This window comes from Paraburkholderia yinzeri (assembly GCF_046581065.1).
Taxonomy (GTDB): domain Bacteria; phylum Pseudomonadota; class Gammaproteobacteria; order Burkholderiales; family Burkholderiaceae; genus Paraburkholderia.
The window spans coordinates 971,565-1,027,442 of sequence record NZ_JBFOCJ010000003.1 but is presented as its reverse complement, the minus strand read 5'-3'; the positions used below and the strand labels follow the sequence as shown (position 1 = coordinate 1,027,442).

Below are 55,878 nucleotides of genomic sequence, written 5' to 3'. Positions count from 1 at the left end.
ACGACCCAGCTCGGCCAGATTGTCCGGCACGCGCTGCTCTTCCGTCAGGAATTCCGGAAACTCGCCGAGGATACGGCTCGCCACGGAAATATCGCTGGTCTCGACGTTCACGCCGGCCGGCGCAGCGAAGGTGCGGATGATCGGCAGAAACGCGCTGGTGGCAAGCAGCGGCGCTTCATCGGTCAGGGTGTAGATGATGGTGGGTTGCTGGGTACTCATCGGCTTCTTGGCGGGGGTCAAAAAAACAGGGTGGTAACACCACCGGCTGTGCACAGTCGGCGTAAACACCCGGATTTTGCCTGATTTCGAGGCGAGACGGGGGCCGACGTGACCAGAAATTTCATATTGTGGAAATGCGTACCGCAGTTTTGCGCGCGGCCAGGCTCAACCCGCATGGTGGGGCGGGGCGGCGAGGTGCGGAAAGTCTGGCGGGGAAGGCGGTGCACGGGAGCGCCTGGCCGCGCGCGACGGGGCAGGGAGGATTGGTGCCGCGAGCGGGTAAGCGTATAGGCTCTTTTGTTTGCGATCCCGATTCTCCGTCAAGCTGGTAAGGACCCTTGTAAAAAAGGGAAGGAATGGGCCGCCAGTCGAGCAGGCGATCATCACGGTCGGCCAGCCGGCGGCGTTGTGCCCGCGGCGATTGAGGTCGTTGGGATTTGCCCTATAACGCAACTAACTGTCGGCCGCGCGCGACGCTGTCAAACCATCCTCGCGCGCGGCCAGGCTTGTCTGAGTATCCATCGCTCGATCTCGTTTCGCAGAGATGAGGGTGGGCTGGCTGTGGCAATGCGTCTCTGGAAGAATCGGACCCGCGGCCTATATTGGATTTCGTCCACGAAATCCCGAAACGACTACGACATGGCCCGCACTTTCCCGCTCTATCCGAAGCATCCCGAACGCGTCTGCTGGGGCTGCAACCGCTATTGCGCCGCCTCTTCGCTAAGCTGCGGCAACGGCGCGGAACGAACGCCGCACCCCGTGGAACTGCTGGGCGACGACTGGCTCGACTACGGCGATTGGGGCATCGAGCGGCCCGCCACGACTCCGCAGGACACCGGCGCACCGCGCGGCTGATACCTTTTCAGCCCGCCACGTTGCGCACGAACGCGGCGCATCCCGCATCCATGAGCGGCTCCACGCGCTCGCGCGCCTCATCCGGCAGAAGATCGCAAAACCAGACGAAGCGGCACTGCCCCGGGCTCACCGGGAAGATCTGGATCGACGCATGATAGTGCTCGAAACGGCCGCCGCCGATGCAATAGGCGATGCGCATGCGCGGCTCGTCGATCGCGACGATGCGCTCCTCCACTACCGCGCCGTTTGCAAACGTGACGGTGCGCACCTTGCCGTCGAAGACGGCATCGACGAGCACCCCCGCAAATGCCTTTGCCGCGTTGCCCGGATCGCGCAGCGCATCCCAGGCTCGGGCCGCATCGATATCCAGCGTGAGTTCACGGACCAGCGTAGTCATGGCGGTATCTCCTTCGCAGACCCGTGAGTTCAGCGACCTCGGTGCGAGTGCCGGTGATGCACGTCCGGGTAATGCGCGTGACTGTGGGTGAGGGGGGCGTGGTGGTGAGGATGGGTATGCGGTTCGGTGCCGTCCCAGTCGAAGTTGTGTGCGTGCTGGTGATGCGCGTCGTGACGGTGGCGATGCGTGTGGTCGAGCGGGTCGTGCGTATGCGCATGTTCGTGTCGTTCGCGAACATGCAGCCAGACGCCGATCGCCATGAGCGCGGCCGCGAGCCAGAACGTCGCCTCCGGACGCTGCGGCCACAGCAATAGCGAAATCGCGACGCCGAACAGCGGCGCGACCGAAAAGTAGGCGCCGGTGCGCGCGGTACCCAGATCGCGCAAGGCCACGACGAAAAGCACGAGACTGACACCGTAGCCCGCGAAGCCCACGGCCATCGCACCCGCCATCGTGCCGGCGGTGGGCAGGTGGGCGCCGAGCGAAAGCGCAATACCCAGGTTGACGGGGCCCGCAAAGAGTCCCTTGAGGCAGGCGATCACCATGGCGTCGTTGGTGGACACCTTGCGGGTGAGATTGTTGTCGACGGCCCAGCACAGACAGGCTGCGGCCACGAGCAGCGCGCCGGGGGCGAAGCCCGCATGCGACGCGGGCCACGACAGCAGGACGCCTCCCGCGACGATGGCGGCCATACCGAGAAAGATCTGCGTGTCGACGTTCTCGCGGAAGCAGATCCAGGCGATCAGTGCCGTGAACACGCCTTCGAGATTGAGCAGCAATGAGCTCGTGGCAGCGGGCGTGCTCGAAAGACCTAGCATCAGCAGCGCGGGACCGGCAACGCCGCCCGCGGCGATCGCGCCGGCGAGCCAGGGGATCTCGGCGGCCTTCAGCGAATTTTCGTTCCGCGAGCCGTTCGCCGCACGGCTGCCGCGCCGTAACGCAATGGCGATGGCAAGCCCCACGCCGCTGCCCAGATAGAACAGTCCGGCGACCATGAACGGCGGCAGTGTGCCGAGCAGCGCCTTGGCGAACGGTGTGGTGGCACCGAACAACGCGGCGGCGGCGAGAGCCTGGAAAATGGCGTTCTTGTGGTACGTCATGACAGTGTGCTGCAGAGGGTGATGGGCGCCATTCTACGCGCGCGCATTGTGCGGCTCGGCATCACCTCGGCCAGCGAATGGGCATGCCGCCGCGCGTCCTCGGAGGCGCGGCGCCGCCCCGTCGCCGCATTTATTGGCGCACGAGCGCCATCATCGCTCCAAAGCCGACGAACACGCCGCCGGTGAGGCGGTTGAACGCCTTCGCGACGCGCCGGCTCTTGAGCGTCGCGCGGATGCGCGTGCCGCAAGCGGCATAGACCAGGTACCAGCCGACTTCGACGACGGCGAAGGTCGCGACGAGCAGACCGAACTGTGGAAGCGTGGCGCGGCTCGCATCGATGAACTGCGGCAGCAGGGCGGCCGCGAAGAGGATGGCCTTCGGATTGCTGCCGGCGACGAGAAAGCCGTTGCGATAGAGCGCGCCTGCGTGGCGCGCGGGTACAGCGACGGCGGCTGCGTCGGCGGTGTGGGTTTCGTCCGGTAAGCGGGCACGCCAGGCTTTGATGCCGAGGTAGACGAGGTAGGCCGCGCCGATCAGGCGCAGCGCGTTGAACATGGCCGGCCACGCCTGCAGGAATACGCCGAGGCCGGCGGCGGATACCGAGAGCATCAGCACGAGGGCGGAGAGACATCCGGCCATCGTGGCGCTCGTGCGCCGCAGACCGTGCTGCGCGCCATGCGTCATGACGAGCAGCATGTTGGGACCGGGAATGGCACAGACGACGAAGACGGTGGCGAAATACAGCCACCAGGTATGCAGATTCATGGGGACGGCGGTCAGGGGTTGGCGCGAAGGAGGGGATTATGCCAGCGCCAGCGTGCCGGAGACTCCCGGTCTTGGTTGTCAACGAATCGAAATATACGAGAAAATATAGCGATAAAGTACAGGTCCACGGACAGGACCGTGCGAATACCCCTGTATGCCTGGGCACGAGGCTCTCTGTGCCATTTGCGCGGGATAACTGGAGCGATATCAGGTGAGTATCGGCAGCAAAGAGGCGGTTGGAGAAAAATTCTCGGCCGCCGCCATGGAGTACGCGCGCGCGATGACCTGGAAGGCTGTCGGGCAGATCGCGGCCGCTATCCGACCCGGTATGCGCGAATCGGAAGCCAATATCGAGGCCAGATCGATCCTGCAGCGCCTGGGCATGGACCGCATCTGGCATCCAATCCTGATCCGCGTTGGCGAAAACACGCTGCGCACTTTCAAGGAGCGCTCCGAGGGCGATCCGGTTCTGGGCGAAAACGATCTCTTCTTCGTGGATCTGGGCGTGGTCTGGAACCAGCACGAAGGCGACGCCGGAGCGACCTTCGTCACCGGCGACGATCCCGAGATGCAGCGTTGTGCCCGGGACGTGAAGACCATCTACGACGAGGTGGCCGAACACTGGCGCAGCACGGGCTGCAGCGGGATCGAACTCTACGGATATGCCGCTGCGCGAGCCAACGCGCACGGTTGGCGGTTGAATGTCGACATCAAGGGTCATCGCGTCAGTGACTTCCCGCATGCTCTCTACAAGGCCGGCAACCTCGGCGACCTCGATACCGGACCCGCGGCGGGTTTGTGGATCCTCGAAATCCAGATCGCCCATCCTGTGCGTCCATTCGGTGCGTTTTACGAGGACCTGCTTGCGTAGCCGGGTTTGTGTCCGTTCGCACTCGCCATAAACGCAGCGGAATGACCGATATGTTTCGGGTCGAACTGGTCCCGGGGCGCTCGCCGGCGTAATATACAACGGACTATATCGAGCCCCTTTAAGGCCGGATCTGGCCCGGAGACACGAGAATGGACATCGCGCCGGCCTCCGTCGAGCAGACGACCACGCTATCTCTGACCGGTAGCCTCATGCGCCCGATGGCGCTTTCGCTCGACGCGCTTCGACAGTACCCAAGCGCGACATGCGCGCCCTTCGATTTGCGCTGCTACACCACGCAGCGCTTCATTCGCACCGTGGAGTCGTATCGCGGCGTGCGCCTGACCGAATTGCTCCGGCAAGCCGGCCTGCGTAACGACGTGCACGGCGACTTCAAGCGCATGGTCTTCCTCGCGGTGGGGCACGACGGTTATTTCGTGACGTTTTCGTGGCACGAATTGTTCAATACGCCGGTGGGCGAGCAGGTGCTCGTCGCTTACGAATGTGGTGGCGCCCCGCTCGACGAGCAGGACGGCGCTCCGGTGCTGTTCTCGGGCGCCGATCTCGTGCCGGCGCCACGGCACGTGAAGCGCCTCGCGCGCATCGAGGCTCGCGTACTGGCACTCTGACGCGGCCCCGATTCACTTCCGCCTTGTGCGATGCTCGAACGTCACTCTGTCGAGCGCGTACCGGACTGAAACGTCGAGCGCGGCATGTGAGAGCGTGCATAGTCCGGATGGTCGCATCGTTATGAACCCGGCAGGATGGGCCTACCCGCCTGACCCAGGCAGTTCCCCTGAATTGACGTATCGTTGTATCGCCACGTATACATCAAAGACAGGCGTAAAACATTGGCGTAAAACGACGGCGGTTCGCATGTCCCGGGAAGTTATCGACTCCTATCTGCTGCAGGTTCTTCATACCCTCATCACCGAATCGAGCGTTTCGCGGACTGCCCGATTGCTCGGCCAGTCGCAGCCGACGATCAGCGTGGCGCTGCGCAAGCTGCGGACGATGACGGGCGATCCTCTGCTCGTGCGCAGCGGCAGCCACATGGTGCCCACGAGCCACGCGCTCACGCTGATCGAGCCGACTGCGCAGGCGCTCGCCGGTATTGCCGCCGTGCTGCACCCGACGACGGCATTCGATCCCGCGACCACGCGCCGGACCTTCCATATCGGTTCGCCCGACTACCTGGACGTGTTCTTCCTGCCGGCCGTCGTCGACGCGTTTCATACCCAGGCGCCGCGCGCGCACCTCGAATTCCAGCATCTGATGATGGTGGATGGGGGCTACGAGTACAGTCTCGAAAGCGGCGCGCTCGATCTTGTGATCGGCAACTGGCGCACGCCGCCGGAGCATCTGCATCTGCAGCCGCTGTGCAAGGACGACCTCGTGTGTCTGCTGCGCATGGAGCATCCGGTCAAACCCGGCATGCTGAGCCGGGAGGTCTATCAGGAAGCCGGGCACCTGGCGGTCGCCACGCATCACGCCTCCGGGCCAGGCACGATCGACATCGAGCTGGCACGCAGCGGGCTTTCGAGGAACGTGACGACCACGCTGCCGTATTTCGGCATGGCCCCTTACGTATTGATGCGTTCGAATCTGCTGTTCACGACGACGCGCGGACTGGCCGCGCACTACTGCAACCTGCTTCCGCTCAGGATGGAGCCCATTCCCGGCGAGCCGCAGGCACTCACTTATTACCAGCTCTGGCACGACCGCACGCATCGCAGCGCGGCGGCGATCTGGCTGCGCCATCTCGTGGCCGGTGTCGCGAAGGGGCTCGCACGCTGAAGGTCGCGGAGCGTGAGGAGGTGGGCATAAAAAAACCGCGAGCATGGCTCGCGGTATGAAAACGCCTGGCGTCGGCATCCGGTAGACAGGTAGAAACCCGACAACGACGACAGCGCGCAACAGGGGGCGGTCAGCGGAAACGGCCTGTTGTCGGATGGGCCCTGGCCGCATCCGGTTGTCGTGACTCTGCCGCGCGCCCGACTTAAGCCTCAGCGCACGCGTTCGCCGTCATCCGCTTCAACAGCGCGGCCTTGTCTGCGGTTGCGGCGCCCAGCAGGGCAAAGCCGGTCATGCGCTTCGTCTCCTTGCTTTCGCAAACGGCGCGTACCGCGTGAGGCGGATCTTGCGTGGCCAACTCGACCGTCCAGTGTCCGTCCTGCGCCGCGGGCGTTACTACCACGGCCGGCACGGCAGGGGTCTTGACGACAACGGGCATGAGCGGGAACTCGACGCGCGTCGGCGTCCCGCACAGCGTTCGGGCGAGTGCGCGCGCGGCATGCATGATTGGCAGTACATAGGGTTGCACGCGGCCCTCGATCGCCGCGCAGTCTCCGAGCGCGTAGATGTCCGGCGCGCGGGTGCGGCACCAGGCGTCCGTGCTGATGCCACCCTCGATCTGCAAGCCGGCTGCGCTTGCCAGTGCCGTTCTCGGCACGAGACCGATTGCGGACACAACGATATCGGCGTCGAGCGAAGCGCTGTCGGTCAGCGTCAGCCGATAACCGGGATCACGCCGGGAAACCGCGGTGACTCCGCAGCCAAGCCGCACGTCCACGCCCGCCTCCGATAACGCGCGGGAAAACACCGCGCCGGCTTCGGCCGGCAGCAGCCGCGGGAGCGGCGCACTGGCCGGGTCGATCAGGCTGACCGCATGGCCGCCCGCGATCAGATCGTTGGCGAATTCGCAGCCGATCAGGCCCGCGCCGAGTATGGCCACCGAACGGCACGACGTGAGCGCCTCGCGAAAGCGCGCGTAGTCGCCGAGATCGTTGATGGACAGGACGTCCCCCGCGCCGTCGCCTTCCATCGGGAGGCGCCGCGGATCCGCACCGGTGGCAAGCACCAGCGCGCGATAGCGCAGCCGTTGCCCGTCGACGACGATCGCGTGCTCGTCCGGCACGAGGCGTTCGACATGGCGATGGGTCCAGACGCGCGCGCCCAGTTGGGCGGCCATCGTCTGGGCGTCGAAGCTCGCCAGCTCGCGTGGCGCCTTCTTCATCGCGAGCGCATTCGAGAGCGCGGGCTTGGAGTAGAAGCTGCCGTCGTCGCGGCTCACGATGACGACGGGCGTTTGCGTATCGAGCTTGCGCAATTCACGCGCCACCGTATAGCCGGCGAGGCCCGTGCCGACGATCACGACGGGATCGGATCGGGTAGCAGGGTGTATGTTTTGCGTCATGCCGTCACCACCTGCATCTCGAAGTCGTGCTTGCCCGTCGCGCAGTCCGGACACATCCAGTCGTCCGGGACATCCTCCCAGCGCGTGCCCGGGGCAATCCCCTCGTCGGGCAACCCTTTGGCTTCGTCGTAGCGAAAGCCGCAAATTACGCATTCCCAGATTTTCATCGCGTCTCCTCTCTGGCCCGCATCAACGGACATACGATTGACCGAGCCCGATCTCCGCGAGCGCGCGGCGGTAGGCGCCCGAGGAACGGTCCGCGAGTATCGGCGCTTCCTGAGCGCGGTCGATCGGCAGGTCCTCGGGACACTGCAGTTCGACGATGGCCCGATCCTCCTCGAACACCTGGCGGTTGAACGCGTAGACGTCGTCGAGCGGCAAGTCCTGGTCGAAATTGCGTGCAATCGGAACGAAGAGACGCGTGAGGCGTGCCGAAACCGGGCTGGCGGCATTGAGAATCGCCAGTCGTCCGTTTTCGGGGAAATGGACCGTGAGCCTCGCGAAGAACGGCACGTCGACCTCGAATACGCGGCGCCACAGGAAGCCTTCCGGCGCGCGATGCTGCATCGACTTCGGAAAATTGCTCACCGTGCTGGCGTACTCGGCGCGCAGGCCGTTGGGGCGCCGCTCGACCGAATATTGCGGAACCACGGGATTCCTGCGGTCCGCGAAGCTGTCGTGATGGATCCAGGCAAAATGCGCGACGTCGATAAAACCCTCTGTCTGCCGTCCCGCCGAGGCGCGAATGTCGATCGAGGGCGGGAGGATCTGCTGATATCCCTCCGTGTTCCACGCCGGGAAATCGGGCAACGGCAGCTCGCCGCCGCCGAGCGAGACCCATACGAGGCCATAGGCTTCCTGCGCCGCGTACGTGGTGAGGCAAAGCCGTTCGGGAATCGGGCCTTCGGGCTGCGAGGGAATGTGGTTGCATTTGCCGCTCGCTCCGTACTCCAGGCCGTGGTACGGGCAAACGAGATTGCCGTTGTCGACCCACCCCCGGCTCAACGGCGCGCCGCGATGGGGACAAACGTCGCGCGCCGCGACAATCCGTTCTCCTGAGCGAAACAGGACGAGCGGCTCGTCGAGCAACGTGACGCCGAGCGGTTTTTCGGCCACGTCATGCGCAAAGGCGACGGGATGCCAGTAGCGGCTCAGAATCTCCCAGTCGCGGGTGTCGAAGGTGCAGTTGCGTGGCGTGGCCGGCGACCCTGAACGGGTCAGCGTGATCACCTGGGGTTGAGTCATGCGCGTCTCCTGAATCGTGTGCGTTCATCACGGCGCCCTGGTCGATGGCTTCGACCTTGCCGTGTGCACAACGATATTCAGTTGCGAGCGCTCATCCCATCCCTTACCGGTCATGTAGTCTATGTAAGGACAGGCATGGTTTCCCGGACTCGCTGCACCGTTCGGGGGCGAAAAAAAGCCCGCTGCGGGGCGGGCTTGAACCATGTCAGTGGAGACATGGAGGAGACAAAAACCAGTCTAGTCCGATGATTGACGCATCGCAACATTTCAATAGTTAAATATTGTCACGTTGTGTGAATTGTGATTGATGCGCGCGCTCCGGACGCCGAGAATGGACGCTCACGCGCGTTCAGCGAAGGCGTGCGAAGGGTAGCGGCCGGCACGGTGTAGTGAGCGTGCGGGCGAGTCTGCGGATCGAGTCAGTCATTCAAGTGGAGGATCGTATGGGCATTCTGGACGAAGTGGGTAAGGTTGCCGGCGCAGTAGCTGCCGTGGAGGCGACGGAGAAGGTCGATTCGGACGCGGGCTTCCTGACGAAGGCCGCGGCGGCCGTGGCGGGTTTTGAAGGCGCGGGCGCGCTGGAGTCGATGGTCGAAAAGAAGAAGGAAGACGAGCAACAGCCGGCAGACGACAGCGCCCAGCAGGCCGACAGTTCCGACTCGCAGGCGTGATTCCGGGCGGCCAGCTCGAGCCGGGGGGCGACGGGACGGCCGGTAGGTAGTGCATGCTGATTGGTGAAGTTTGCAATCGAGCCGCGGTCTTCGACCGCGGCTTGTTTTTTTGCGGCGCGAGATTGTCGCCGCCCGAATCGCCAGCCGGGAGGGCGTGATTTTCAATAAGGTTTCCTGATCAAATTGCAGGCTCAAGCTTTCATAGCACCATTATGGAATCCTTACACGACTGCAACGAAACTTTCACGCGGTGCCGTTACCGTAACGTTGATTGACCTCCCGTTCGTCCGAACAAGATGTTCTCAAATCCTTTACGGAGACGTTACAGATGGCCATCGCATCCCCCCGCTTTCTTCCCCGTTGCGCAACTCGCGCTTCGCTTCTTTTCCTCGCTCTCGCCAGCACCGGTGTTTTTGCCCAGATGCCGGGCCCGTTCTTCGGCGGCCCCGGCTTCCTCGTGGTAAGCCGCAGCGTGTACGACAACGTTTCGAGCAACGTGCAGACGGGCGAAGTGCTGCCGCCCAACTGCCAGAACACGCAGGCCGGTTGCTCGGCCGGTAACGGCGCGACGAATGACGGGACGTATCCTTACGTCTGGAACAACGTGCTCTACGATGCGAGCTTCGGCGTCACGGCTCGAATCTTCCTCGACACCATCACGCCTGGCGGCCAGGTCGTTCGCACGCTGGAAGTGCCGAACAATCTGCATCCGAGCGAGGGTGGCGACCAGATGGTCACGAGCTTCAGTTCGAAGTCCGAACTTGCGCTCAATCTCTCCAGCGATGGACGTTATCTGACGTTCATGGGTTATGTCGCACCGGTCAACACGATCGACGTGTCGAACGCGAACACGCCGGGTGCGAACGATCCGACGAATCCGGACGGCCAGGCGTTTTATCGTGCCGTCGCGCGGCTCGACGGCGCAGGGCATTTCACCTTCACGGAAACGAACGCCTATAGCGGCAACAACGGCCGCGCCGCGGTTCTGAACAACAGCAACGGTCAGGGCTTTTACTACACGGTCGGCAACGCGGGCAACGGTTCGAATCCGCAGCCGACGAACGTGATTCTCGGTGCCGGTTCGCAGTTCATCGAGGCGACGAATCAGCACGAGGCGCAACAGTCGCCGACCACGCCGACGCCGCTGGCGAGCTTCTCGGTCACGGAGCTCGGCGCGAAGGCCGACAAGGTGGGCAAGGACGACAACTTCCGCGGCCTGACCGTGTACAACAACGTCGTGTACTTCACGAAGGGCAGCGGCAGCAACGGCGTGAACACGGTGTACTTCGTCGACACGACGGGCACGGCATGCCCGTCGGGCGTGGGCGTACCGGTGGCGGGCGCGAAGCTGCCGACCACGCCGCTCGCCTACAACTCAGCGACGTTGCAGTCGAACGGCCTGCCGAACAACGTGTGTATCCTCGCGGGCTTCCCGTCCACGCCGAACAAGACGGCGACGACGCTTGCCTATCCGTTCGGCGTCTGGTTCGCCAACGCGACCACGCTCTATGTCGCCGACGAAGGCGACGGTTATGCGGGCGGCACCGATCTTTATACGCACGCCAGGATGCAAACCACCGCCGGCCTGCAGAAGTGGGTGTACAACGCAGGCTCGAAGTCGTGGAAGCTCGCATACACGCTGCAGAACGGGTTGGATCTCGGCGTGCCGTACACGGTGCCGGGCTATCCGACCAGCACGAACGCCGCGACGGGCCTGCCCTGGGCGCCGGCCACGGATGGCTTGCGTAACCTGACGGGTCATGTGGACCACGACGGCACGGTCACGATCTGGGCGATCACCTCCACGACGAGCGGCAACGGCGACACGGGCGCGGACCCGAACCGCCTCGTCGCGATTCGTGACGTACTGAGCAAGACGTCGACGTCCGGCACGTCGCAGGAGCACTTCGTCACGCTGCGCACCGCCGGCTTCGGCGAGGTGCTGCGCGGCGTGCAACTGGCGCCGGGCGGGTTCTTCGGCCAGCCGTTCTGAGCGTAGTCGAATGAAACGCCGATTGGGCGGAGGTTCGCCCGATTGGCGTGCAGTAATCGCGCTACCGCGTGCAGACCGTGTGGCCTTTCGTGTCCACACGCACGCTCCTCCGCTGCGCGAACCTCCTTTCCGTTTCCTCTTCCGTGCCGTGATGTGACACGTTGCTGCGTGAATTCCTCATGCGGGCGATGACGAACGCGCTCTGCCGGGGGCACGCCGGAATTCCATGAGGCGTGTGCCGTCAGGCCGGGGGGCGACTCGATCCACTTCCGGTGCCCGGGATATATTATAATTTGATTATCATGTCCGAGCGGTTCCTGATCCACGAATCTGTCGGGCCTTATCCAACTCGCGCGATGCTTGCCGGCATCCGTGACTCACCAGGTGGCGAACGCCAGGGCCTGGCACCAGGAATAACACATGAGCGCATTACCTCCCTGCCCGAAATGCAATTCTGAGTTCGTGTACGAAGATGGAAACGTCTACATCTGCCCGGAGTGCGCCCACGAATGGGCTGCGAACGGAGCCACGAACGCAACGGCCGATCCGGCTGAAACGGCCGGCAAGGTCTATCGCGATTCGGCAGGCAACATCTTGCAGGACGGCGACACCGTCACGGTCATCAAGGACCTGAAACTGAAGGGCTCGGGCGGTGTGATCAAGATGGGCACGAAGGTGAAGAACATCCGCCTCGTAGACAGCGATCACGATATCGATTGCAAGATCGATGGCTTTGGCGCGATGAGTCTGAAGTCCGAATTTGTCAGGAAGGTGTGACGAAGGCCGTCACGAGACTGGAGATTGCCTGGTGGCGGCTGTGCTGATTCCGTCGGGATGGAAAGTCTCTATTTTGTCGTTGGAAGATGAAGGTGCGGGTTTCGCTCCATGCGGTCTTGATTGATCAATATCAAGATAACACCGGCTCCGAAGCTTACATTGAGTGGCGTCCAGGTGTTGGTTCATATCCGGGAGGAAGCTCATGCAAGTATCGGACATCATGACGACGGACGTCGTCTCAGTACTTTCCACCGCGACCGTTCACGAAGCCGCGACCTTGATGGCGCAGCATCACATCAGCGGGTTGCCGGTTGTCGACGAAGACGGAAACATCGTCGGTATCCTGAGCGAGGGGGATCTGCTGCGCCGCGTCGAGACAGGAACGGGCAAGCCGCAGCGTTCGTGGCTGGCCGAGTTCCTGTTTTCGAACCGGAAGCTCGCGACAGAGTACCTGAAGGAACATGCATTGAAGGTCGGCGACCTCATGACGGAAAATGTCGTCTGCGTGATCCCGACCGCGTCGCTGGCCGAAGTCGCCGACGTGCTGGAACGTCATCGCATCAAGCGTGTGCCCGTTACCGCCGATGGGAGATTGCTCGGCATCGTGAGCCGCTCGAACCTGGTGAGCGCTCTGGCGCGCGCGGCGCAGGCCGGTCCCGAGGTTGTGGCTGCCGACGCAGCCCTACGCGAGAGCGTGCTGCATGCGCTTGGCGGCCATCGATGGGCCATGGCGGCTGAGAACGTCGTCGTGAAGGACGGCGTTGTCCACCTTTGGGGCACGGTGAATTCCGAGGAGGAGCGCAAGGCCATACGCGTTTGCGCCGAACGCGTCCCCGGCGTGAAGGGCATTGAGGATCATCTCGGCTATCCCACGTATTTCGCGCCCATGTAAAAGCCGGCGCGGGTTGGCCGCCGGGGAGCGTGCGATTCCCGGACGGCTGGCCTTCAACTCCGACGATTTGCGTTTGCCGATACGGGAAAGCGGGAACCGCGTTCATGACGGTTCAGTGCGACATCAGCACCGGAAGCGTCATCGTGGCCAGGACCGTGCGCGTCGCGCCGCCAAGCACCATTTCCTGCAGCCGCGCGTGCCCGTAGGCCCCCATCACGAGCAGGTCGTAGCCACCCTCTGCGGCGTAGCTGAGCAGGGCGTCGCCCGTGGTTTCGGGGGTGTGGCGGTCGAAGTGGGCGATGTTCACCTTCGTCGCGCCATGGCGCGCGAGCATGGCCGCCAGATCCGTGCACGAAGCCTGGGTGGGATCGGGGGTGAAGGTCGTCAAAGCGGCTGCGATCGTGACGCGTGCGGCGCGCGCGATGAAGGGAATCGCGTCGTGCACGGCGCGCGCCGCCTCGCGGCTGCCGTTCCACGCAATGAGCACGTGCTCGCCGATCAATTCGAAGTTGCCGGTATGCGGCATGACGAGCGCCGGTCCGCCGGCGCCCAGGATGACCGTCTCGGCGAAGCGGTCGGCGACGTAGGCGCCCGGATCGTTCAGATCGGCTTGTCCGAGGATCGTCAGATCGGCGGTCCGGCTGTGCTGCGTCAGGGCGGCGATCGGGTCCGCGTCGGCGGCAATCCACCCTCCCTCGACCTGCGCGCGCGCAAGCTCGGCGTGGAACAGCCGCTCGATTGCCCCGCGCTGTTCTGCCCGGAGTCTGCGGTGTTCGTCGTAGTAGCCGGCCGTGCCTGCCATGACGTAGAACTCGCGCGGCTGCGGCTCGAAGGCGGCGAACAGTCCGTTCAGATGCGCGCCGTACGTGCGCGCGAGCTTCAAGGCGAGCGAAAGCCGCGCGCTGACGCGCTTGCTCGTATCCAGATGAACCGTCAGGGTCTTGTAGGTCATGGCAGATCTCCAGCACGATAGGGGAGCGATCGCGGCCCAGCCCAACGCGGGCAACGAAGTGATATGAGTCTAGAAACGGGCAGTCCTTCACCGTTGATTCAAGTCAAGCGTCTGTTGGGGCACGAATGGCGCCGGAGCGCGGCACACAAGCCAGGACATTGAGGCAGATCAATCGGAAAAATCCGGGTGTTCTTAGATTGAATACGGCGCACGTTGCGACATGCAGCAAGCAAGGTGCAGGCACATGCCGAAAAGGTGCCTGCCGGGCCAAAGCGCCTGCAGATCGAATAAAAATCTGAAGCCATGACGGGGCGGCGGTGCGCATCGAGCGGGGGAGTCAAGAATGAGGCGTTGGGGCCAAAAATCAACGTATACGCCGGTCGTTGCGCCGTACTCGCGCATCGTTGTCCTGATGACCGGGAGCGAACATGCCGCTTCGCTGCTCGGCTACGTGGCGGGTTGGGCGCGAAGAGGCGCGCGAGTTCATATTGCAGGTCTTGTGTCCTCGCTCCCGAATGAGGACAACGAGTCCGGGAATGCCCGGTTCCTGTACAGACGGATCAGTCTGGCCGCAATTGTCGACGCCGCTTGCGAAACACTCGCGCGGCACGGAATCGAGGCGGACAACGAGATCCTTCAGGCGGAGCCTGGTGCCGCGCAGACAGAAGCGCTTGCGTGCGCAGTGCGTGGCTCCGAGGCGGAACTGGCGATCGGTTCGCCGGATAGCCTGGTCTTGCTTGCGGGCTCGACGGACTGTCCGGTACTGGCGTTGCCCACGCCTTTCGCGCGTCGATGCCAGGTGCCGCCGCGGCGCATTTTCGTCGCGAGCGACGGGAGCGCCGAGTCGGCCTTCGCCGTCCGGGAAGCCGCGCGGATTGCCACGCCGGGTGTGGCGGTCCGGGTGGCTTATCTCGCATGCGATCCGGTGGCCGCGCTGCATCCCGAAGACTTCGACGCCGTCGTCCTCGAGGCGCGGCACGACAGCGATGACGTCTCGCACGCAATCGCGGAGGCGGCACGGCGGTGGCATACCGACCTGCTGATGCTGGGGCCGCGCGGCGGCCACGCGAGCGGGCGGCAGCGCTACGGCAGCATCGCGGCCGATGTTGTGCAGCGCACGGTGTTGCCGCTGCTGCTCGTGCCACAGACGTCGCAACGCGCGGGCCCCGCGGCGGCGAACGGTGTGCATTGAGTTGATATGCGTCAACGGCCGCCCCCTGCCCGACCTTATCCTGAATTGAATTGGCAAGCAGATGGCTTGCCGTCGGCACAGGCAAGGGGGCAGGTTATGGACATTTCGTTTCCGCGGACGGTTCCCGCATACGATTCGGAGTGCTACACGCTGGTATTTCCCGCCGAGGTCGACGGCGAGCGAATCCAGTGCGGCATTACCGCCGAGGCGCTCGAAGATCATTTCGGCGCGTCATCGATCGGCGAGGCGGATCTCGTCGAGGCATTTTGCACCCATCGCCGCGCCATCGAGGAGACGGCGGCCACGCTCATCAAAGCGACGCGCGGCGCGTCGGTCTTGCTGCATAGCGGTGTTTTCAGGGTTTATGGCAGGTAGCGCGCACTTTCCGCGCACGGGACGGAGATCCGCATGATGGCACTAAGAAACGGTTTCAAAAAGAGTTCGTAGGGGCTGTTAACCCGTAACGCAACCTGTTAACCTCGATTGTTGTGACAACAGGATCGAGGAGATGGGCAAACCAATCATCGACGACGAACTGTGGGCACTGATCGAGCCACTGCTACCACCAGCGAAGCCACGCCGCTTCAAGTATCCGGGTCGCAAGCCGGTACCGGATCGGGCTGCGCTGACCGGCATCTTGTTTGTGCTGAAGACCGGCATCCGCTGGCGAGATCTGCCAGCGGAGATGGGATGCGGCTCCGGCGTCAGTTGCTGGCGCAGGCTGCGCGATTGGCAGCAAGCCGGCGTGTGGGATCGACTGCACGCACTGCTGCTGGCGAAACTGCGAGCGGCCGGGAAGATCGACTTCTCCCGCGTCGTCGTCGACTCATCGTCGATTCGCGCGGTTGGGGCGGGCGAAAAACTGGCCCGAACCCCACCGATCGAGCACGACCTGGTTCCAAACACCACATCGCCACCGACGCTAACGGCACGCCGATCGCGGCAATCCTGACCGGCGCCAATCGTCACGACGTTACCCAGCTGATCCCGTTGATCGAGGCCATCGTGCCGATTAGCGGGGTGCGCGGCAGGCCGCTGAGTCGTCCTGGCCGTGTCTACGCCGATCGTGGTTACGATCATGACAAGTACCGGCGCCTCCTGCACGTGCGCAACATCCCCACCCGCATCGCACGGCGCGGTCACCCGCACGGTAGCGGCCTTGGAAAAGTTCGTTGGGTCGTCGAACGTACCCATGCCTGGTTGCATAACTTCCGCCGTTTGCGTATTCGCTTCGAACGCCGTGCGGACATTCACGACGCGTTCCTCAAACTCGGTTGTTGCCTGATCTGCTGGAACACTCTTCAGCGAACTCAACAGCCTTTATGAAACCGTCTCTAAGAGGTACAGTCGACTCAGGCAAATGGATCGTCGAGGCGGTCACGTCGCCCGCGGCACAAGGCGGGTTTACCTGCCAGATCAGTATCACGCAGAGTGCGCCCGAGCCGGAGTTCGGCCACGTTTTTGCTCATTACCGGGCATTCGAAACCGAGGAGGCTGCGGTGCTGGATGGTTTGCGCGCGGGCATGATGTGGATCGAGCTGAAGAACGGCCATGTCTTCGGGGTGTAGGACGGGGCGGCGATCCAGCGGGTCGCTCCCGCCTCACACGCGCGCAAGGCCCTCGGCATCGACGATGCGAATCTGCTTGCCGCTCGGCTCGACGAGCCCTTCCCGGTGAAAGCGCGAGAACATGCGGCTCACGGTTTCGAGCTTCATGCCGAGAAAGCATCCAATCTCTTCGCGGCTCATTTTCAGGTTGAACTGCGTGCCGGAGTAGCCGCGCCTTCTGAAGCGGGCGGCGAGATCGAGCAGGAAGGAGGCGAGTCGCTGTTCCGCGGTCATCGTGCCGAGCAGCAGCATGAGGCTCGATTCGCGCACGATCTCGCCGCTCATCAACTGGTAGAGATGGCGTTGCATGCGGTGGCTTTCGCGGCACAGCGATTCGAACTGGCCGAACGGAATGATGCAGACGGTGCTGTCCTCGAGCGCGATCGCTTCGCAACTGTGCGTGCCGGAGCATACGCCGTCGAGCCCGAGCGGTTCGCCGGGGATCTGGAAACCGGTGACCTGTTCGCGGCCGTCGCGATGCATGACGATGGTCTTGAACGAGCCCGTGCGCACGGCATAGAGGCTCTGGAACGCGTCGTGCGTCCGGAACAGCGCTTCGCCGCGGCGTACGCTGCGGGTCGTGTGGACGACGGTATCGAGTTGCTGGAGTTCGGTGGACGTGAGATCCGGCGGCATGCAGACCGCGCGCAACGAACAGGTGGAGCAGCGCGAGACGGGTTGGCGCGCCGCGGCCTCGCGAGCCACGGGGTTCAGGGGCACCACGGGCCGGTATCCCGGTGACGTCGCGGGCAGGGGGAAATCGCAGGCGGCTTCGGCATACATGGTCATCTCCAGTTCAGCGCGCGGTATTCGCGCGCTGCTTCACAAGCGCTTCGAGGGTATGGCAGGCGGCGTCGAATTCGGACGTCTTGTCGAAGAAGAAGTCGGCGCCGGCACGTTGGCAGGCCACCCGGAACGGCGCGCTGGCGTGGTTCGTCAGCACGACCGTGACGACCGATGGCTGCTCGCGCGAAAGCTGGGCGACGAGCTCGATGCCGTTGCTCGCAATCAGTCTCAGATCGACGACCGCGACGTCCGCACCGCTCGATGCGATTTTGGCCAGGGCGGTGGCCGTATCTTCGGCCTCGCCCACCACGATCACGTCCGGAATGGCCGAGAATGCCTCGGCGATTCTTCGACGTACCGGCACCGCATCCTCGACGAGGAAAACGTTCAGTTTCGGGTGAATGCGTTGGACTTCCATGCAGCCAGTATCGGCGGCGCCATCTCAAAAATAAATCGGCGACGGTGGAAAGTGGCGTACGTAGAATGGAAGTCGTGTAGGGCGATTCCTACAATCGTGCGACGCCGCGCCGCGCCGCGCCGCAGCGCGGTTTCTGCGGCTCAGGGTTCGTCCTGATCGTCGAGCAGCTTGTGGCGCAGGGCGTAACGCACGAGCGCGGCCTCGTGCGGCATCTGCATTTTTTCGAGGATGCGGACCTTGTAGGTGCTCACGGTCTTGGCGCTCACGCAAAGCGTTTGCGCGATTTCCGTGATGGTCTCTCCGGAGGCGATACGCCGGAAGACCTCGAATTCGCGATCGGAGAGGCGCTGGTGCGGGAGCGCGTCGGCAGGTTCGTTCAGGCTCTGCGCGAAGCGCTCCGCCATCGCCATGCTCACGTAGACCCCTCCGGAGGCCACTTTCGTCACGGCGCTCACGAGTTCCGCGCTGGCGCTTTCCTTCGTGAGGTAGCCCGAGGCGCCCGCCTTGAACGCGCGCACCGCATATTGATGTTCGGCGTGCATGGTCAGCACGAGGATCCGCAACCCGGGCTGCTCGTCCTTGATCTGCTTGATGAGTTCCACGCCGCTGCGCCCCGGCATCGACAGATCGAGCACCAGAACCCTGGCGTCGCACTCGCGCACGAGCGCGAGCGTGGTGGCGCCGTCGCAGCTTTCTCCCACGACTTCGAAATCGCGGGCGCTTTCGAGGATGCGGCGCAGCCCGTCACGCACGAGCGTATGGTCGTCGGCGATGATCACTTTGATCATGAAGCGTTCTCTTCGGATTGGAGGGCGTCGAGTTCGAACGTGAAGCAGATGGCAAAGCCTTCCCCCGGCGCGGTATCGATCTCGACAGTGCCGTTGAGCATGTGCGCGCGCTCGCGAATGCCCAGCAGTCCGAACGACTTGTCGTGGCGGGTGCGATGCGGCGCGCTGCCGGGATCGCCGTGCGTGCCGCGGCCGTTGTCGACGATGCGCAAGGCGCAGTGCTGCCCCTCGACTTCGAGTGTCAGGACCACGAGGCTGGCTTCCGCATGGCGGGCAACGTTCGTGAGCGCTTCCTGGACAATGCGAAAGAGGGTGGAGGCCGCGGCGTTCGAAAACACCGTGTGGCCGGTGTGGAGGTGTTGCTGGACGGCGATGCCGTAGCGGCTCGTGAAGTCGTTCGCGAGCCACTCGATTGCCGGGACGAGTCCGAGATCGTCGAGCATGACGGGCCGCAGGTCGGCTGCGATGCGCCGCACTGCCCGGACGGTCGAATCGATCAGCTTGCTCATGCCCGCGATACGCGCCGCGACGTCGGGGTCGAGGGTGTCGCCGAGCCGGTGCTCCAGCGCGGAGAGGTCGATCTTGAGCGCGGTGAGCTGCTGGCCGAGATCGTCGTGAAGCTCGCGTGCGATGCGGGTTTTTTCGGCCTCGCGCACGTTCTGCAGATTGGCGGAGAGTTCGCGCAGTTCTTCGCGCGAGCGCTTGAGGGAGTTTTCCGCCCGCAACCGCTCGGTGATGTCGCGCAGCATGACCGTGTAGAGCTTGCCGGAGACGTCGCGGATCTGCGAAATCGACGCCTCGATGGGAAACTCCTCGCCGTTGGCGCGCAGGCCGTGGAGAACGCGCTGCTGGTGGCCCATCGAGCGCTCGGTGACGCCGGTGGCGCCGAACTGCTCGACGTGCCGCTCGTGGGCCGTCCGAAACCGCTCGGGAATGAAGCGCGAAAGCGGCGAGCCGATCGCTTCCATGGCGGAGAGGCCGAATACGAATTCGGCGGCGGGATTGAAGATGACGATCCGCTGGTTCTCGTCCACGGTGATGATGGCCTCCATCGAGGAGCGGATGATGCCCATCATGCGCGCTTCGTTCTGGCGCGCGCTGCCCTCGGCGGGGGCCGGGGCGGGGGTGGCGCGCGCGCGGGCGAGGCGAAACGCGATCAGCGCGCAAACGGCGGCAATGACGGCGACCGCGAGGAGGATGACGGCCGCGCAGGCGACCGCGCCCATGAGCAGCGGGCTGCCGTTGGCGCTCGTGTCGAGCGCGAGCGTCGTGCCGCCAAACGCGCATGCGTTGACGAACGCCAGCGCCGCCGCTACGGCGGGCTGGCGGATCCGGCCGGCGAGTCGCCGCGCCGCGCCGCGCGCGGCGCGCGGATCGGCGCCCGACCTCAGGTCATGGCGCAGGGCGAAACGCTTGCACGGGACGGGAGCGTAAGCCATTCGCGTGAAGTAGGGGTTGCAGTGGAAGGAACCCGACGTTCGATTCCACGTGGGCCAGTTATCGCAATTTTACGTGGCGCGCGAACGGGCGCGGCGAAAAACCTGCTCGTCGCCCGGCGGCGCAAACGCTCCCGGCCGCCGCGGAAGCGCCGCACGGGCCAGGCGGCGATCCGGCAAACCGCCGTTCAGGCGGGCAGATTCGGCGTGCCTGTGGGTTCGCCCGGCGGGCATGAACGATCGCGATCGGGCTCTTCGGGAAGGTCGACCGTCTCCCCATATCCCGGCACGCTGCAATTCCAGTGCAGCGTTTCGGTAATGCGCCGGCGCAGCGCATCGGCCGCAGCGGGTTCGCCATGCGTCACGAACGTGCGGATGGGCGGGCATGCCATGCCGGCCAGCCAGCGCAGCGTCTCCCGATAGTCGGCATGGGCGGAAAGCGACGAGATCGAGGACACCTCGGCGCGCACGCGGACGTAATCGCCATGCAGCTTGATCGCCGGAGCGTGCGCCTCGAGAGCCGCGCCGCGCGTGCCGGGCGCCTGGTAGCCGACAAGGGCGATCGTATTGCGCGGGTCGGAGGCGTACAGGCTCAGGTGATGCAGCACACGCCCGCCCGTGGCCATGCCGCTGCCTGCGATGATGACCATCGGTCCGTCGCGCGACGCGATGGCCTTCGAATCGTCGATGGTCCGGGTCATGAATGCCGCGTGGTCGATGATGTGCAACTGCGAGACCGTCAGCCGGTGGTCGCGCATGTGGCGGCGGTAAAGGTCGGTGACGCTGATCGCCATCGGACTGTCGAGAAAGACCGGGACGTTGGCCATGCGCCCTGTCTCTTTGAGGCGGGCAATGTAGTAGAGCACTTCCTGCGCACGTCCCACGGCGAAGCAGGGCATCACGACGACACCGCCGCGCGCGAACGTGCGCGCGAACATCTCGGCCAGTTCGTCCTCCGGATGGAGCGTGGCGTGCAGCCGGTCGCCATAGGTCGACTCGACCACGAGATAGTCGGCATGCGCCGGCGGCGCGGGCGCGCGCATGAGCGGGTCCTCGGGGCGGCCGAGGTCGCCGGAGAACGCGACTATCGTATGCCCGCAGCACACCACGACGCTTGCCGCGCCGAGGATGTGCCCGGCGGGCAGCAGCCGGAAAGTCAGGCGTTCGTCGAGTGAGACCGGTACGTCGAAGTCGCGCGGACCGATGAGCCGCAGCGCCGCTTCGGCGTCTTCGAGCGTGTAGAGCGGTAGGGCGGGATGGTGCTTCGAGTAGCCGTGGCGGTTTGCAAAGGCGGCGTCTTCTTCCTGCAGGCGGGCGCTGTCGCGCAGCATCACCGCGCACAGGTCGGCCGTGCCCGGCGTGCAATAGACCGGCCCGCGATAGCCATTGCGCGCCAGTACCGGCAGGTAGCCGCAATGATCGATGTGCGCGTGCGTGAGAATGACCGCATCGAGCGTATCGGCGGGAAAGGGCAGGGGATCCCAGTTGCGCTGGCGCAGGTTTTTCGTGCCCTGGAACAGTCCGCAGTCGATCAGCACGCGCTTGCCTTGTGCTTCCAGCAGGTAGTGCGAACCGGTGACCGTTTGTGCCGCGCCCAGGAAGGTCAGCTTCATCATGCTCTCCTCGCGATGTGCCTACGATACGACCTGGCCGAGGGGGCGGCGCGGCGTCGCCGCGTCCGGCATCCCGTATCCGATGCGCAGGAGGAGCTGCGGATAGCAGGTGTCCGGCAGGTCGAATAGCGCGCCAATCCGTGCGCGCAGCGCCTCCACCTCGATGGGCTGGTTCAGGTAAGAGGCACAGAGTCCGTGCAGGGTCGCCACCAGCAATACCCGTTCGAGCGCCTGGCCTGCGGCGAGCCAGGCTTGCGCATCGTCGACGCCGGTGGCGAGGCAAAGCAGCAGCGGCGAGCCCGCCGCAAGTTCGCGATGCGTGGCGGCTACGCCGCCGCCCAGGTCGAACGTCCGGATCGCGGACGCCATCAGCGGCCTCGCAAAGTCGAGAAGGTCGCCGAGTCCGGCTGCGTAGTCCGGCATGCCGTCGTCGGTGTGGTGCGGATGGATCCATTTCGCAAGCTCGCGCCTGAACCGCGAGTCGGCGAACTGCTGGCGGTCGGCAACGGCCACGAGATCGGCAATCGCATTGCGCGGCTCCATTGCGCTCGCGCACGCTACTTCGACCTGTTCGGCGCGCGCGGCTTCCATCAGATGCCGCTCGACGGCGATTTCGACGGGCTCCGGGGAGAACGGGCGGCGTGTGGTGACTCGCTCGGGTATCGCATTCACGAGGGGAGCCAGTTCCGCCCCGGTGACACGGTTTCGCAGCAGACGCACTTCGGCGAGCAGATCGGGGTCGGCGCTCGACGGGAAGAGCGTGATCGCATAGCCGATGCCGAGGCTCGCGAGCGCCACGCGCAGATTGAAGAGCGCTGCGCCGCAACTGATGATGAGTTCGCGGTCGTAGGGGTCGACCACCGGCAAGGCGCGCAACCGGTCCGCGCACAGCATCACGCAATTCTCGCCGAGTACGAAACGCCACGGCTGGCTGTTGTGGCTCGATGGCGCGAGCGTTGCGTGGCGCAGCGCGAAGCGCACGGCGAACTCGTCGATTTGCGTGGCTGTGCCGTCTGTGGCGGCGGGCGCGATCGGGTTGTCGAGCATGGCCTGGTTTCCTTTTTCGGTTCCGGGATGCGATTGCTCTCCCCCTGTGCGGGAGCCGGCGCAACGAGCAGGGTGTGCGGCTCAGTCTAGGCGCCGAGGCTTGATCGCAATTGATATGGGTCAATCAGGCACGGTCGCCTTCGCCGCGCTTCCGACCGATTCGGAATTGATGCATGTCAATCGTGCGCAGAGCCCGCTCCCTATAGTTGAGCAAGATTTCGATCGCGCCGATTCGCGGCCGGTCGCCAACTTGCGAGGGAGGGACTGCCATGCGCAGCGAACGCATTGCTTTTGTGAGCGGAGGGATGGGAGGTCTGGGCGGCGCGATCAGCCGGAGACTGCACGATGCGGGCTTGACCGTCGCCGTTTCGCATTCGGAGCGCAACGACCACGTGGTGACCTGGCTGCAGCGCGAACGCGAGGCGGGCCGGACGTTCCATGCCTTTGTGCTCGACGTGGCCAGCTACGACTCCTGCGAAGCGTGTGCGAAACGGGTATTGGCGGAATTCGGCGCGGTCGACGTCTTGATCAACAACGCCGGCATCACGCGCGACGCGAGCTTCCTCAAGCTCACGAAGCGCGAATGGGACGACGTACTGCGCACGAATCTCGACAGCGTGTTCAATCTCACGAAGCCGTTCTTGCCCGGCATGGTGGAGCGTCGCTTCGGCCGCATCGTCAACATCGGCTCGGTCAACGGTTCGCGAGGTGCATTCGGGCAGGCGAATTACGCGGCGGCGAAGGCCGGCATGCACGGCTTCACGATGTCGCTCTCGCTGGAGGTCGCGAAGCACGGTGTCACGGTCAATACCGTCTCGCCCGGCTATCTCGCCACCGCGATGGTGGAGGCCGTGCCGCACGACATCCTGGAGACGCGCATTCTTCCGCAGATCCCGGTGGGCCGGCTGGGCCGTCCCGAGGAGGTGGCGTCGTTGATCGCCTACCTGTGCTCGGACGATGGCGCGTTCGTGACGGGCGCCAACCTGGCCGTCAACGGCGGCATGCACATGAGTTGAAGCACGAGGGTACGGCGATGCAGGTGACGTGCGCGAAGGGTGCGCTTGCGGGGCGTCTCGCGAGCCTCGGCGAGAATCGAAAAGGGAGAGAACGATGAATGCTGCCGTGCGCGATGCCGAACCCTGGATTGCGGCATCGAACCTTTCTGGCACGCCTGCGAGCGCCGCCGAGGGCGCCCCGCCCGCCACCGTGCTGGCCGACGAGTGGAACCGCACGGCCCAGGCGACCATCGCCGCCATGACGTTCGGGCTCTCGCCGATCTCGCTCGCGCTGGCCGCGATCGACTGGGGAGCGCATCTCGCGATTGCGCCGGGCAAATGCTTCGATCTCGCCGCGCACGCGTGGTTCGCGGCGGCCCGGTTTCCGGTCGCGGCGCCCGGTGCGAACGACGGCGAGGGTGACAGCGGCGTGGCGGTGCATGCGGGCGAAGCCGATCCGCGCTTTGCCGCCCCCGCGTGGTCGAACTGGCCCTTCCAGATGTATCGCGACGGCTTTCTCGGCGTCCAGCGCTGGTGGCGCGAAGCCACGCGCGGCGTGCCGGGCGTGGAGCGGCACCACGAGCAACTGGTGGGCTTCGCGGCGCGCCAGTGGCTCGATGCGTGTTCGCCCGGAAACTTCATCGCCACCAATCCGGTGGTGCTCGACGCGACGATCCGTTCGGGCGGCGCGAACCTCAAGGCGGGCGCGCGCAACTGGTTCGAAGATGCGGTTGCGCTGGCCGCGAGCCGGTCCGGCGTCCATGCGCGCGGAACGCAAACCCAGGGGCCGGGGCAGGGCGTCGCGCTCACCCCGGGGCGGGTGGTATGGCGCAACGAATTGTGCGAACTGCTCCAGTACGACCCGCTGATGCCCGACGTCGCGCGCGAGCCGATCCTGATCGTGCCGTCGTGGATCATGAAGTACTACATCCTGGACCTGCAGCCGCACGATTCGCTGATCCGCTTTCTCGTCGAATCGGGTTTCACGGTGTTTGCGATTTCGTGGTGCAACCCCGGCGCGCAAGCGCGCGATCTCGGTCTCCACGACTATCTGCGCGACGGCTTTTTCGCGACGCTCGAAGCGGTTCGCTCACGCTGCGGCGAGGCGGTGCACGCGGTGGGATATTGCCTTGGGGGAACGCTGCTCGCGATCGGCGCGGCGGCGCTGGCGCGCGACGGGCGACACGACAGGCGGCACGACAGGCTGCGCTCGATCACGCTGCTGGCCGCGTTGACCGACTTCAGCGAGCCCGGCGAACTCGGCCTCTTCATCGATGCGAGCGAGCTGGCGGAGCTCGACGCGCTGATGTGGCGCCAGGGCTATCTGGACGGCTTGCAGATGTCGGCCGCGTTCCAGTTGCTCAATGCCCGCGATCTGATCTGGTCGCGCATGATGAGCGAATATTTGCTCGGACTGCGAACGAAACGCAATGATCTGATGGCGTGGAATGCGGATACGACGCGCATGCCATACCGCATGCACACCGAGTACCTGACCCGTCTCTTTCTCGATAACGATCTCGCGGCGGGCCGCTACTGCGTCGACGGCCGTCCGGTCGCGCTCTCGGATATCGAGGCGCCGATGTTTGTCGTCGGGACCGAACGCGATCACGTGTCGCCGTGGCGTTCGGTCTACAAGCTGCATCTGCTCACGCACAACGCGCTGACTTTCGTGCTGACGGCGGGCGGCCATAACGCCGGGATCGTGTCCGAGCCCGGCCATGCGCACCGCTACTATCGATGCGCGACGCGCGAGCCCGGCGGGGCATACCGCAGCCGGCACGAGTTCGTGACGGGCACGCCGGCGTCCGATGGTTCCTGGTGGCTTTGCTGGCGCGACTGGCTGCGGGCGCGTTCGACGGGCGAGGTGCCGGCGCGCACGCCGGACGCGGGCTTCGGCGCCGCGCCTGGCGAGTACGTGCTCGAAACGTGAATCGGCCCGCTGCGATGCCGGATCTGCGCGGCGCTTCGCGCCGAGCGGCAAGTTGATCGAAGTCAATCGGGCCTGCCGGCCGCGGCGCATGATGGAAACGGCCGGCGCGCCCGCCAGCCTATTTCCGAATGCCGATGGAGGGAACATGAAAGCACTGGTTTACAACGGTCCGGGCCGCTTCGCGGTCGAAACGCGCCCGATGCCGGAATTGCAGGGACCCGGCGACGCAATCGTCAAGATGTCGAAAACGACGATCTGCGGCACGGATTTGCATATCCTCAAGGGCGACGTGCCGAGCTGCGAGCCGGGGCGCATCCTCGGCCACGAGGGCGTCGGGGTCGTCCACGAAGCCGGCAGCGGCGTGTCGGGGTTCAAGGCCGGCGATCACGTGCTGGTGTCGTGCATCTCGAGCTGCGGCCAATGCGAATACTGCCGGCGCGGCATGTACTCGCACTGCAAGACGGGCGGCTGGATTCTCGGCAACCGCATCGACGGCACCCAGGCCGAGTACGTCCGCATTCCGCACGCGCAAACGAGCCTGTACCGGATTCCTGCCGGCCTCGACGAGGCGGCGCTCGTGATGCTCTCGGACATCCTGCCGACCGGCTTCGAGTGCGGCGTGCTCAACGGCAAGGTCGAGCCCGGCAGCACGGTCGCCATCGTCGGCTCGGGCCCGATCGGACTGGCGGCGCTTTTGACGGCGCAGTTCTATTCGCCCGCGCAGATCATCATGATCGATAGGGACGCCAACCGTCTGGAATGCGCGACGCGCTTCGGCGCCACCTCGTGCGTCGATACGCGCACGACCGGCGCGGTCGAAGCGGTGATGAAGCTCACGGACGGCGTTGGCGTGGACTGCGCGATCGAAGCGGTTGGCGTGCCCGCCACCTTCGAACTGTGCCAGCAGCTCGTGGCCCCGGGCGGCACGATCGCCAATATCGGCGTGCATGGCGAGAAGGCCTCGATCTTCCTCGACAAGCTGTGGGACCGCAACGTGTCGATCACGACGCGCCTCGTCGATACGGTCAGCACGCCCATGCTGCTCAAGACGGTGTGCGCCGGGCGGATCGATCCGAACCGGCTGATCACGCATCGGTTTGCGTTCGCCGACGTGCTCAAGGCGTATGAGACGTTCTCGCACGCGGCCAGCACGCATGCGCTGAAGGTCATCATCGAAATGTGACGCGGGCCGGGGCCGGTTTAAGGGGACCCCGGTCAATCCGGATCGAAGGACAGCCGGTCCCCCGGGCGATCCAGGGCGCAGACGCGTTCCGTCGCCGTTCAGGCGTTGCGTGCCGCCGGTTTCCAGCCGAATTCCACGAAGGCCCGGCAAAGCGCTTCCATGCCTTTCGCGTCTTCGTCGTCGAAGCGGGCGAGGTGCGGGCTGTCCACGTCCCAGACGCCGATCAGCGTGCCGTCGGGAGCGACAAGCGGTACGACGACTTCGGACTGCGAGGCGGAATCGCAGGCAATGTGGCCCGGAAACGCGTGGACGTCGCGGACCACCTGGGTTTCGCGGGATTGCGCGGCCGTGCCGCAGACCCCCTTGCCGAGCGGAATGCGCACGCAGGCGGGCTTGCCCTGGAACGGGCCGACGACGAGCTCGCGGCCGTCGAAGAAATAGAAGCCGGCCCAGTTGAGGCCTTCGAGCGAGTTGAACACGAGCGACGAGAAGTTCGCCGCGTTGGCGACGAGATCGGGTTCACCTTCGATCAGCGCGCGCGCCTGAGCGGCCAGCGTGGCGTAGAGGGAGGATTTTTCGGCAGGGAGCGTGTCGGAAAGCGAAAACATGTGCAGCACCGGGTTGGGATGAGGCTCGCGCCGCGCGCGAGTTAAGGCCGTTAGTTTACGGGAGTTTGGCCGCTTTTGCCGGGGGGCTCATGCGTCGCCTTTTGCGCATCACGCCGTTGCCGTGGCCCACTGCACGAACACGCTGCCGGCTTCGCGCAGCACGGCCTCGCGACGGTCCATGGCGAGGCCCGGCGCGTCGTAATACGCCGCGACGAGCAACGGGGCGCGCCCCGGCGGCCGGACGATCGCGTAATCGTTCGTTTCCCTTTCGAGACTGGTTCCCGGCCGGTCTCCCGCAAGCCAGTCCGCGGGCAAGGCGGCGCGCAGCCGGTTGAGCCCGGGCTTGCACGCGATCATCCAGTCTTCCAGTTGCCGGCGCGATTGAAGGCTCAGTGCGTTACCCAGCAGCAGGCTGCGCGCGGATTGCGCGATGGCCCGGGGCGTCGTGGTATCGAGCAGGCCGCGGGACTGGTTCGAGTCGGGCTCGTAGCGATCGGAGCGGGTGACCGTGTCGCCGATGCTGCGCGCGAACCGCGTCAATGCCGCCGGGCCGCCCGCGCTGCGCATCAGCAGAATGGCCGCTGTGTTGTCGCTCACTTCGACGGCCGCTTGGCACAGCGCGCCGACGGTCATCGCGCCTTCGCCAACGTGTGCCTGGGTCACCGGTGACGTGAAGATGAGGTCCTGCCCGGTGTAACGCACGAGACGCGCCAGGCTGTCCTGCCCGGCGTCCACGCGCGCGAGTATCAGCGCGGCCAGCAGCCCCTTGAACGTGCTGCACATCAGGAAGCGTTCGTCGGCGCGATGAGCGAGCGTTCGTCCCGACGCGGTGTCGACCGCAAACACGCCCAGCCGGCCGCCGTGGCGACGTTCGATGGCGGCGAGCGGAGATTCGGCGGCGAACACGGAAGGGCTCATGCTGCCGATGCCGAACAGCACAGGGAGTCCGACGAGCAGTTTCCGGCGGGTTGCAGAAAGGGGCACGATGTCCATTCCATTGACGGGTGCCGCCATTCTAGCGGCCTTCCGGCTGACGAATAGCGGGTTCAGCTTGCCGCTGACTGCTCCGCCAACGGCCCGATTATTCACGTTTCGTGTTGAATGGCTCCACGCCGGGACGGCTTTTCCCCATCGTGTTTTCAGGCATGCTCTTGGACATGACGTGCGGATCAATGCCGATCCGGGCGAGCCAAGGAGAACGAGACATGAGCAAAACGTACAGGATCGCCGCCATTCCGGGCGACGGGATCGGCCAGGAAGTGATGCCCGAGGGCGTGCGCGTCGTGCAGGCCGCTGCGGCGAAGTTCGGCCTTTCGGTGGAATTCACGCAATTCGACTGGGCGAGCTGCGACTACTACCTCGAACACGGCAAGATGATGCCCGACGACTGGTTCGCGACGCTCTCGCGGTTCGATGCGATCTACTTCGGCGCGGTGGGCTGGCCCGACAAGGTGCCCGACCATATCTCGCTGTGGGGCTCGCTGCTCAAGTTCCGCCGCGACTTCGACCAGTACGTGAATCTGCGCCCGGTGCGTCTCTTGCCCGGCGTGCCGTGTCCGCTTGCGAACCGCAAGCCTGGTGACATCGACTTTCTCGTCGTGCGCGAGAACACCGAGGGCGAATACAGCTCGGTGGGCGGCAAGATGTTCGAGGGCACGGAGCGCGAGTTCGTCCTGCAGGAGTCGGTATTCACGCGTCACGGCGTGGATCGCATCCTGAAGTACGCGTTCGAGGTGGCGAACAAGCGCTCGCGCAAGAAGCTCACGGCGGCGACCAAGTCGAACGGCATCGCCATCAGCATGCCGTACTGGGACGAACGCGTGGCCGCGATGGGCGGGCAGTACCCCGAGGTGAAGTGGGACAAACAGCACATCGACATTCTCTCGGCGCGCTTCGTGCTGCAGCCCGACCGCTTCGACGTGGTGGTGGCTTCGAACCTGTTCGGCGACATCCTCTCCGATCTCGGTCCGGCTTGCACGGGCACCATCGGCCTGGCGGCTTCGGCGAACCTGAATCCGGAGCGCAAGTTTCCGTCGCTGTTCGAGCCCGTGCACGGCTCGGCGCCGGACATCTTCGGCAAGCAGATCGCCAATCCCATCGCGATGATCTGGTCGGGGGCGATGATGCTCGAGTTCCTCGGCAATGGCGATGCGCAGTATCAGGCGGCGCATGACGCGATTATGCGTGCTATCGAGAAGGTGCTTGTGGAAGGGCCGCGTACGCCTGATATGGGTGGGGTGGCTAGTACTACCGCTGTGGGTGAGGCTGTTGTGGCTGCGATTTGAGGTTGATTCGTAGTTCTTGCTGTTTTGGTGTTTCTTTGTGTTCGTGGTGGTATGCCAGGGTTGCCCCTGTGCGGGGCGGCACCTACTTTCTTTGCCGCGGCAAAGAAAGTAGGCAAAGAAAGCCGCTCACCCCGCCAGTGTGACGCCGTCCGCCACTCGCCCACTTTGGTAGTGGTTCCGGGGCGTCCGTCATCACTGGCCGTTAGCCGGAGTGACAAGGCGCTCATCCTTCCGGCGGCGCTGCGCGCGCCGAAGGGCATAACCCAAACCAGCGGTACGCACACCGAAATGCCTCGCAGCAAGGGCGGTTTCCCTTGCGGACCTGTCTGCGGCGCGCGTAGCGCGCAGCAGGAGGTATGAGCCCTTTGTCACTAACGTGGAGGGTGCGGGGTGACAGACGCCCCGGAGCCACTGGCTATTGTGGTGCGGGGTGAATGGTGACTGGCATTAGCGGGGTGAGCGGCTTTCTTTGCCTACTTTCTTTGCCGCGGCAAAGAAAGTAGGTGCCGCCCCGCACAGGGGCAACCCTGGCAAACCACCACGAACACAAGGAAACGCCAAAACAGCACAAGAACTGCGAACCAAACATCAAGGCCGCACGGCAACAATAGCAGTTGGGTCATCCACAACAGGCTGCACAACAGCCGCCATATCTGCCGGCTGCGCCGCCCGACAAAGCGCAGTAAGCCAAAGATCATCCCCATGCGGCGAGACACGCGCCTGCCCTTGTTCGACCACGAGCCGCCAGGTATCGTCCGGCAGCGAAGCGCGATAGAGCACACGGTAATCGGTACGACCGGCAATCGCCTCATCCACAGCCGCATTGCGCGCGGCGCGATCATCGGGATGAATATGCTTCGTAAGATCTGCATAATGACGCGGCCCCGCCGCGGGCGCGATGCCGAACAGGCGGCACCATTCGTCCGAGACCAGCAGTTCGTCCTGGTTGCGCAGCCAGCGCCAGGCGCCGAATCCCGCCATGCGCTCGGCGTCGTTCAGCAGCAGCACGCGCCGCTCCAGCGCGCATTCCGCTTCCTTGCGCGTGCTGATGTCGATGGTCGTCCCCACTACGCGCACGGGACGCCCGGCGTCGTCGAACAGGGTGGCCAGACGCGATTCGATCCAGCGGATCTGGCCGTCCGGCCAGATGATGCGGAAGTCCCACGTGCGCGGGGTATGGCTCTCCACGACTTCCTTCAGCGCTTCCGCATTGAGCCAGAGCGCGTCTTCCGGATGCAGGATCTCCCAGAACTCGTCGTTGGTGCGGATCTCGCGTCCGTAGAGCCTTGAGCAGTTGCTCGAATAGATCAGCTCGTCGGTAACAAGATTCCATTCCCATGTCACGATGCCCGCCGCTTCCTGCGCCTGCTTCATGCGCGCTTCGTTCGACACGATTTCGGCCGTATGGCGCCGGCGCAGGTCGGTCATCGGAAGCTCGGTCTTGCCGCCCAGGCCAAGATCGGTCACGGCGTCGTCGCCGTAGCGCAGCCAGACCCAGTTCACGTCGAGGAACGCGGCAAGGCGGCGCAGGTTCGAATAGTCGATCTCTCCCCCGCGCGTCCATTTGTGGACCGCGGGACGCGAAATGCCGACGGCGTCGGCCACCTGCTGCAGACTCAACTTCTTGTGCTCGAGCAGTACCTTGAGACGGAACGCGAACGTTTCCTCGGACATCCAATTCCCTTTATGACGGATCGCGCGGTCGAGCGAAAAAAGCAGAAACGGCGGCCTACGCGCCTGGCCGCCGATCGGGCCGGACGTATGCCGCCGATGAGTTGCCGATGAGCCGCCGATGATGGACGAACCGCACAGCTCGGACAGGGTCCGAACGCGACTCGCCGTAGTTTAACGGATCGGCGACCCCGCCGCCCTAGAGGTCGATCACGAGCCGCGGCGTGCGCGAGCGCGAAACGCACAGCAGGATCGTCTTCTGCGCGGCCTTTTCGTCGTCGTCGAGATACTGGTCGCGGTGATCGGCTTCGCCTTCGAGGATCGCGACCTCGCAGGTGCCGCATACGCCCTCGCGGCACAGCGACTCGACCGTCACCCCGGCGCGTTCGATGGCCTTGAGGATGGTTTCGTCTTCGCCGACCGTCAATTCGAGGCCCGACTTCGCGAGCACCACGGTGAAGGCCTTGCCGGCCGTGTCCGTGGCCGCGAACTGTTCCGAATGGAGCTGCGCCTTCGGCCAGCCGAGCAGGGCGGCGTTCGCGTAGACCGCGTCGTTCAGGCCTTGCGGGCCGCACACATAGACGTGCGCGTCGGACGGCAGACTCTTGAACAGCTTGAGCAGGTCGAGGCGCTGGCCCTCGCTGTCCGCGTAGCAATGCACGTTGGCCGCATGCGGGCCTTGCCTGAGTTCGTCCACGAATGCGCCGTGCTCGGGGCTGCGGTAGGCGTAGTGCAGCTCCAGCTCGTGCGCGCCGGGGGCATGCTCGGCCAGTTGTGCGAGGAACGGTGTGATGCCGATGCCGCCTGCAATGAACACATGATGGCGCGCGTTAGGTGCGAGTTCGAACAGATTGGCGGGCGAACCGATCGCCAGCCGGCTGCCCACCTCGACCTTGTCGTGCATGAATGCGGAGCCGCCGCGCGACGCCTCTTCGCGGCGCACGGCGATCTGGTAGCGGCGCGTATCGTGCGGCGAGCTGAGGAGCGAGTAGGCGTTGTGATGCCACGTGGCGCCGTCTTGCATCGAGACGAGCACGTGGGCGCCGCCGGTAAACGGCGGCAGGGGCGCGCCGTCCGGCAGCGCAAGCGTGAAGCGCTTGATGAGCGGCGTGAGCGGCTCGATGGCGACGACTTCGACGGTGATCGATTCGCGGGCGTTCATGATGCTTTCCTTGACCGCGGGCCGGGCGGCGCACGCATGCCACATGAGGTGCGCGACAGATGCCCCGGTAATGGTTGTTCTGGATTCCTGAAGCGCGGATGCGGCGCGGGCCGCATCCGCTGGCGGCTCAGTGGGTCACTCAGCTCGCCACGCCGGCCATGCAGAGGTACTTGATCGACAGATAGTCTTCGATGCCGTACTTCGAGCCTTCGCGCCCGACGCCCGACTGCTTGACGCCGCCGAACGGCGCCACCTCGTTCGAGATCAGGCCCGTGTTGATGCCGACGATGCCGTATTCGAGCTGCTCGGCGACGCGCCAGATGCGGCCGATATCGCGGCTGTAGAAATAGGCGGCGAGACCGTAGATCGAATCGTTCGCAAGCCTGACCACTTCGGCGTCGTCCGAGAAGCGCACGATGGGCGCGACCGGTCCGAAGATCTCTTCGCTGAGCACGGCCATCCCGGGCTTCGCGTCGGCGAGCACGGTGGGTGCGTAGAAGTTGCCGCCGCGCGCATGCGCCGACCCGCCCGCGAGCACGCGCGCGCCTTGCGCCACGGCGTCGCGCACGAGACCGTCAACCTTCTCGCGTGCCGCTTCGTTGATCAGTGGTCCTACGTTCACGCCTTCGGCAAAGCCGTCGCCCACGTTGAACGCTTCCACGCGCGAAGCCAGCCGCCGGCAGAACTCGTCGTACACGCTGTCGTGCACGAAGAAGCGGTTGGCGCAGACGCAAGTCTGGCCCGCGTTGCGATACTTCGAGAGCAGGGCGCCGTCGATGGCGGCGTCGAGGTCCGCGTCGTCGAAGACGATGAAGGGCGCGTTGCCGCCGAGTTCGAGCGAGACCTTCTTGACCGTATCCGAGCACTGGCGCATGAGCAGGCGCCCCACTTCCGTCGAGCCCGTAAACGTGAGCTTCTTGACGAGCGGGCTGCTCGTCATTTCTAGGCCGATCTCGCGCGACTTGCCGGTCACGACGTTGATCACGCCCGGCGGAATGCCGGCCTGTTCCGCGAGGGCGGCGAGCGCGAACGCGGAGAGCGGCGTTTCGTTGGCCGGCTTGATGACGATGGTGCAGCCCGCGGCGAGCGCGGGCGCCGCCTTGCGGGTGATCATGGCGGCCGGGAAATTCCACGGCGTGATGGCCGCGCAGACGCCCACCGGCTCGCGCGTCACGACGAGACGCTGATCGGGGTTCGGGCTGGGGATCACGTCGCCGTCAATGCGCTTGGCCTGTTCGGCGAACCATTCGATGAAGGACGCGGCGTAGGCGATCTCGCCCTTCGCTTCGGCGAGCGGCTTGCCTTGCTCGCGGGTCATCAGCGTGGCCAGTTCGGTCTGGTTGCCCATTACGAGGTCGAACCAGGTGCGCAGAAGCCGTGCGCGCTCCTTCGCCGTGAGCGCGCGCCAGGCCGGGAAGGCGCGGTGCGCTGCCTCGATGGCGGCGCGCGCCTCGCCGGCGCCCATGTTCGGCACGCGGGCGAGCCATTCGCCGGTGGAGGGGTTGTGGACGTCGAGCGTGGCGCCGTCTTCGGCGTCGCGCCACTGCCCGTCGATATAGGCCTGCTGGCGCAGCAGGCCGGGTTGTTGCAGCGAAGTCATGCAGTCGTTCTCCCTGATGTGAACAGGCCTTGGGTCAGCGTGCTTCAGTCCTGGTAGTACTGCGCGATCAGGTTGTGGAAATGGGCGATGCCGTGCTCGCTGATGCCGCTGCGCTGCGGGTCGACCATGATGCGGCCCTGGCCGCGATAGCCGCGCGACTTGAGGCCCTTTTGCACGCTTTCCACGAGACGCAGATCTTCCGGACGGAACACGGTGCGATACCACTCGATCAGCTTCTGCTGCTCTTCGGTGGGCTCTTCGTTGAGGAAGTAGATGTCGTAGTGCTGTAGCGTGACTTCGGCGTTCACGGGGAACTCGTAGATCACGGTCATGAAGTTGCTGCCGGGCGGCACGTTGAACATCGTGCAGGGCCAGGCCCAGTAGCCGTGGAACGACGGGTCCGTGATCGAAGGATCGAGCTTGAACGAGCGCTCCGACGACTGCGCATGACCGAACTGGACCGTCCAGTTGCCGTGCAGCGTATGCGTGTATTTGTCGACCCGCACCGAGTCGGAGAAGCCGGGGTGCGCGGGACCGCAGTGATAGCACTCGAGGTAGTTGTCGACAATCGACTTCCAGTTGGCCGGCGTTTCGGTGACGAAGCGCGCGGCGAGCTTGAGGTCGTCGATGACGGGGCAGGCTTCGCGCATGCTCGCTTCGAGGCCGGGCAGTTGCGATTCAACGTTGCCGGCGTCCGGATTCAGGTTGATGAACACGAAGCCCGCATACTCCTCCACGCGCACCGGGACGAGCGACGAGTTTTCCTTGTCGAATGCTTCCACGTGGTCGCAGTTGTTGGCGTGCGCCAGTGCGCCGTCGAGCTTGAACGCCCAGGCGTGATACGGGCAGGTGATCACGTTCTTCGCCTTGCCGTTGCCTTCCAGCAACTGGTGGCCGCGGTGCGGGCAGACGTTGTAGAACGCGCGCAGCACCTTGTCCTTGCCGCGCACGACCAGGATGCTTTCCCCAATGATTTCGCGAGTGATGTAAGCGTTCGCTTCGGCGAGCTCGCTACGGTGCCCGACGCAGATCCACGCGTTTTCGAAGATCTTCTTTTCTTCGACCTTGTAGACCGACTCGGCGGTGTAGTAGCTCGCGGGGATGGTCCAGGCGAGATTCGGGTTCGAGCAGAAGTCGGCCGGGAGCTTCGGCAGTTCGGATTGCTTGTGGAATTCGATGGGAAGGTAGGTCATAGGGGTCCGCCACTCAGAAAGATTAACTGATAGTTACTATAAAACCAAAGGTTAACGAGAATATAGGCGAACTATGGGCCGAGGGGGATCGGGGTTATCCCTTGACTAGCATGAATTTAGTGGGGTAGATCGATGCATATTGGCTATTCTTGTGTTCGATCACCCCGCCCGCTTGTTCTGGCTCAAGGCGACGTGATTTTCCGGGATGAGTCAATAGGAGGATGCGATAGTGAGCCGTCTGCTTCGAAGTTGCGTAGCATTGTTAACTGATAGTTCATCGTTAACCTTAAGCTAACTTCGCCGCGGTCGAAGCGGGGTATTCCTGCACCGGTCCGGCGTCGCAGGTGGTCTGGCGCACCCGCGCGCCGCCACCCCGCATCTGGAGGAGACATGTCACACGAGGCCATTGCCGACGCGCTTGCCAACGAGCCTGTGCGCGCTAAATCCCGGATCGAGTCGCGCTCGATCGATTACGTGCCGCTTGCCGAACGAAAGGGCAAAGCCTGGCACCTGTGGCCCGTCTGGTTTACGGGCGACGCGAATCTGGCCACGATCGCCGCCGGCGCGATCGGCGTCAGCATGGGCGGCAATCTGCTATGGAGCGCGATTGCGGTGGTGCTCGGCAACGTGCTGGGCACGTTCTTCATGGCGTTCCATTCGAGCCAGGGGCCGCAATTGGGCTTGCCGCAGATGATCCAGTCGCGGCCGCAGTTCGGCTATATGGGCGCGCTGCTCGTCTGGGTGGTCGCGCTCGTCACCTACGTGGGCTACAACTCGTTCAACCAGCTCATGGCGGGGCAAACCGCCCATCAGTTGCTCGGCACCGAGCCCCATCTGAGCTATATCGTCTTCACCGTGATCGCCGTCGCGCTCGCGGTGTTCGGCTATGACCTGATACACAAGGCGCAGCGCTGGCTGGCCTTTGCGCTGCTCGCCGCGCTCACGGTCTTTAGCATCGGCGTCTGCGTGAAGGTGCCGTTTCCGGCCGGCCAGTTGAGCTTCGCCGGCTTCAAGACGACGCCGTTCCTCGTGCAGCTCTTCTCGGCCGCTGCCTATCAGTTGTCGTGGTCGATCTACGTTTCGGATTACTCCCGATATCTGCCGCCCACTACCGGTGTGCGCGCAACCTTCTGGTGGACCTTCCTCGGCGCGCTGATCGGCGGCGTGTGGATGATGCTCGTGGGTACCGCCGCGGCGGCGTTCAACGTGAAGATCGACATTTCGAACGCCGTGCAGCAGGCGGGCGACGCCATTTTCCCCGGCTTCGGCACGGTTACGCTGCTGCTCTCGCTGCTGGGCTTGCTGGCGATCACGGGTCTGAACTTCTACGGCGCGTCGCTCACGCTGCTCAGCATCACGGACTCGTTCAGGCCGGTCAAGTCGAATGCGGCCAAGCGTATCGTGAGCCTGCTCGTGGTGGCGATCGTCGCGACTTCGCTGGCGTTCTCCGCGTCCGATCACTTCATGGACAAGTTCGGCGACTTCCTCGGCATACTCGGCTATCTGTTCACGCCGTGGACTGCCATCAATCTGGTCGACTTCTTCATCGTGCGTCACTCGCACTACTCCGTGCGGGAGATTTTCAATCCGCGCGGTATTTACGGGCGCTGGAACTGGCGCGGCCTGACCGCCTACGCCGTGGGCTTCGTCGCGATGATTCCGTTCTTCAAGACGGACATGTACACGGGCCCCGTGGCCCGCGCGCTGGGCGGTACCGACATCGCGATGCTCGTGGGCCTGCCCGTGGCGGCGCTCGTCTATCTGTGGACCTGCCGCTCGCTCGACATCGAGAAGGAGCGCCAGCTCGTGCGCGAAGCCGACCGTGGCCTGAACTGATCCCGGCCGAGCGCGATCGGCTATAGTTTCACACCGTCTTCGACGACCACGCAGGCCCCCCGCGGCCTGCACGAGCGCCCCGATGAAAGTCCCCGTCACACCCGAACTCGACGACCTGCGCGTTTTCTGCACGGTCGCGCGCAAGGCCAGCTTCAGCGCGGCCGCCGAAGCGCTTTCGGCGTCGGCGGCCTATGTGAGCAAGCGCGTAGCGGTGCTGGAAGCGAACCTCGGCACGCGGCTCCTGCATCGCTCGACGCGCCGCGTCGCTGTGACGGAGGCGGGCGAGCGCGTCTACGCGTGGGCGGAGAAAATTCTCGACGACGTGGACCATCTCGTGGAAGACGTTTCGACGACGCGGCGCATACCGCGCGGCACGCTGCGCATATCGAGCAGCTTCGGCTTCGGGAGGACCTGTCTTGCGCCCGCGCTGGCGGACTTCTCGGACCGCTACCCGCAGCTCGACGTGAGGCTTGAAGTGTTCGACCGGCTCGTGGACGTGGCCGGCGAGGGTTTCGACCTCGACGTGCGCATTGGCGACGAGATTGCCGGGCATCTGATCGCGAAGCGTCTCGCGTCGAACCATCGCGTGCTATGCGCGGCGCCCGCGTATCTCGAACGGCACGGCGCACCCAAACAGGTCGCCGATCTCGCCTCGCACGCATGCCTCGCAATCAAGGAGCGCGATCATCCGTTCGGCGTGTGGCGGCTCGACGTGAAGGGGGAAACGGTTTCCGTGAAGGTGCGCGGCCCGCTCTCGACCAACCATGGCGAAGTGGCCGTTCAATGGGCGCTGGCCGGGCGCGGCGTCGTGCTGCGTTCGATCTGGGATGTCGCGCCGCTGCTCGATAGCGGGCGGCTTGTGCGCGTGCTGCCGGGCGTCTCGCAGCCGGCCAACGTGTGGGCGGTCTATCCGGCGCGGCTTGCGCAGTCGGCGAAAGTGCGGGTGTGTGTCGATTTTCTCGAGCAGGCGTTTGCCCAGCTCGGTCTGGGTACCGGCGGGCAGGAGCCTGCGTGCGAATGACGGAAAAGCGCGAGCGACGGAGCAGTCAATCGCCGTCGGCGCCATCGAGTTCCTTGCGCTCGCGGCGCTCCTCGTTGCCGCGCCGCGCGCGCATGCGCTGGCGTGACAACACGGCGATGACCTCGCCGGTGCTGGCGTGCGGGGGGATTTCGTTGCGGATCACGTTGGCCACCATCGGCAGCCCCTGGCGCTGACGCTTCAGCGCCCGCGCAATGGCCGTGCGGCAGGCCTGGCCGTGGCAGTCCCATTCGTCACGAACTTTTCCGCAGTAACGGCATTTGTCCATAACGTCAAGTTTAACCGGAATTCCCGCGTGCCTTCGGGGTGGGATCGCGCACCGGGCGCGACGGCGAACCCGACGCCCGCGCATGGCGTGCCACGATGCCCACGAGGATATTGGCCGCATCGCTCATCTGGCGCGGGTCGCGATGGATCAGCCCGATATCGCGATGGAACGTGTGATGGCCGAGATCGACCGCGCGCACGCCGGCCGGCCAGCGGCGATACTGGGCGGTCTGCGGCAGCAGCGCGGCGCCCACGCCGTTCTCGACGAGCCGCACGATCGCATCGAGTTCGTCGAGCTCGCAGATTTCGCGCACGGTGAGTTGCATGCGGAGCAGGAAGCGGTCCACCTGCCGGCCGCCGAACGATGCGCGGTCGTAGCGGATGAACGGCAGCGTCGTGGCGAGCTCCATCCAGTCGCGCCCGCGCGTGCCACGCGGCACGACGAGCCGGAACGGTTCGTGCGCGAGCGGCGTCCAGTGCAAATCGCTTTGCAGTGCGAATGGTGGTCGAATGACGGCGGCGAGATCGAGTTCGCCGATGTCCACCATGTTGATCAGTTCCGACGACAGGCCCGGAACGACACGTGCCTGCGCTCCCGCGCACTGGCGGAAGAATTCGGCGAGCGCATCGGGCAGCAACGCGCGCTGAACCGAGGCGATTGCACCGACGTTGAGCCTCACCGCTACCGTGAGATCCACGCTGACTTCGCTGAGGCCGGCATAGAGGCGGAGCACTTCCTGAGCCTGCACGAGAATCTGCTGCCCGCGCGCGTTCAGCCGGGCCGTACGGCCTTCGCGGTCGAACAGCGCGAAGCCCAGTTCGGTTTCGAGGCGCTGCATCTGCGCGCTGACCGCGGCCTGGGTGAGGCCGATTTTCTGGCCCGCAGCGGCGAACGTGCCCTCGCGGGCCACGGCGATCAGCGTTTTCAGTTCACGGATCATTCACAAATTTCCTTTGTATGTCCGAAAACTATATATTGATTTTATTTTCGACCGCGGGTGTCTACCATCGTTTCATTTCCTCCGGAGCCCACCATGAGTCTTTCCCCGTTTCATCTGGCCATTCCGGTCTACGACCTTGCTGCTGCGCGCGACTTCTACGGGCGGGTGTTCGGGCTGAGCGAGGGCCGCTCCAGCCGCGCCTGGGTGGATTTCGACTTCTACGGGCATCAGCTCGTTATCCACGAGCACCCCAGGACGGCCTCGCAGGAGCATGCGCATACCAATCCCGTGGACGGCCACGACGTTCCCGTGCCGCACTTCGGCATCGTGCTGCCCTGGGACCAGTGGGAGGCGCTGGCGGAGCGCCTTCGGCAGTTCGGCACGAAGTTCGTGATCGAGCCTTACATTCGCTTTCAGGGGCAGGTGGGCGAGCAGGCCACGATGTTCCTGCTCGACCCTTGCGGCAACGCGCTGGAGTTCAAGGCGTTCAAGGATCTTGGGCAGTTGTTCGCGAAGTGAGTGCGCGGCCGCCGTACGACGGAGCGCGCATTCGGACCTGACGGTTCAGGCGCGCTTCGCGGCCTGCGCCATGCCGCGCACAACGTGCTTCATCAGCTTGCCGGTCGGCGTGCGAGGCAGGCTCTCCAGGACGAGATAGTCCCGCGGAATCTTGTACCGGGCGAGGCGCGCCGCAAGAAACTCGCTGAGCGACTGCGGGTCCACCTGTGTGTCCGCCTGCGGCACGACCACGGCCACCACCGTTTCGCCCCATTCCGGATGCGGGCGCCCGATGACCGCCACGTCCTTGACCGAAGGATGCGCGAGCAACGCGTCTTCCACCTCCTTCGAGTAGACGTTCTCGCCGCCGGTAATGATCATGTCCTTCTCCCGGTCGACAATGAACAGAAAGCCGTCCTCGTCCCGGCGGGCGAGGTCGCCGGAACGATACCAGCCCTCGCAGAACGCACTAGACGTGGCCGCCTCGTCATCGAGGTAGCCTTGCATCATCGAGTCGGCCTTCAGCCAGATCTCTCCCACTTCGCCTGCGCCCGCGTCGCCGCCGTCCTTGCGAACCAGCCGAAGATCCACGCCAGGCGTGGCCACCCGGCCGATCGATCCGGCCTTGGCGAGTTGCTCGTCCGGATACAGTACGGTGCCCGAAGGACCGGTCTCGGTCATGCCGAACACCTGAAAGAAGTTCTCGCTTCGATACACCTCGGCGAGGCGTCTCGCGGTGTCCGGCCCGATCGGACCGCCTCCGTAGATCCATGCACGGACCGAATCGAGCCTGAACTGCTGGACGTCGAGGCTCATCTGCAGAGGCAGCAGATAGGAGACCGGCGCGCCGAAATACAGCGTCACCGCTTCGTCCTGAACGGTTTGCAAAAAGTGCCGCGGGTGGTACTCGCGCAGCAGCACCACGGTGCCGCCGACGAGTAGCGTACCGAGCATCCAGTTGTTGAGCGGCGATGAATGCCAGAGCGGCATGGCGATCAGCGTGCGCTCGTCGCGTGTCATCGAAAGCGCCAGCGCGCTCGTCGATGCCGCGACGCACGCGCCGCGATGGCTTAGCAGACAGCCTTTCGGCCGTCCCGTCGTTCCCGACGTATAGAGTATTTCCGCGATCTCGTCCTCTTGCCCCGGTTCGCCGGAAAACGGGCGCGCTTCCTTGGTTGGATCTCCGTTCGGATTGCGGATCAGAGCGTCGAGAAACGCAGCGCCAGCTACCGCGCTATCGGTGCTCATCCTGGCGACGGGCGTTTTGATCGCGTCCATGACAGGGGCCAGCGCGCCATCGAACAAGCACAGCCTCGCGCGGGCATGCGCCAGTATGTATTCGACCTCAGGCGCCTGCAGTTTGTGGTTGACGGGAACGACGACCGCGCCGAGACGCCACACGCCCAGCATCGCGATGACGAACCCGGGGGTGTTCAGGCACATGAGCGCTACACGGTCGCCGTGCCGTACCCCATGCTGCGCGAGAACCGTCGCGGCACGCCGCGACAGGTCGTCGATCGCGGCATAGGTGTAGCTCGCGCCGGCATAGCGCAGCATCGGCTTGTGCGGGTATTTGCGCACATTGCTTTCGAAGAGGGAAAGGATGTGCATGGTCAGACCGGAAAGGCGCGCTCGATTATCGCTTCGGCTTTCACGCCGGCGGGCAGTGTGCCGAACACGCGCCCCCATTGGTCGTCGAAGCGGCTGGCGATGAACGCGTCCGCGACCTCGGCGGGCGCGAATTCGCGCAGCAGGCGCGCCTGGATCAGCAGGATCAGGCGTTGCGCTTCGCGTCGCGCAGTGAATTCGAGCGTTTCGCCGTCTTGCCGCAAGGCACGCGGAATGGCTTCGAGATGGGGACGCAAACGCGCGTCGTCGCGGCAGACCGTGGCCAGATCGCCGATCAGGGCGCCCAGCGCGTCCGGCTCGCGGGCGACGGCGCGCAACATGTCGAGCGCCATGACGTTGCCCGAACCTTCCCAGATCGAGATCACCGGTGCTTCGCGATAGAGGCGTCCCATCGGGCTCTCGTCCATGTAGCCGTTGCCGCCGAACACTTCCATCGCCTCGCCGGCGAGTTCGATGCTGCGCTTGGCGACCCAGTACTTCGCCGCCGGTGTGACGATCCGTTTCCAGGCGCGCTGAAGCGGCGCGCTTTCGGTGTCTTCGGCCAGCGCGAAAGCTTCGGTCAGCCGCATCATCAACTGCGTCGCGGCCTCGCTTTCCAGCGCCATGTCGGCCAGGACGTTGCGCATCAGCGGCTGGTCCGCGAGACGCTTGCCGAATGCCTCGCGGCCGCGTGCATAGTGGATGGCCTGCACGAGCGCCTGCCGGATCGTACCGGCGCTGCCCATGACGCAGTTCAGGCGCGTGTACGACGCCATTTCGATGATGGTTGGAATGCCGCGTCCTTCTTCGCCGACCATGCGACCCCAGGCGCCCAGGAATTCGACCTCGCTGCTCGAATTGGAGCGATTGCCAACCTTCTCCTTCAGCCGCTGGATATGAATCGCGTTCTTGCTGCCGTCTGGGTGCCAGCGCGGCACGAAAAAGCAGGAAAGCCCGTTCTCCGTGCGCGCGAGCACGAGGTGCGCGTCGCACATGGGTGCCGAAAAGAACCATTTGTGCCCGGTGATTTCGTACTCCGCACCACGTCCTTCGCCGCGCAACGGCGTGGCGCGCGTGCTGTTGGCGCGCACGTCCGAACCACCCTGTTTCTCCGTCATGCCCATGCCGACGAGCATCGAAGACTTCTGTTCGAACGGAATGTCGCGCGCGTCGTAGGTGTGCGAATAAAGCTTCGGCGCAAGCTGCTCGAACAACTCGGGTTCCTTCTGCAGGACCGGAATGCAGGCGAAGGTCATCGAGTTCGGACATTGCGACCCCGGCTCGATCTGCCCATGCATCGAAAAGCCCGCGGCATAGGCGGCCCACGCGCCCGGCCGGGGATCGTTGAACGGCTGGGCGACGAGGTTCTGCTCGCGGGCCATGCTCATGAAGCCGTGCCACGCGGGGTGAAATTCCACGCGATCGATGCGATTGCCCTGGCGGTCGAAGGTGTGGAGTTCGGGTTTGAAGTGATGGGCGTCTTCGGCCATACGCAGGGAGGCTTCGTCGCCGAGCAGGGCGCCGTAGCGGGTGAGCTCGGCCTCGTGCACCGTCGCGCCGGCGCGGCGCACCGCTTCCTGCAAGGCGATGTCGCTGCTGTAGAGGTTATAATTTTTCAGGTCTGCCACGACATTCGTGACTTCGTGAGTCTTCCAGTTCATATCGCAAGCTCCCTTTCGTGATCCCCGATTCGTGCCGATGCAACGACACCGGATTCACGGAAAAGTGTAAGGACGACCTTCTGCCAGGGTGTTCGGATTTGAAAAACCTCGTGCCGCCGTCGCCCTCTCCCACGCCAGCGAAGCGCCGCCGGCCGGCCCAATCGCGTGCGCTGGCACGAGCCGCTGCCGCAGAGAGTGGACGCCCTGATCCATGCCCAGAGTGAAGCGCCCCTGGCCGAACCCGAACAGTGGGGCGCTCTCTTTCTGCTCGAGCGCCGCATTTCGGGTGCGGAGATCTATCGGGACGTCTACCGCGAGTTCGTGCAGATGTGGGAGAAGACGCTGACATGCGGGCCCGGATGGCCCGATCGCGCGCCGGCACCGGAGGCCGCGTTCACCGTCCATTCGATCGTTCACGGCCTCGTTACGCAGGCCCTGATGACCCGAACGATCCTGCCGGATATCGTCGCGATCAGACGGATGCTTCGCACGGCGGTGCACGGCTATCTCTCGGTGATCGCCCCGCACGCGTACCGGCTGTACCGCTTCGAAGAGCCGGCTTGACCCGGCAGCCGCGCAACGGCGCCTGCGCGCCGGGCGCGCGCCGGCTAAGGCCTGGTGAACTTCAACGTCATGCGATCCGATTCGCCGATCGCGGCATAGCGCGCCCGATCGGTGTCGCCGCCCTTGTAGGTCGGCGGCAGGGACCACACGCCGTGCGGGTAATCCTTCGTGTCGCGAGCATTGGCGTTGATTTCGCTGCGGCCGGCGAGTACGAAACCGGCTGCCTGCGCATGCTCGATCACGAAAGCTTCGGTCACGTAGCCGGTATCGATCATCTGCTGCACGGTCGTACCGGGCCGGGCGCGATGCTCTTCGACGCCGAGCGTTCCACCCGGCTTCAACGCGCGATAGAACGCACGGAGGTTTGCGTCGAGCTGGCCATCCTTCATCCAGTTATGGATGTTTCGAAACGTGAGTACGAAATCGAACCGCTCGACGGCATCGAAGCCCGTAAACGCGCCCGCGTGCAAGGTGCCGACTACGACGTTGCCATAGATTGCGGGGTTGCCCGCGAGCTTGCGCGAAAAAGCGGCATCGCCCGCGCGCGCCTCGGCGCTCAGTTCCGCCGACGGGCTGACGTATTGGGCTTCGTACAGATGACCCGCGTCGTGCAGCCAGGGCGCAAGAATATCCGTGTACCACCCGCCTCCCGGCGCGATCTCCAGGACCGTTTGCGTGGGGCCAATGCCGAAGAACGTCAGCGTTTCCTTCGGATGGCGATAGACGTCGCGCGCCCTGGCCTGTTCGCTGCGTTGCGAACCGCCGATTGCGGCATCGAGCGACGTGGTGGCAGGGGAAGACGCTTGCGAGGGGGCGGTGCAGCCCGCTACCGTCAGCGCGAGCAATGTCGCGGCGATAGCGACGGCACGCGGCAGCGAATATTTCGCGGGGGTCAGGCGTTGGTGGGTGGCGTTCATGGGCGCGACGCGAAGTTCGGATACATGACGATACGCGTTTTTATGGTCGAGTGCCGACGACTGCGAATTCAGACGGACCCGGTTCCCGCGATACGTCACGCGGAGAACGCCTCAAGGCGCTCGCGCAACAGTGCCTCCAGCCAGTCGGCGAAAACCTGTAGCCGCCGCGACAGATGCTGGCGGTGCTGATAAAGCAGTGTCATCGGCATGGGTGAGGCGCGCTGCGTGGGCAGCACTTCGACGAGTTCGCCCGCGCGCAGATGCGCTTCCACGTCGTAGGCGGGAATCTGGATCAGGCCGAGGCCCGCGAGGCAGCAGGCGATATACGCCTCGGCATTGTTCACCGTGACGCGGCCCGGCACGACCGTGGTGCGCGCGGTTTCGCCGTCGTGCCATTCCCATGGCGCGATGCGTCCGCTGGTAGGGGAAGCGTATTGCACGGCCAGGTGCGTCGCGAGGTCGGCGCTCGTGCGCGGCGTGCCATGGCGCGCGAGATAGGCGGGGCTCGCGACGTTGATGAGCGTGAGGTTGCCGATCGGCCGTGCGATCATGCTCGAATCGTTTAGCAGGCCTACACGCAGGGCGCAGTCGATGCGTTCCTCCACGAAGTTCACGGCGCGGTCCGTGCTGCCGAGTTCGATGTCGATCTTCGGCCACGCATCGAGAAAGACGGGCAGCGCGGGCGCGACCACGAGCCGTCCGATGCGGCCCGGCACGTCGACGCGCAGCTTGCCGCTCGGCCCCACGGCGCTCTGGCGGAACAGGTTCTCGGTGTCCTCGACGTCGGCGATGAGACGCAGGCAGCGCTCGTACAGCGCGGCGCCGTCCTGCGTGAGCGAGACGCTGCGGGTCGTGCGATGCAGGAGCCGTGCGCCCATGCGTCCCTCCAGTTCCTGCACGGCCGCCGATACCGACGAGCGCGGCAGGCCGAGCGTGTCGGCGGCGCGCGTGAAGTTTGCGCATTCCACGACTCGGGCGAATACGCGAAAGAGTTCGATTCGATCCACGAAGCTTCCCTGATGGTGTTGGCGAACGATATCACCGGGTTGAGCGCTTCGCGCGGAAGGCCGTCGCCAGATCAACGGTCCGTGGTCCCCGCCGCTTGATCGATTTTTGATGGGTTTGCGGCGTCGCCGGCATCGACCTTGTCGCTATCCTTCATGACGGAAGAGCGGTCGCGGTATGGCCGGCCGCACCTTTGCCGCAGAACCCGCACTCAATCAGGAGGAACAAGATGACAGGGAAGGTGGGCAGACGTATCCGCCTCGGGCTCGTGGGTGGCGGGCCGGGCTCGTTTATCGGGGAGACCCATCGAATCGCCGCGCGGCTCGACGGGCACTACGATATCGTTGCCGGCGCGCTGGCTTCGGACCCGGAGCGTTCGCGGCGCACCGGGCTGGAACTCGGCCTGGCGGCAGAGCGGGCCTATGGATCGTGGCGGGAAATGCTCGAGACCGAGGCAACTCGTGCCGACAAGATCGACGTTGTCGCTGTCATGACGCCAAACGACTCTCACCACGCCGTTTGCATGCTGGCCCTGGAGAAGGGGTTTCACGTCATTTGCGACAAGCCTCTCGCAACCGATACCCCGCAGGCCGAAGAAATTGCCCGGCAGGTGGCGCGCACCGGCGCCGAATTCTGCGTGACCTACTGCTATACGGGTTTCCCGATGGTTCGACAGGCGCGCGATATGGTGCTGCAGGGCGAAATCGGCGAAATACGCCAGATCCATCTTCAATACGTGCAGAGCTACCTGGCCGGGCACGAGTTGCCGGCGGCGTGGCGCACCGACTCGGCACGCGCGGGCAAGTCGCTGGTGTTGATGGACATCGGCACGCACGCGTTTCACCTGGGCGCATTCGTTACCGGCCTCACGGCCACGCGGATTTGCGCGGACGTGGGGTCCGCTATCCCGGGGCGCAAAGTCGACGATTACGTTGCCGCGCTATTGCGTTACGAAAACGGCGCGCGAGGCTCGCTTTGGGTCACGAATGCCGCCGCCGGCTCGGAACATGGGCTCAGCTTTCGCATTCACGGCGACAAGGGCGGCCTCGAATGGCATCAGGAGGAACCCAATCGCCTTATTCACCGAAGGCAGGGGGACTTCGAGCAGACCCTCACGCGGCGCACCGGCCCGCTGATGAGCGAGGGCGCCCAACGCTCGACGCGCATCGCGATCGGTCATCCCGAGGGCTACCTGGAGGCATTCGCCAATCTCTATACGGAGTTCGCGGCCAGGGTGGCAAGCCGGATTGTCGGGCACGACGAAGGACAACCGCATCCGCTTTCCCGGGTGTCTCGGACGGCGTCAAAGGGCTGGCGTTCGTCGACGCGGCCGTTGAAAGCGCGAGCGCCGGGGAGTGGCGCGACATTAAGTAAGGGACGGCAGGCTGAGATTTCAGCCTGCCTGTCGCCCGAATTCTGAATCTTCGGAGCTGGGCATGGGTGTTCCGCTGAGAGATCCAATTTGGAAGGGTAAGTAAATCAACGGGTTAGGATTATTTCTCCGTGCGGATGAGCGCTGGCATGGCTGCTGCTTTATAGCCGTCCGGCGGCCTTGGGGCCGTCGTTCCCATATGCCAGAACAAGCTCCGGAAGCGCGATGCGATCCGGTCGCGAATACGAAGGAGACATTCCGTGCGAAACAGTGCGCCCGCATCCGCCTCGTCCCCGGCGCTGCCCGATCAGAGCCCCGCCACCCGGGATCGCTTCTGGCCGGAGGGCTGGTGGAAGCTGATGGAAATCCGCATCGGCATCATTCCGCTGCCGATTTACGTGATCCTGGCCGCGCTCATCGCCGGTTTTGCGGTTAGCGGCAAGGTGCCTGGCGAGATCTCGATGTCCATCGCGGTGCTCGCCTTCTTCGGCTTCACCTGCGCCGAGTTCGGCAAGCGCCTGCCGCTGTTGCGCAATATCGGCGCGGCCGCGATCCTCGCGACCTTCGTGCCGTCGGCTCTCACGTACTACCACGTGTTGCCGAAGCCGGTGCAGCAACTGACGGTGGATTTCACGAAGCAGACGAACTTCCTCTACCTGTTCATCGCGTCGATCATCGTCGGCAGCATTCTGAGCATGGACCGGCGCGTGCTCATCCAGGGCTTCCTGAAGATCTTCATCCCGCTCGCGGCGGGTACGGTCGCCGCGACGATCGTCGGTACCGCAGTCGGCGCCGCGCTCGGCCTCGGCGTCAAACATACGCTGCTCTTCATCGTCGTGCCGATCATGGCAGGCGGCGTGGGCGAAGGCGCGATCCCGCTCTCGGTCGGTTACTCGGAAATCATGCACGTGGCGCAGGGCGGCCTGTTCGCGCAGGTGTTGCCTCCGGTGATGCTCGGCAGCCTCATGGCCATCGTTCTTGCCGGCCTGCTCGACATGCTCGGCAAGCGCTTGCCGCATCTGACCGGCAATGGCCGGCTGCAGGTTGGCGAGACCGGAGAAATGGCGCCGTCGAACGAGGAGTCGCGCGTGCACATCGACGTTGGCCACATTGCCGCCGCCGGCATCACGGCGATCACGCTCTACCTGATCGGGCTCATGGCGCACAGGCTGTTCGGTCTGCCCGCGCCAGTCGCCATGCTGTTCCTTGCCGTGCTCGTGAAGCTCGCACGCGCGGTTTCGCCGCCGCTGCAGGAGGGGGCGTTCGTGGTCTACCGGTTCTTCTCGACGGCGGTCACCTATCCGCTGCTGTTCGCGATCGGCGTGGCGATGACACCGTGGGACAAGCTGATGGCGGCGTTCACGCTCGTCAACGTGGTGACGATTGCCGCGACGGTCGTGACGCTGATGGGCACGGGTTTCGTGGTCGGCCGCCTGATGAAGATGTACCCTATCGACACCGCCATCGTGAACGCCTGCCACAGCGGCCAGGGCGGCACCGGCGACGTCGCGATCCTGACCGCTGCCAACCGGATGCAGTTGATGCCGTTCGCGCAGATCGCCACGCGTATCGGCGGCGCGATCGTCGTCACGGTGACGCTCATCCTGGTCGCGCATTTCGGCGGATGAGGCCTATGGGGAGGGACTCTCGCGATGGCGGCGCCGGCGCAGCCGCGCCACCCGACGAAGGGCATCGATGAGGGCAAACGTGCCGAAGCGCTATAAGGGAATCGCGTGGTGGGGATGGGCGGCGGCCGCCGCGCTGTACGTGGGAGCCGCCACCGCCGCGGTCGCGTTTGCGTGGGACCGCGCAATCGATGCGCTCGCCGACACCGGCGAGCATCGGCTCGATCTTTATTCGGCCAGCCTGACGAGCGGGCTCGGGCGCTTCGAGATGATGCCCGCGCTCGTGGCGCGGCAGGATAGCGTGCGCGCGCTGCTGAAGGCGTCACCGAATGCGGTACCCGGCTTGTCGCGCACGGTCGATGCGTATCTGGAAGCCGCCAATCGCGACGCCGGCAGCGGCGCGGCCTACGTGATCGATGTCCACGGCTCGGTGATTGCCGCGAGCAACTGGAACCAGTCGCTCAGCTTCGTGGGCACGAACGTGTCGTACCGTCCGTACTTCCAGGACGCACTTGCGCGCGGCAGTGGCCGCTTCTTCGGCATCGGCACGAACACCGGTATTCCCGGGTTGTATTTTGCGAACGCGGTGCTCGACGCCGGCAAGGCGGTGGGCGCCGTGGCCGTCAAGGTCAGCGTGGACGAACTCGAATCGGCGTGGCGCATTCCCGGCGAGGCGGCGATGGTTGTCGACGGCAACGGCGTGATCGTGATCTCGACCGTGCCCGCATGGAAATTCACCGCCATGCGGGCGATCACGGCGCAGCAGCAGCGCGAGATTCAGGCGACGCGGCAATACGCGGGCCGCACCGTGGAGGCGCTGCGCTACCGGCGCGTGGGCGACTGGAACAGCGCCGCGTGGTTCGGCATGTTTCCCGACCTGCGCCGCGCGGGCCGCACCGCCCGCTATCTCGTGATGTCGCGACCGGCGCCGCAGGGGCACGACACGATCATGGTGCTCCTCGATACCGAAGGCGCACGGCGGCAGCAGCGCGTGGCATTCGCGTTCGTAACCGGTGTGTTCCTGATCGCCGTGCTCTATGCGCTCTACGCGGTTCAGCGCCGGCGGACGATTCAGGAAAAGCTCAAGACGCAGGAAGCGTTGCGCAGTGCGAACGATCGGCTCGAAACGACGGTCGCTCAACGCACCGCCGCGCTGACCGAAGCGAACGCGAGGATGCAGCAAGAGATCGCCGAACGCGAGCACACCGAGCAGCGTCTGCGCGCGACGCAGCAGGAGGTCGTGCATGCCGGCAAGCTTGCGGTGATCGGCCAACTGGCGGCGGGTCTCACGCACGAGTTGAACCAGCCGCTCGTCGCGATCCGTACGCTCTGTGACAACGCGCGCACGTTCTTCGAGCGTAATCAGCCCGCGCAGGCAATCGCCAATCTGGAGCGTGTTGGCCGACTCGTCGACAGCATGGCGGTGCTCACGGGCGAGTTGAAGGCGTTCGCGCGCAAGCCTGAGTTCGAGCGCGTCGCGGTGTCGCTCGACGAGGCAGTGGCGCACGCGCGGCTCATCTACGAGTCGCGGATTCGCGACGAAGGGGTACGGCTCGAAGTGCGGATTCCCCTCGGCACGACCGTGTATGCGGAGTCGAGCCAGCTTCAGCAGGCCATCGTCAACCTGCTTGGCAACGCGCTCGACGCGGTTCGCGACGCGAGCACGCGTATCGTCACGATCGACGCAAACGAGGGCGATTCGCCAGGCCATGTGCGCTTCACGATTGCCGATAGTGGCCCGGGTATCGCGCCGGAAGTGCTCGCTCATCTGTTCGAGCCGTTCGTCACGACGAAGCCGCGCGGGCAGGGTCTCGGGCTTGGGCTTGCGATCACGTCGCGTATCGTCGAAGGGTTCGGCGCGAAGATCGCCGCGGCTAACGGTGACGGCGGTGGCGATGCGGGCGGCGCCAGGTTCACTATCGAATTCGCGGCGGCCGAGCCGCAAAGGTCAGAGCATGGAAGATGAGATTCGGGTGCTGGTGGTCGAGGACGACGAAAATGTCCGGATCGGCGTGGAGCAGGCCGTCGCGCTGGCAGGCTTTCCGGTGAGCGCCTACGCGTCGGCGGCCGATGCGTGCGCCGACATTGCGCCGGGCGCGCCGATCGTGGTGGTGTCCGACGTGCGGATGCCCGGCATGGACGGGCTGCAACTGCTCGACCGCGTGATGGCGGTCGACGCACAGATTCCCGTTCTGCTGATCAGCGGGCATGCGGACATTTCGACGGCGGTGGGCGCGATGCGAGTGGGCGCCTACGATTTCATCGAGAAGCCGTTTTCGTCCGAAGTGATCGCCGCCAGGGTGGCACGCGCGGTCGAGAAACGCCGGCTGACACGGGAAGTCGAGGGGCTGCGCGCGTCGCTGCGCAACCGGCAGGGGATCGAGGCACTGGTGCTGGGCAACTCGGCGGCGATGGCGGAAGTCCGCAAGAAGATCCTGCGGCTTGCGGATACGTCCGTGTCGGTGCTGATCACCGGCGAGACCGGCACCGGTAAGGAACTGATTGCACGCAGCCTGCACGACTTCAGCGGACGGCGCGACGCGCATTTCGTCGCGCTGAACTGCGGCGGTTTGCCCGAGCAGGTGTTCGAGAGCGAATTGTTCGGTCACGAGACCGGCGCGTTCACGGGTGCGATCAAGAAGCGGGTGGGCAAGATCGAGTGGGCGAACGGCGGCACGCTGTTTCTCGACGAGATCGAGACGATGCCGGTTCCGCTTCAGGTCAAGATGCTGCGGGTGTTGCAGGAGCGCGTGATCGAGCGGCTTGGCGCAAACGAGCTGATTCCCGTCGATTGCCGGTTTGTCGCGGCTTCGAAGGCCGACCTCGTCGACCTTTCATCCGACGGTCGCTTCCGTGAGGATCTGCTGTACCGGCTCAACGTTGCGCAGATCGAACTGCCGCCGTTGCGCGAGCGGCGCGAGGACGTGCCCTTGCTGTTCGAGCACTTCGTGCTCGCGGCCGCGCGCCGCTTCGGCACGGCGGCACCGGTCGTGACGGCTGCGCAGTTGTCCGAACTGATGACCCATGCGTGGCCCGGCAATGTGCGCGAACTGCAGAACGTTGCGGATCGCTTCGTGCTGGGGCTGACCGGCGACAGCCTGCTCTCCGCGGCCACGGCCGCGGGCGCCACGAAAGGCGGCACGCTGCCGGAGCAGCTCGCGCATTTCGAGCGGTTGCTGATCGAGGAAGCGCTGCGACGTCATTACGGAAACGTTGCGGAGGCAAGCGCCGAGCTCGGCATGCCGAAGAAGACCCTTTATCACAAGCTCCGTCAATTGAAGCTTGCGGCCCGGGATTGGCAGGGTGAAGAAAAGGAAGCCTAAATAGACGCGAATGCCGCGTTTCATGCGCTGGAACGCGTGGGTGGAACGGTGCGCCGCAGAGGTCGTATCTTTGGCAGCAGGCCGCGGTCGAGGACGGACTGGTCGGAGGCGAGTACGTCTCCCGGGTTCAGCGTGTTTCAGGCCCGCTGCATGGCGAATTCGGTCAGGACCTCGCAGAGCACCTCGACGGCCTGCGGCGTGACGGCGTTGTAGAGCGATGCGCGCAAACCGCCGAGCGAGCGGTGCCCGTCGAGTCCCACGAGGCCGCGCGCGGCGGCGGCCTCGATAAAGGCCCGATCGAGCCGTGCGTCGCCGAACGTGAACGCGGCATTCATGTGCGAGCGCCAAGGCCGCGCTGCGTGTACCGTCAAGACGTCGCTCATTTCGTCGAGCACGCCGTACAGACGCGCTGCTTTTGCTTCGTTGATGCGCTGCATGGCGGCCAGCCCGCCGATGTCGTCGCGCAACCAGCGCGTGATCAGCGTCAGCACATAGATGGCGAACACGGGCGGCGTGTTGTAGTTCGAGCCGTGCGTGATCTGGGTGCGGAAGTCGAGGATGTGCGGCAGGCCGCCGGGGATGCGCGCAAGCAGTTCGCGGTCCATCAGCGCGACCGTCACGCCGGCCGGACCGAGATTCTTCTGCGCGTGCGCGTAGATCATCGCAAAGCGCTCCGCGGCGATCGGCTTCGAAAGAAAGTCCGAGGACATGTCCGCGATCAGCGGGACCGGCACATCGTGCGCGGGCACGGGGAACTGCAGGCCTTCGATCGTCTCGTTCGAAACGTAGTGGAGATAGGCGGCGCGGCGATCGACGTTTAGCTGCTCCAGCGCCGGTAACTCGCGAAACCCGGTGCGCTGCCCGTCCCAGGCGACGCGGCACGCGCCTACTCGGCCCGCTTCGGCGGACGCGCGAGCGCTCCAGTAGCCGGAGTTCACATACTCGGGCGGCGCGTAGCCTGGGGTCGCGAAGTTCATCGGCACCGTTGCGAACAACAGGCTGCTGCCGCCTTGCAGGAAGGTCACCGCGTAGCGGTCGGACAGGCCGAGCAGATCGCGGATATTGCGCTCGGCTTCCGCGAGGATCGCGAGGAACCAGTCGGACCGATGGCTCATGCCCAGCACCGAAACGCCTGTTTCCGGCAAGGCGACGATCGAATCGCGCGTTTGTGCCAGCACGGTGGCAGGCAGCGCACCGGGACCGGCGGAGAAATTCAGGGCGTTGGCGTGCATGGTTCGTGGGTCGAGTCCAGCCGTCGAGGACGGTCGATCATTCGCCCGGACAGTAACGAAGTGCAGACAGCGTAGCAGAGCGCCATCACGACCAACGCGACGAGGTGAGGGGAAAACAGGGGCTAGTTTCGGGAAACGAGGAGTGCCCGAACGACAAGCATGGCACGTTCCCCGCGTGCGCCCGGCCTGATTCGGCCTGAACGTTCGAGCTCGACGAGCCCATGAAGGGCTGCCCAGAACGTCTCGGTCACGTCGTCGACATCGACGCAGAACGGCGTGACGACCGCCACCAGCGCATCGAAAGCGGCTCGCAGTTCCGGTCGGGTTTCCGTCTCGGCGAAGCGCAGATTCGTCGGGAGGACAAACATGGCCTCGTAGAGCGCAGGACAACGTAACGCAAAGTCGAGATAGGCCATGGCGACATTCTCGAGGGCGTTTCGTTGTCCGCTCGATCCGCGCGCCGCTTCCCGAAGCGCTACGGTGAACTCCTGGAAACCCTCCACTGCAACTGCGCCAACAATCGCGTCCCTGTTCCTGAAATGCGAATAGAGGACTGGCTGGCTGTATTCGATCTCTTCGGCCAGACGGCGAACCGTTACGGCATCCCATCCCTCGCGCTCTGCGATCACGCGTGCTGCCGCGACAATGCGGGCCTCGCGCTCGGCCCGTTGCCTGCCTTTCCGCTCCGCGATACTCAACCTTCGCTCTCCCCGACCAGGACGGCCGACGTGCCACACGATGTTACAGAAGCTCGATAATCTAGCATTGCTAGATTATATTATATCGGTACGAAACAGACGTGAGACACGGCGATGCACTGGCTTGCGATCGGTCTGCCGCTCCCTGAAAACGGCGCCAACGTCGCCTGGCGGCTTCTCCTCAAGGGAGTGCGCGACGTTGCATCGGGATTGGCAGTCCTGACGTTCATGGCGCGGGGCAGCCCTCGCGCGGTTGGCCAATCGCGATCCGCGAGGCCTGAATACGAGCCGCTATTGCGATACGCTCAACAGACGTTTCAGAACATACGCTCAAGTTATCCGCCTTGGTTTTGCAAGAGGGCGACCAATTCGTCCCGCGTGACCGGGTGGGTGGCTACGTTGCCTGCTTCATAGCTGTGCGTCAGATGGACGGACGTCAGGGAATTTACCAAGTTTTCCTGAATTGGCTGCCGTGCCACTCTATGTACCAGTGCCATTTCCTATGGAGACAGGCATGCAAGCCAAGACGCTCAAGAATGCCAGGGTCGCCGCTTTTCTGAATCGGTCGGCGCTGTGTCTGCTGATATCGCCGGTGGCGTGTCTTTTCTGGGCGCTCCATGCCTACCCCCCAAGGGATGCATGCTTGCTATGCCTCATCCTGGCAACGTATCTCTGGCCTTTCGCAGGAGTCCTTTTTTTAGTCTCGGCCGGATTCCACGTCGACACCGCCGGTCAGCCGCGCAGAAAGGGTATCCGGTGGCGCGAGGCTCATGGGCACTAACTGGCGCGTGTGCCGGTCTTCAGGGTAGTCCGCCGTAGCGGCTCAAATAAGCGCCTCCTGTCAACGGGAGGCCTTTGAGCCGAGGCTACCCGTTTCGCCGATGCGCGTCAGCGGATCCGGAAAATCGATTGAACCGACAAGGGCGCGCAGCCAGGCGAGGCGCCGCGCTCCGTCGGCAGAACTGGCTGTCTGGTGAAACAGTTACAAGATAGGTATTGACGCTGGCCCACCCAGCGGGTAATGTGCGGCTCGAAGTTCAAGAAGTTCGATTGCTGTTCATCAATTGCTCGCTCCTCGGCGGTATTCGTTGTCCTCTCCCTCCTTGAAGCTTCACACTCTCTTTAATAGAGCAAATTTTCGTATTTTTTCTCCAGGATTCTTCATGGATACCGGTACCGTCAAGTGGTTCAACGACAGCAAAGGCTTTGGCTTCATCACCCCGGACAAGGGCGGCGACGACCTGTTCGCGCATTTCTCCGAAATCAGGGGCGAAGGCTTCAAGACGCTGGCTGAAAATCAGAAGGTGAGCTTCGAAACGAAGCAAGGCCCGAAGGGGCTGCAAGCGGCTAACATCAAGCCGCTGTAAGGTTGAAGGACCCGGCCTCCCTCAACGGATGCCGGGTTGCAGCGACACCCTCGCGGAGCTTTGCCTCCCTCAGTTGGCGCGATCGCTCCTCACTGGCATCGGTTTATTGAGCAGCTTGCCAGGCGCCATACGTCTCGTTGTGCCTCATTCTTCCCTTAGGCTTCAACGCCATTTTTCGTGTTTCGACGGCTTCGGAATTCGGTCCGAATGGCCTTGAATCGGCGCACCCTTGCACTTTTCGCACGGCACGCGCGCACTTAAATATCATTAAAATTAAAATGCAAAACAAACGAATTCAACAATACAACGGCTATGCCGTCCAATCCTCGGCGCATCGTTTGCCCGACGGTAGTTTTTCGTCCAACCTGCTGCTCGAATGCATCGATAGCGCGCGAGCCGAAGGCCGCTACTGGTTCTATTCGCTCGATTACTTCAAGAGTGAAGAGCAGGCGTTACAGCACTCGACCCAATGGGCAC

General features: G+C 64.6%; 53 protein-coding genes and 1 pseudogene (2 of these 54 running past the window's edge). 26 read left to right on the top strand and 28 right to left on the bottom strand.

The window, feature by feature from the left end:
- Positions 1-219, bottom strand: partial view of an NADP-dependent isocitrate dehydrogenase gene (locus tag WJ542_RS31455; RefSeq protein WP_411193430.1) — the start only. 2,025 nt of this gene lie to the left of the window's left edge; 219 of the gene's 2,244 nt are visible here — the first part of the coding sequence; its start codon is at positions 217-219; the stop codon falls past the left edge of the window.
- Positions 220-858: 639 nt separating this feature from the next.
- Between WJ542_RS31455 and WJ542_RS31450 the strand changes: the two genes are divergently transcribed.
- The gene (locus WJ542_RS31450; protein WP_411193429.1) at positions 859-1,074 is read left to right on the top strand and encodes a DUF3079 domain-containing protein; all 216 of its coding nucleotides are present in this window, start codon (positions 859-861) and stop codon (positions 1,072-1,074) included.
- Between the two features lie 7 nt (positions 1,075-1,081).
- Here the strand turns inward: WJ542_RS31450 and WJ542_RS31445 are convergent, their stop codons facing one another.
- The 3 genes from WJ542_RS31445 to WJ542_RS31435 form a co-directional block, all read right to left on the bottom strand.
- On the bottom strand, positions 1,082-1,471 hold the full coding sequence (locus WJ542_RS31445; RefSeq protein WP_411193428.1) for an SRPBCC family protein: 390 nt from the start codon (positions 1,469-1,471) through the stop codon (positions 1,082-1,084).
- Positions 1,472-1,500: 29 nt separating this feature from the next.
- Positions 1,501-2,571: a DMT family transporter gene (locus WJ542_RS31440; RefSeq protein WP_411193427.1), complete on the bottom strand. Its 1,071-nt coding sequence runs from the start codon at positions 2,569-2,571 to the stop codon at positions 1,501-1,503.
- A 130-nt stretch (positions 2,572-2,701) separates the two neighbouring features.
- Positions 2,702-3,337, bottom strand: a complete 636-nt coding sequence (locus tag WJ542_RS31435) for a LysE family translocator (RefSeq protein WP_411193426.1) — start codon at positions 3,335-3,337, stop codon at positions 2,702-2,704.
- 262 nt (positions 3,338-3,599) lie between these two features.
- On the opposite strand from WJ542_RS31435, the gene WJ542_RS31430 reads away from it, so the two are divergent.
- The 3 genes from WJ542_RS31430 (at position 3,600) to WJ542_RS31420 (ending at position 6,002) form a co-directional block, all read left to right on the top strand.
- Complete coding sequence (locus WJ542_RS31430) at positions 3,600-4,208, top strand: M24 family metallopeptidase (protein ID WP_411193586.1); 609 nt, start codon at positions 3,600-3,602, stop codon at positions 4,206-4,208.
- A 149-nt stretch (positions 4,209-4,357) separates the two neighbouring features.
- Positions 4,358-4,834 carry a molybdopterin-dependent oxidoreductase gene (locus WJ542_RS31425; protein WP_411193425.1) on the top strand — a complete coding sequence of 159 codons (477 nt, stop codon included), beginning with the start codon at positions 4,358-4,360 and terminating at the stop codon, positions 4,832-4,834.
- 247 nt (positions 4,835-5,081) lie between these two features.
- Positions 5,082-6,002 (top strand): LysR family transcriptional regulator, encoded by a 921-nt coding sequence (locus tag WJ542_RS31420; protein WP_411193424.1) that lies wholly within the window; start codon positions 5,082-5,084, stop codon positions 6,000-6,002.
- Between the two features lie 202 nt (positions 6,003-6,204).
- Here WJ542_RS31420 and WJ542_RS31415 read toward each other — a convergent pair whose 3' ends face one another.
- Genes WJ542_RS31415 through WJ542_RS31405 form a run of 3 tightly spaced genes read right to left on the bottom strand, consistent with a single transcriptional unit; the run spans position 6,205 to position 8,646 of the window.
- On the bottom strand, positions 6,205-7,401 hold the full coding sequence (locus WJ542_RS31415) for an NAD(P)/FAD-dependent oxidoreductase (RefSeq protein ID WP_411193423.1): 1,197 nt from the start codon (positions 7,399-7,401) through the stop codon (positions 6,205-6,207).
- Positions 7,398-7,568: a rubredoxin gene (locus tag WJ542_RS31410; RefSeq protein WP_411193422.1), complete on the bottom strand. Its 171-nt coding sequence runs from the start codon at positions 7,566-7,568 to the stop codon at positions 7,398-7,400. Before WJ542_RS31410 ends, WJ542_RS31415 begins: the two co-directional genes overlap by 4 nt.
- Positions 7,569-7,590: 22 nt before the next feature.
- A complete protein-coding gene (locus WJ542_RS31405; RefSeq protein WP_411193421.1) occupies positions 7,591-8,646 on the bottom strand; it encodes a Rieske 2Fe-2S domain-containing protein in 1,056 nt (351 codons plus the stop codon).
- 443 nt (positions 8,647-9,089) lie between these two features.
- On the opposite strand from WJ542_RS31405, the gene WJ542_RS31400 reads away from it, so the two are divergent.
- From WJ542_RS31400 to WJ542_RS31385, 4 genes are all read left to right on the top strand, one after another.
- Positions 9,090-9,317, top strand: a complete 228-nt coding sequence (locus WJ542_RS31400; RefSeq protein ID WP_411193420.1) for a hypothetical protein — start codon at positions 9,090-9,092, stop codon at positions 9,315-9,317.
- 328 nt (positions 9,318-9,645) lie between these two features.
- A complete protein-coding gene (locus tag WJ542_RS31395; protein WP_411193419.1) occupies positions 9,646-11,310 on the top strand; it encodes a hypothetical protein in 1,665 nt (554 codons plus the stop codon).
- A 420-nt stretch (positions 11,311-11,730) separates the two neighbouring features.
- Entirely contained in the window at positions 11,731-12,087 is a 357-nt protein-coding gene (locus tag WJ542_RS31390; protein ID WP_411193418.1) for a zinc ribbon domain-containing protein YjdM, read from the top strand.
- A 202-nt stretch (positions 12,088-12,289) separates the two neighbouring features.
- Positions 12,290-12,979 (top strand): CBS domain-containing protein, encoded by a 690-nt coding sequence (locus WJ542_RS31385; RefSeq protein WP_411193417.1) that lies wholly within the window; start codon positions 12,290-12,292, stop codon positions 12,977-12,979.
- Between the two features lie 112 nt (positions 12,980-13,091).
- Here WJ542_RS31385 and WJ542_RS31380 read toward each other — a convergent pair whose 3' ends face one another.
- Entirely contained in the window at positions 13,092-13,931 is an 840-nt protein-coding gene (locus WJ542_RS31380; RefSeq protein ID WP_411193416.1) for a universal stress protein, read from the bottom strand.
- 499 nt (positions 13,932-14,430) lie between these two features.
- On the opposite strand from WJ542_RS31380, the gene WJ542_RS31375 reads away from it, so the two are divergent.
- The 4 genes from WJ542_RS31375 to WJ542_RS31360 all read left to right on the top strand — a co-directional run bounded on the left by WJ542_RS31375 (position 14,431) and on the right by WJ542_RS31360 (position 16,691).
- Positions 14,431-15,123, top strand: a complete 693-nt coding sequence (locus WJ542_RS31375) for a universal stress protein (RefSeq protein WP_411193415.1) — start codon at positions 14,431-14,433, stop codon at positions 15,121-15,123.
- A gap of 96 nt (positions 15,124-15,219) precedes the next feature.
- Positions 15,220-15,498 (top strand): DUF1488 family protein, encoded by a 279-nt coding sequence (locus tag WJ542_RS31370; protein WP_411193584.1) that lies wholly within the window; start codon positions 15,220-15,222, stop codon positions 15,496-15,498.
- Between the two features lie 133 nt (positions 15,499-15,631).
- Positions 15,632-16,449 (top strand): IS5 family transposase gene (locus WJ542_RS31365; protein ID WP_411186887.1). Its coding sequence is split into 2 segments (ribosomal slippage): positions 15,632-15,980 and positions 15,980-16,449, totalling 819 coding nucleotides; the frame shifts between segments, so codons are not numbered across the junction.
- A complete protein-coding gene (locus WJ542_RS31360; RefSeq protein ID WP_411193414.1) occupies positions 16,446-16,691 on the top strand; it encodes a UDP-glucose 4-epimerase in 246 nt (81 codons plus the stop codon). Before WJ542_RS31365 ends, WJ542_RS31360 begins: the two co-directional genes overlap by 4 nt.
- A gap of 33 nt (positions 16,692-16,724) precedes the next feature.
- Here the strand turns inward: WJ542_RS31360 and WJ542_RS31355 are convergent, their stop codons facing one another.
- From WJ542_RS31355 to WJ542_RS31330, 6 genes and pseudogenes are all read right to left on the bottom strand, one after another.
- Positions 16,725-17,513 carry a helix-turn-helix domain-containing protein gene (locus WJ542_RS31355; protein ID WP_411193413.1) on the bottom strand — a complete coding sequence of 263 codons (789 nt, stop codon included), beginning with the start codon at positions 17,511-17,513 and terminating at the stop codon, positions 16,725-16,727.
- A gap of 13 nt (positions 17,514-17,526) precedes the next feature.
- A complete protein-coding gene (locus WJ542_RS31350; RefSeq protein WP_411193412.1) occupies positions 17,527-17,934 on the bottom strand; it encodes a response regulator in 408 nt (135 codons plus the stop codon).
- A gap of 140 nt (positions 17,935-18,074) precedes the next feature.
- Positions 18,075-18,722, bottom strand: coding sequence for a response regulator (locus WJ542_RS31345; protein ID WP_411193411.1), 648 nt, complete (start codon positions 18,720-18,722; stop codon positions 18,075-18,077).
- Positions 18,719-20,107, bottom strand: a pseudogene (locus tag WJ542_RS31340) (PAS domain-containing sensor histidine kinase); the annotation flags it as partial. The gene WJ542_RS31345 and the pseudogene WJ542_RS31340, both read right to left, overlap by 4 nt.
- Positions 20,108-20,346: 239 nt before the next feature.
- Positions 20,347-21,771: an MBL fold metallo-hydrolase RNA specificity domain-containing protein gene (locus WJ542_RS31335; RefSeq protein WP_411193582.1), complete on the bottom strand. Its 1,425-nt coding sequence runs from the start codon at positions 21,769-21,771 to the stop codon at positions 20,347-20,349.
- A 21-nt stretch (positions 21,772-21,792) separates the two neighbouring features.
- Positions 21,793-22,818 carry an Acg family FMN-binding oxidoreductase gene (locus WJ542_RS31330; protein ID WP_411193410.1) on the bottom strand — a complete coding sequence of 342 codons (1,026 nt, stop codon included), beginning with the start codon at positions 22,816-22,818 and terminating at the stop codon, positions 21,793-21,795.
- A 269-nt stretch (positions 22,819-23,087) separates the two neighbouring features.
- Here WJ542_RS31330 and WJ542_RS31325 point away from each other — a divergent pair, with 269 nt between their 5' ends.
- The 3 genes from WJ542_RS31325 (at position 23,088) to WJ542_RS31315 (ending at position 26,929) form a co-directional block, all read left to right on the top strand.
- Complete coding sequence (locus WJ542_RS31325; RefSeq protein ID WP_411193409.1) at positions 23,088-23,834, top strand: beta-ketoacyl-ACP reductase; 747 nt, start codon at positions 23,088-23,090, stop codon at positions 23,832-23,834.
- A 94-nt stretch (positions 23,835-23,928) separates the two neighbouring features.
- The gene (locus tag WJ542_RS31320) at positions 23,929-25,746 is read left to right on the top strand and encodes a PHA/PHB synthase family protein (RefSeq protein WP_411193408.1); all 1,818 of its coding nucleotides are present in this window, start codon (positions 23,929-23,931) and stop codon (positions 25,744-25,746) included.
- 145 nt (positions 25,747-25,891) lie between these two features.
- Positions 25,892-26,929, top strand: a complete 1,038-nt coding sequence (locus tag WJ542_RS31315; RefSeq protein ID WP_411193407.1) for a zinc-dependent alcohol dehydrogenase family protein — start codon at positions 25,892-25,894, stop codon at positions 26,927-26,929.
- A gap of 98 nt (positions 26,930-27,027) precedes the next feature.
- On the opposite strand, the gene WJ542_RS31310 is transcribed toward WJ542_RS31315, so the two are convergent.
- Both WJ542_RS31310 and bla read right to left on the bottom strand, forming a co-directional pair.
- Positions 27,028-27,537 (bottom strand): GAF domain-containing protein, encoded by a 510-nt coding sequence (locus WJ542_RS31310; RefSeq protein WP_411193406.1) that lies wholly within the window; start codon positions 27,535-27,537, stop codon positions 27,028-27,030.
- Positions 27,538-27,645: 108 nt separating this feature from the next.
- Positions 27,646-28,521: a class A beta-lactamase gene (bla, locus tag WJ542_RS31305; RefSeq protein WP_411193405.1), complete on the bottom strand. Its 876-nt coding sequence runs from the start codon at positions 28,519-28,521 to the stop codon at positions 27,646-27,648.
- 221 nt (positions 28,522-28,742) lie between these two features.
- Between bla and WJ542_RS31300 the strand changes: the two genes are divergently transcribed.
- Positions 28,743-29,822 (top strand): tartrate dehydrogenase, encoded by a 1,080-nt coding sequence (locus WJ542_RS31300; RefSeq protein ID WP_411193404.1) that lies wholly within the window; start codon positions 28,743-28,745, stop codon positions 29,820-29,822.
- Positions 29,823-30,410: 588 nt separating this feature from the next.
- Here WJ542_RS31300 and WJ542_RS31295 read toward each other — a convergent pair.
- The 4 genes from WJ542_RS31295 to WJ542_RS31280 all read right to left on the bottom strand — a co-directional run bounded on the left by WJ542_RS31295 (position 30,411) and on the right by WJ542_RS31280 (position 35,448).
- On the bottom strand, positions 30,411-31,496 hold the full coding sequence (locus tag WJ542_RS31295) for a PAS domain-containing protein (RefSeq protein WP_411193403.1): 1,086 nt from the start codon (positions 31,494-31,496) through the stop codon (positions 30,411-30,413).
- 196 nt (positions 31,497-31,692) lie between these two features.
- A complete protein-coding gene (locus WJ542_RS31290) occupies positions 31,693-32,655 on the bottom strand; it encodes a PDR/VanB family oxidoreductase (RefSeq protein WP_411193402.1) in 963 nt (320 codons plus the stop codon).
- 139 nt (positions 32,656-32,794) lie between these two features.
- On the bottom strand, positions 32,795-34,255 hold the full coding sequence (locus tag WJ542_RS31285; protein ID WP_411193401.1) for an NAD-dependent succinate-semialdehyde dehydrogenase: 1,461 nt from the start codon (positions 34,253-34,255) through the stop codon (positions 32,795-32,797).
- A 44-nt stretch (positions 34,256-34,299) separates the two neighbouring features.
- Positions 34,300-35,448, bottom strand: a complete 1,149-nt coding sequence (locus WJ542_RS31280; RefSeq protein ID WP_411193400.1) for an aromatic ring-hydroxylating oxygenase subunit alpha — start codon at positions 35,446-35,448, stop codon at positions 34,300-34,302.
- A gap of 390 nt (positions 35,449-35,838) precedes the next feature.
- Here WJ542_RS31280 and WJ542_RS31275 point away from each other — a divergent pair, with 390 nt between their 5' ends.
- Both WJ542_RS31275 and WJ542_RS31270 read left to right on the top strand, forming a co-directional pair.
- A complete protein-coding gene (locus tag WJ542_RS31275; protein WP_411193399.1) occupies positions 35,839-37,284 on the top strand; it encodes a purine-cytosine permease family protein in 1,446 nt (481 codons plus the stop codon).
- Positions 37,285-37,366: 82 nt separating this feature from the next.
- Complete coding sequence (locus tag WJ542_RS31270; protein ID WP_411193398.1) at positions 37,367-38,305, top strand: LysR family transcriptional regulator; 939 nt, start codon at positions 37,367-37,369, stop codon at positions 38,303-38,305.
- A gap of 25 nt (positions 38,306-38,330) precedes the next feature.
- On the opposite strand, the gene WJ542_RS31265 is transcribed toward WJ542_RS31270, so the two are convergent.
- Positions 38,331-38,591: a hypothetical protein gene (locus tag WJ542_RS31265; protein ID WP_411193397.1), complete on the bottom strand. Its 261-nt coding sequence runs from the start codon at positions 38,589-38,591 to the stop codon at positions 38,331-38,333.
- Positions 38,592-38,601: 10 nt separating this feature from the next.
- Positions 38,602-39,531: a LysR family transcriptional regulator gene (locus WJ542_RS31260; protein WP_411193396.1), complete on the bottom strand. Its 930-nt coding sequence runs from the start codon at positions 39,529-39,531 to the stop codon at positions 38,602-38,604.
- A gap of 93 nt (positions 39,532-39,624) precedes the next feature.
- Between WJ542_RS31260 and WJ542_RS31255 the strand changes: the two genes are divergently transcribed.
- Positions 39,625-40,050: a VOC family protein gene (locus WJ542_RS31255; protein ID WP_411193395.1), complete on the top strand. Its 426-nt coding sequence runs from the start codon at positions 39,625-39,627 to the stop codon at positions 40,048-40,050.
- A gap of 45 nt (positions 40,051-40,095) precedes the next feature.
- Here WJ542_RS31255 and WJ542_RS31250 read toward each other — a convergent pair whose 3' ends face one another.
- Together WJ542_RS31250 and WJ542_RS31245 are read right to left on the bottom strand one after the other, a co-directional pair.
- Positions 40,096-41,640 (bottom strand): class I adenylate-forming enzyme family protein, encoded by a 1,545-nt coding sequence (locus tag WJ542_RS31250; protein ID WP_411193394.1) that lies wholly within the window; start codon positions 41,638-41,640, stop codon positions 40,096-40,098.
- Between the two features lie 2 nt (positions 41,641-41,642).
- On the bottom strand, positions 41,643-43,298 hold the full coding sequence (locus WJ542_RS31245) for an acyl-CoA dehydrogenase family protein (RefSeq protein ID WP_411193393.1): 1,656 nt from the start codon (positions 43,296-43,298) through the stop codon (positions 41,643-41,645).
- Positions 43,299-43,493: 195 nt separating this feature from the next.
- Here WJ542_RS31245 and WJ542_RS31240 point away from each other — a divergent pair, with 195 nt between their 5' ends.
- Positions 43,494-43,862 carry a hypothetical protein gene (locus WJ542_RS31240; protein ID WP_411193392.1) on the top strand — a complete coding sequence of 123 codons (369 nt, stop codon included), beginning with the start codon at positions 43,494-43,496 and terminating at the stop codon, positions 43,860-43,862.
- A 44-nt stretch (positions 43,863-43,906) separates the two neighbouring features.
- On the opposite strand, the gene WJ542_RS31235 is transcribed toward WJ542_RS31240, so the two are convergent.
- Together WJ542_RS31235 and WJ542_RS31230 are read right to left on the bottom strand one after the other, a co-directional pair.
- The gene (locus WJ542_RS31235) at positions 43,907-44,779 is read right to left on the bottom strand and encodes a class I SAM-dependent methyltransferase (protein ID WP_411193391.1); all 873 of its coding nucleotides are present in this window, start codon (positions 44,777-44,779) and stop codon (positions 43,907-43,909) included.
- 95 nt (positions 44,780-44,874) lie between these two features.
- The gene (locus WJ542_RS31230; protein ID WP_411193390.1) at positions 44,875-45,786 is read right to left on the bottom strand and encodes a LysR family transcriptional regulator; all 912 of its coding nucleotides are present in this window, start codon (positions 45,784-45,786) and stop codon (positions 44,875-44,877) included.
- A gap of 191 nt (positions 45,787-45,977) precedes the next feature.
- On the opposite strand from WJ542_RS31230, the gene WJ542_RS31225 reads away from it, so the two are divergent.
- The 4 genes from WJ542_RS31225 (at position 45,978) to WJ542_RS31210 (ending at position 52,104) form a co-directional block, all read left to right on the top strand.
- Positions 45,978-47,204: a Gfo/Idh/MocA family protein gene (locus tag WJ542_RS31225; RefSeq protein WP_411193389.1), complete on the top strand. Its 1,227-nt coding sequence runs from the start codon at positions 45,978-45,980 to the stop codon at positions 47,202-47,204.
- A gap of 251 nt (positions 47,205-47,455) precedes the next feature.
- Positions 47,456-48,784: a 2-hydroxycarboxylate transporter family protein gene (locus WJ542_RS31220; protein ID WP_411193580.1), complete on the top strand. Its 1,329-nt coding sequence runs from the start codon at positions 47,456-47,458 to the stop codon at positions 48,782-48,784.
- Positions 48,785-48,851: 67 nt separating this feature from the next.
- Positions 48,852-50,747, top strand: coding sequence for an ATP-binding protein (locus WJ542_RS31215; RefSeq protein WP_411193388.1), 1,896 nt, complete (start codon positions 48,852-48,854; stop codon positions 50,745-50,747).
- A complete protein-coding gene (locus WJ542_RS31210; RefSeq protein ID WP_411193387.1) occupies positions 50,737-52,104 on the top strand; it encodes a sigma-54-dependent transcriptional regulator in 1,368 nt (455 codons plus the stop codon). Before WJ542_RS31215 ends, WJ542_RS31210 begins: the two co-directional genes overlap by 11 nt.
- A gap of 137 nt (positions 52,105-52,241) precedes the next feature.
- Here the strand turns inward: WJ542_RS31210 and serC are convergent, their stop codons facing one another.
- Together serC and WJ542_RS31200 are read right to left on the bottom strand one after the other, a co-directional pair.
- A complete protein-coding gene (gene serC, locus WJ542_RS31205; protein WP_411193386.1) occupies positions 52,242-53,336 on the bottom strand; it encodes a 3-phosphoserine/phosphohydroxythreonine transaminase in 1,095 nt (364 codons plus the stop codon).
- A gap of 122 nt (positions 53,337-53,458) precedes the next feature.
- Entirely contained in the window at positions 53,459-54,034 is a 576-nt protein-coding gene (locus WJ542_RS31200) for a TetR/AcrR family transcriptional regulator (RefSeq protein ID WP_411193385.1), read from the bottom strand.
- A 1,163-nt stretch (positions 54,035-55,197) separates the two neighbouring features.
- Here WJ542_RS31200 and WJ542_RS31195 point away from each other — a divergent pair.
- Both WJ542_RS31195 and WJ542_RS31190 read left to right on the top strand, forming a co-directional pair.
- Positions 55,198-55,401 carry a cold-shock protein gene (locus WJ542_RS31195; RefSeq protein WP_411193384.1) on the top strand — a complete coding sequence of 68 codons (204 nt, stop codon included), beginning with the start codon at positions 55,198-55,200 and terminating at the stop codon, positions 55,399-55,401.
- 278 nt (positions 55,402-55,679) lie between these two features.
- Positions 55,680-55,878, top strand: partial view of a hypothetical protein gene (locus WJ542_RS31190; protein WP_411193383.1) — the 5' portion only. 26 nt of this gene lie beyond the right edge of the window; the window shows 199 of its 225 coding nt (coding positions 1-199); it begins with the start codon at positions 55,680-55,682; its stop codon lies off the right edge, out of view.

What these genes read in the sequence shown, in the direction of transcription:
- WJ542_RS31450 (WP_411193429.1), top strand. Translation starts at nt 859, where the DNA reads ATGGCCCGCACTTTCCCGCTCTATCCGAAGCATCCCGAACGCGTCTGC.
- WJ542_RS31445 (WP_411193428.1), bottom strand. Translation starts at nt 1,471, where the DNA reads ATGACTACGCTGGTCCGTGAACTCACGCTGGATATCGATGCGGCCCGA.
- WJ542_RS31440 (WP_411193427.1), bottom strand. Translation starts at nt 2,571, where the DNA reads ATGACGTACCACAAGAACGCCATTTTCCAGGCTCTCGCCGCCGCCGCG.
- WJ542_RS31435 (WP_411193426.1), bottom strand. Translation starts at nt 3,337, where the DNA reads ATGAATCTGCATACCTGGTGGCTGTATTTCGCCACCGTCTTCGTCGTC.
- WJ542_RS31430 (WP_411193586.1), top strand. Translation starts at nt 3,600, where the DNA reads ATGGAGTACGCGCGCGCGATGACCTGGAAGGCTGTCGGGCAGATCGCG.
- WJ542_RS31425 (WP_411193425.1), top strand. Translation starts at nt 4,358, where the DNA reads ATGGACATCGCGCCGGCCTCCGTCGAGCAGACGACCACGCTATCTCTG.
- WJ542_RS31420 (WP_411193424.1), top strand. Translation starts at nt 5,082, where the DNA reads ATGTCCCGGGAAGTTATCGACTCCTATCTGCTGCAGGTTCTTCATACC.
- WJ542_RS31415 (WP_411193423.1), bottom strand. Translation starts at nt 7,401, where the DNA reads ATGACGCAAAACATACACCCTGCTACCCGATCCGATCCCGTCGTGATC.
- WJ542_RS31410 (WP_411193422.1), bottom strand. Translation starts at nt 7,568, where the DNA reads ATGAAAATCTGGGAATGCGTAATTTGCGGCTTTCGCTACGACGAAGCC.
- WJ542_RS31405 (WP_411193421.1), bottom strand. Translation starts at nt 8,646, where the DNA reads ATGACTCAACCCCAGGTGATCACGCTGACCCGTTCAGGGTCGCCGGCC.
- WJ542_RS31400 (WP_411193420.1), top strand. Translation starts at nt 9,090, where the DNA reads ATGGGCATTCTGGACGAAGTGGGTAAGGTTGCCGGCGCAGTAGCTGCC.
- WJ542_RS31395 (WP_411193419.1), top strand. Translation starts at nt 9,646, where the DNA reads ATGGCCATCGCATCCCCCCGCTTTCTTCCCCGTTGCGCAACTCGCGCT.
- WJ542_RS31390 (WP_411193418.1), top strand. Translation starts at nt 11,731, where the DNA reads ATGAGCGCATTACCTCCCTGCCCGAAATGCAATTCTGAGTTCGTGTAC.
- WJ542_RS31385 (WP_411193417.1), top strand. Translation starts at nt 12,290, where the DNA reads ATGCAAGTATCGGACATCATGACGACGGACGTCGTCTCAGTACTTTCC.
- WJ542_RS31380 (WP_411193416.1), bottom strand. Translation starts at nt 13,931, where the DNA reads ATGACCTACAAGACCCTGACGGTTCATCTGGATACGAGCAAGCGCGTC.
- WJ542_RS31370 (WP_411193584.1), top strand. Translation starts at nt 15,220, where the DNA reads ATGGACATTTCGTTTCCGCGGACGGTTCCCGCATACGATTCGGAGTGC.
- WJ542_RS31360 (WP_411193414.1), top strand. Translation starts at nt 16,446, where the DNA reads ATGAAACCGTCTCTAAGAGGTACAGTCGACTCAGGCAAATGGATCGTC.
- WJ542_RS31355 (WP_411193413.1), bottom strand. Translation starts at nt 17,513, where the DNA reads ATGTATGCCGAAGCCGCCTGCGATTTCCCCCTGCCCGCGACGTCACCG.
- WJ542_RS31350 (WP_411193412.1), bottom strand. Translation starts at nt 17,934, where the DNA reads ATGGAAGTCCAACGCATTCACCCGAAACTGAACGTTTTCCTCGTCGAG.
- WJ542_RS31345 (WP_411193411.1), bottom strand. Translation starts at nt 18,722, where the DNA reads ATGATCAAAGTGATCATCGCCGACGACCATACGCTCGTGCGTGACGGG.
- WJ542_RS31335 (WP_411193582.1), bottom strand. Translation starts at nt 21,771, where the DNA reads ATGAAGCTGACCTTCCTGGGCGCGGCACAAACGGTCACCGGTTCGCAC.
- WJ542_RS31330 (WP_411193410.1), bottom strand. Translation starts at nt 22,818, where the DNA reads ATGCTCGACAACCCGATCGCGCCCGCCGCCACAGACGGCACAGCCACG.
- WJ542_RS31325 (WP_411193409.1), top strand. Translation starts at nt 23,088, where the DNA reads ATGCGCAGCGAACGCATTGCTTTTGTGAGCGGAGGGATGGGAGGTCTG.
- WJ542_RS31320 (WP_411193408.1), top strand. Translation starts at nt 23,929, where the DNA reads ATGAATGCTGCCGTGCGCGATGCCGAACCCTGGATTGCGGCATCGAAC.
- WJ542_RS31315 (WP_411193407.1), top strand. Translation starts at nt 25,892, where the DNA reads ATGAAAGCACTGGTTTACAACGGTCCGGGCCGCTTCGCGGTCGAAACG.
- WJ542_RS31310 (WP_411193406.1), bottom strand. Translation starts at nt 27,537, where the DNA reads ATGTTTTCGCTTTCCGACACGCTCCCTGCCGAAAAATCCTCCCTCTAC.
- WJ542_RS31300 (WP_411193404.1), top strand. Translation starts at nt 28,743, where the DNA reads ATGAGCAAAACGTACAGGATCGCCGCCATTCCGGGCGACGGGATCGGC.
- WJ542_RS31295 (WP_411193403.1), bottom strand. Translation starts at nt 31,496, where the DNA reads ATGTCCGAGGAAACGTTCGCGTTCCGTCTCAAGGTACTGCTCGAGCAC.
- WJ542_RS31290 (WP_411193402.1), bottom strand. Translation starts at nt 32,655, where the DNA reads ATGAACGCCCGCGAATCGATCACCGTCGAAGTCGTCGCCATCGAGCCG.
- WJ542_RS31285 (WP_411193401.1), bottom strand. Translation starts at nt 34,255, where the DNA reads ATGACTTCGCTGCAACAACCCGGCCTGCTGCGCCAGCAGGCCTATATC.
- WJ542_RS31280 (WP_411193400.1), bottom strand. Translation starts at nt 35,448, where the DNA reads ATGACCTACCTTCCCATCGAATTCCACAAGCAATCCGAACTGCCGAAG.
- WJ542_RS31275 (WP_411193399.1), top strand. Translation starts at nt 35,839, where the DNA reads ATGTCACACGAGGCCATTGCCGACGCGCTTGCCAACGAGCCTGTGCGC.
- WJ542_RS31270 (WP_411193398.1), top strand. Translation starts at nt 37,367, where the DNA reads ATGAAAGTCCCCGTCACACCCGAACTCGACGACCTGCGCGTTTTCTGC.
- WJ542_RS31265 (WP_411193397.1), bottom strand. Translation starts at nt 38,591, where the DNA reads ATGGACAAATGCCGTTACTGCGGAAAAGTTCGTGACGAATGGGACTGC.
- WJ542_RS31260 (WP_411193396.1), bottom strand. Translation starts at nt 39,531, where the DNA reads ATGATCCGTGAACTGAAAACGCTGATCGCCGTGGCCCGCGAGGGCACG.
- WJ542_RS31255 (WP_411193395.1), top strand. Translation starts at nt 39,625, where the DNA reads ATGAGTCTTTCCCCGTTTCATCTGGCCATTCCGGTCTACGACCTTGCT.
- WJ542_RS31250 (WP_411193394.1), bottom strand. Translation starts at nt 41,640, where the DNA reads ATGCACATCCTTTCCCTCTTCGAAAGCAATGTGCGCAAATACCCGCAC.
- WJ542_RS31245 (WP_411193393.1), bottom strand. Translation starts at nt 43,298, where the DNA reads ATGAACTGGAAGACTCACGAAGTCACGAATGTCGTGGCAGACCTGAAA.
- WJ542_RS31235 (WP_411193391.1), bottom strand. Translation starts at nt 44,779, where the DNA reads ATGAACGCCACCCACCAACGCCTGACCCCCGCGAAATATTCGCTGCCG.
- WJ542_RS31215 (WP_411193388.1), top strand. Translation starts at nt 48,852, where the DNA reads ATGAGGGCAAACGTGCCGAAGCGCTATAAGGGAATCGCGTGGTGGGGA.
- WJ542_RS31210 (WP_411193387.1), top strand. Translation starts at nt 50,737, where the DNA reads ATGGAAGATGAGATTCGGGTGCTGGTGGTCGAGGACGACGAAAATGTC.
- serC (WP_411193386.1), bottom strand. Translation starts at nt 53,336, where the DNA reads ATGCACGCCAACGCCCTGAATTTCTCCGCCGGTCCCGGTGCGCTGCCT.
- WJ542_RS31195 (WP_411193384.1), top strand. Translation starts at nt 55,198, where the DNA reads ATGGATACCGGTACCGTCAAGTGGTTCAACGACAGCAAAGGCTTTGGC.